Origin of the sequence: Microvirga soli (genome assembly GCF_016734765.1) — a bacterium.
In the GTDB taxonomy this organism is placed as follows: Bacteria; Pseudomonadota; Alphaproteobacteria; order Rhizobiales; family Beijerinckiaceae; genus Microvirga; species Microvirga soli.
In genome coordinates this window covers 1-57,671 of sequence record NZ_JAERQE010000027.1, presented here as the reverse complement: position 1 = coordinate 57,671, position 57,671 = coordinate 1, and the positions used below count along the sequence as shown (strand labels likewise).

Here is a 57,671-nt window from a genome sequence, read left to right as displayed (position 1 = left end):
TCTTCCACGCTCATTGCCGCCATCTCGGTCAGCATCTGTGCGCGGAACAACTCGGCATCCTCAGGGCTCACGCTCTCCGTCGAGACGCGGCGGAACAGGGCCTCCGCATCCACCTGCGAGAGATTGGCTGTTCTGGCTGTCGGATGTCCATGATCGGTGGAGGTCGCGCCATAATCACGAAAGAAGGCACGCCGCTTGCGATGCGCCTCGAGATAGCCGCTCCAGGTCGAGGTGTCGCATCCGGTGATTTCGCCGAAACGGGCAAGGTTTTGCCGGAACCCCTCGAACTCGGGGTCTACGACCGGATCAGGCCGGTAGGCCGTGACCACCCTGCCCTTCCAGCCGGACTGGCGGATGGTCTCATGGTGCTTCAGCGGATCGAGTGGACTCTCTGTGGTGGCGATCGCTTCGATCCTGAACCGCTCGAAGAGCGCGCGCGGCCGAAACTCCGGTGTGCGTAGAGCCTCATTGATCCCATCGTAATAGGCATCCGCATTGGCAGATGAAAGGCGCTCCGTGAAGCCAAACAGTGTTGCAAAGGTGTGATCGAGCCAAGCGCGCGTCGGCGTGCCGCGAAAGAGATGATAGTGCGCAGCGAAGCGACGCCAGATTGCCCGCGGATCACGCTCGACGGCACTGCCATCCCTTACTGGAATGCCAAGATCCTCGAGGCGCACGCCCTGGCTGTAGAGCATGCGGAAGACGTAGTGATCGGGAACGACGAATAGCGTCGCCGGATCGGGGAACGGCTCGTTGTCCGCATACCAACGCGGATCCGTATGCCCGTGCGGGGAGATGATGGGCAGATCCCTGATCTCCGCATAAAGCCTGCGCGCCACCTCGCGGGCAGCGGGCTCTACCGGAAAAAGCCGGTCCGGATGGATCAGCATAGCGTTCTCCCTTGGCGCGTCTGGCAAGTCATTTGCAGTGACTTTCAAGCGCCTCATTGCCGATGACCATAAGACGATCCAGAACCGTTTGCAATGGTCTACTAGTATGGTAGTGTGCCACTTATGAATGAGAGAAGCCCCCTTGCGAAACTCGATGTCAGCCGCGAACCCATGGCCCGGCAGGTCACGCGCGCCTTGCGTCAGGCCATTGTCAGCATGCGGATTGCGCCCGGGGAGATGTTGTCGGAACAAGACCTTGCGCAGCGATTCGGTGTCAGCCGCTCGCCCGTGCGAGAGGCTCTGATCAAGCTGAGTGAAGCAGGATTGGTGCGGGTTTTGCCCCAGCGCGGCACTCAAGTGGTCAAGATCTCAAGAGCTGCCGTGGATGATGCCCGCTTCATCCGTCAGGCTGTTGAATGTGCAGTCGTACGCGAGGCTGCCCTCAAGGCCACGCCTGTGCTCCTCGCTGAATTGAGTGCCAGCCTGACCCGGCAGCGCCGAGCACAGCGCGCCACCTCGTCGGATGGCTTCATGGCCCTTGATGAGGAGTTTCATCGCCTCTTGGCAGAAGCCGCCGGCAGGCCGGCAGCTTGGCGCATGATCGAGGATGTGAAGCCTCAGATGGACCGGGTCAGATATCTGGACGTGAAGCAGGCCACGCCGCGCCATACCATCGTGGCGCAGCACGCGTTGATCGTCGATGCCATCAAGGCTTCCGATCCGGTCGCGGCGGAGAAAGCCATGTATCAGCACTTAAGCGAGATTCTGCGCTCATTGCCGGAGCTTGCCGCGCAACATCCCGATCTGTTCGAATTTGAACAGGACGCTGTTGCAGAGGCGCTCAGTGCGTGAGATCGGCGACGATACAATCGGCTCAAATCTGAAGAGGCATAGACATGGAACAAGCTTGGCGCTGGTTCGGCCCTGAAGACGTCATCAAGCTGTCCCATGTCTGCCAGACCGGCGCGACCGGGATCGTGACGGCGCTGCACCACATTCCGTACGGCGTCGTCTGGAGCATCGAGGAAATCGAAAAGCGCAAGGCGCTCATTGCTGCCGATCCCTCGCTCGGCCTGCGCTGGAGTGTGGTCGAGAGCCTGCCTGTTCATGAGGGCATCAAGATCGGCGAAGGCGACCTGACGCCTCTGTTCGACAACTACCGTCAATCGCTACGCAATCTGGCCCAATGCGGCATCACCACGATCTGCTACAACTTCATGCCGGTTGTGGACTGGACACGCACCGAACTCGCCTATCCTCTCCCCGGCGGCGGCACGGCTCTGCGCTTCAACGCGCATGAGTTTGCCGCCTTTGATTGCTTCATGCTGGAGCGCCCCGGTGCGGAAGCGGACCATTCTTCGGAGGCCCTGGAGAAGGCAAGAGAGTGGTATGACAGCTCGTCGGAAGCGGACCGGCGCCAGCTTCTCTCAAATATCATGGCCGGCCTGCCCGGCGCCTATGACCGATACGATATCCCTGGCTTGCGCGCCATGCTCGACCGCTATCGGGACATCGACGCGAAGGCACTCCGAGAGAACCTCGCCCGCTTCCTGCGCGAAGTGATCCCGACGGCGGAGGAAGTCGGCATCCGCATGTGCATCCATCCCGATGATCCGCCGCGCCCTCTCATGGGACTGCCGCGCATCGTGTCGAATGCGGATGACATCGCCTTTATTCTCGACGCTGTGGACTCGCCTGCAAACGGTCTTACCCTCTGCAGCGGCTCCCTCGGAGCCAATCCCGTCAACGAGGTTCCGGCGATTGCCAAGCGCTTTGCGAACCGGATCTGGTTCGCCCATCTGCGCAATGTGGCGAAGGATCCGGATGGCTCCTTCATGGAAGCGGATCACCTCGGCGGCGATACCGACATGGTGGCCCTGGTGACAGTGCTGCTGGAGGAGCAGAAGCGCCGCAAGGACGCCGGAGATGCACATTGGCGCATCCCCATGCGTCCCGACCATGGTCACGAGCTTCTGGACGATGTGGGCAAGCCGACCCATCCGGGCTATCCGGCGATTGGCCGCTTGCGCGGCCTTGCCGAGCTTCGGGGCGTGATGAAAGCCGTATCAGCTCTGCGCAACCTGCCGCTCTGAGGGTCGAGGAAATCCCTATCCGAGCAGATTGCGTATCGTGCGCATGAATACGCGTGCCCCGATGGGGATCAGGTCATCGGGAAAATCGTAATCCGGATTGTGCAAGCTGGGGTGCTTCTCCCCGGCACCGAGGAAGAACATGGCCGCAGGCGCCTTCTGACCGAAGCGTCCGAAATCCTCTGAAGCCCGGATCGGCAGATCGCCCCGGTCATAAGACACCCCCTCGGCGTCGAGCGCCTGGCGCAGATGCGCGACCGCCTCCGGCGCATTCTCGCAATGGTGGAAAATGTCGTCGTAGGACACTTCCACACCCAGTCCCTGCTCCCGTGCAGCGCTTAGCACCAGCTGCTCGGCACTTGCGCAGAGTTCCTCCATCCCTGAATCGGTGAGTGTTCGGAGGGTGGCCCAGATCTCCCCGTGGGCCGGGGCTACACCGAAGGCCGGCTCGCCGATCCTTGCATGCGTCACCGTCACCATGGAGAAACCCTCCTCCATTGGACCGCCCCTGCCGAGGGCCGTGAGCTGCGGCATCAGCTGGGCAACGACGTTGACAGGAGAGAGGCCGGTCTCAGGCATGGAGGCATGGGCAGTCTTGCCCGTGAGCACGATTCGCATGCCCCGCGAGGCGCAATTGACCGGCCCCTCCGTGAGCGCCACTTGGCCGAAGGGCAGACCCGGCACGTTATGCAAGGCGAATGCAAAATCTGGCGCAATCTGCCGGAAGCGCGGATCGGCCACGACAGCTGCCGCACCGGAACCGTCCTCTTCCGCCGGCTGGAACATCAGGATGGCACGGCCGCACTGCGGTCGCTGTCGGCCGAGCTCCCGGGCCAGTGCCGCGAGAATGGCCATGTGCCCGTCGTGCCCGCATAGGTGTCCCTTACCTGGCGTGGCGGAGCGATGAGGCGCATCGGAGATTTCCTGAATCGGCAGCCCATCGAGCTCGGCGCGCACCATTACGGTCGGCCCAGGCTCACGGCCTTCGTAGACCGCTGCGATCCCATGGCCACCAAGGTCGGTGAGGGCCCAGTCCGGATGAGTCGCCTTGAGAAAAGCTTGAACCTCGCGGGCCGTGTCTGCCTCTTGCCGGGAGAGCTCAGGCTTGCTGTGGAGCTTGCGCCGGAACGCCACCAGCTCGACCATGTCTTGGTTGGTCAGGACCATCGCTCACCTCCAGGGCCCGGATTTCAAGAGCCAAGCTGCGGGACTCACGATATCAGGCTTGCCTCGGCACAGGTTTATGGCGGGAGTTCGAAGCGCGATCAACCGAAACGACAGCACCTCTGAGAAATGAGAGTTCACGTCCCTATTGATTGCTGCGCCGCTTCTAAGCCTCTAAGTTGCCTGCCATTGCCTCAATCCACCGCGGTCTCATGAAACTGTTCGTCTTCGGCTTAGGGTACACCGCCCTCCAGTTCATTCACCTTTACGGCCACCGCTTCACGAGTGTCGGCGGCACTGTCCGGTCCGTGGAGAAAGCGAAGGCACTGGTAGTTGAGGGAATTCAGGCCTGCCGCTTCGATGGGAAGGACTTCGATCCCGCTATTCTCCAGCATCTGGAACAGTCGGAAGTCCTTTTGATTTCCGCAGCCCCGGCAGAAGGGCGAGATCCAGCCCTGGAGCAGTTTGCCGAAGCCATCGCCGCAGCCCCTGGCCTGCGCTGGGTCGGTTATCTATCGACCGTGGGCGTCTACGGGGATGCGGGCGGTGGATGGGTCGATGAGGGGACGCCACCCAATCCGGCATCCGCCCGGGCACGCCAGCGGATTGAGGCCGAGCGGCAGTGGCTCGACCTCGGCGCGAGCGCTCCGTTTGCGGTGCAGATTTTCCGGCTCGCGGGCATCTACGGCCCCGGTCGAAATGCTCTGATGAAGGTTGCAGACGGCACGGCCAAGCGCATCGTCAAGCCAGGACAGGTCTTCAACCGGATCCACACGGAGGATATCGCCCAGGTTCTGATGGCTTCCACCGAGAGGCCGAGCCGGAACGCCATCTACAACGTGGCGGACGATGAGCCCGGACCGCCTCAGGATGTGATTGCCTATGCGGCAGAGCTTCTTGGTCGGGAACCTCCACCCGAGATTCCCTTCGAAGAGGCTAATCAGACGCCCATGGCACGCGCCTTCTACGAAGATAACAAGCGCGTTCGGAACATGCGGATCAAATCGGACCTTGGCGTAAAGCTCCGCTACCCAACGTATCGGGACGGTCTCCAGGGGCTGCTCCAAGCGGGTGAAGCTGCATCCGTGCGGAAACCTTAGGCACAGCGTACCGGCTCCTCCCAAGTGCAGACTTGGACCAAAATGATCCAATGATCATCAAAGCGGCAGTTCGACTAACGAACCATCATTGAACCACTTGCAAATTGGTTCAGTATCAGACTAGCCTTGTTGCGTTAAAGCCCTCAGGGGCGCAACAACACGTCGCGACTGCTGATCCAGCAGTAAGATTGGTTCACAGGGAGCTGGATTTCATGTCCAACCCAGATCCTTCAGCAGATAGCTCCAACTTCGCCCTCGGGCGGTTGCGGGCTCTCCTGGACGACAGTTCCTTCGAAGGGGAGCAGCGGCTCCCGGCTGAGCGCGTGCTGGCAACTCAGATCGGAATCGGGCGACGCGCCCTGCGGCGGGCTCTTGAGGTGCTGGAAGCGGAAGGCCGGATCTGGCGCCATCAGGGCAAGGGAACCTTCGTTGGGCCGCGCCCGGCCCATACACCAACCAATCTTGAGGAGTTGTCGAAGCGCACGCATCCGCTTGAGGTCATGGATGTGCGCTTGGAGATCGAGCCTGCCCTTGCCCGACTGGCGGCCATGCGCGCGACGAACGGCGATATTGAACGCCTTCTGCGCCTGGCCGAGAAGACGGCGTCGTCCTCAGATGCGGACGGCCGCGAACTCTGGGACAGCGCCCTTCACCGAACCATTGCAGAGGCAGCGGGCAACTCCCTCCTGCTTGCGATTTTCGACATGGTTGACCGCATTCGCCAAGACACCGCATGGCGGCTCCTGCGGGAGCGGGCACGTTCCGGCGAGCGTCAGCAGATCTATGTCGAGCAGCACCGCCGCGTGATCGCCGCAATCGCTCAGCGCGAGGCACATGCAGCAGAACACGCCATGCGCGAGCACCTCGAACTCGTGCGTGAAGGCCTCCTCAAGGTAATGACCAGCCCCCTGCCCGACCGTTTGGACGGACAGATTTCGGAAACACCCGTGACAACAAACACCAAAAAAGAGATGCGCCATGGGACGTGAGGCAGTCCGACAGACAAGTGCAGAGATTCATCAGATCGGCAATGACGCTGTGACCTCCGAACCGCCGCTTCTCAACGTTCAAGGGCTATCTGTCCGCTTCGATGGCGCCCCGAAGGGCGTAAACGTGGTCGACGATGTCAGCTTTTCGGTGCGCAAGGGTAAGACCCTTTGCATCGTCGGCGAGTCAGGGTGCGGCAAGAGCGTGACGTCTTTGGCCCTCATGGGACTTCTGCCGACCCCTCCGGCGAGGATCGTTGCAGGCTCGGCCACTTTCGACGGGCGAGATCTGCTGACACTCACCGAGCGCGAGCGGGCGGATCTGCGTGGCGACCGGATGGCCATGATCTTCCAGGAGCCGATGACGTCCCTGAACCCGGCCTTCACCATCGGCGACCAGATCGCCGAGGGCATCGTCCGGCATCGCAAGGTCTCCAAGGCTGAGGCCATGGAGCGGGCGCTCGACATGGTCAAGAAGGTGCGCATCCCTGCACCGGAGAAGCGTCTGCGCGCCTATCCGCATGAGATGTCCGGTGGCATGCGCCAGCGCGTGATGATCGCGATGGCGCTCGCGAACGACCCGGAACTTCTGATTGCGGACGAGCCGACCACCGCGCTCGACGTGACCATCCAAGCGCAGATCCTCACCCTCATCCAGCGCCTCCAGGAGGAGACTGGGACGGCGATGATCCTCATTACGCACGATCTCGGTGTCGTGGCCGAGGTCGCCGATGAAGTGGCCGTGATGTATGCAGGGCACGTCGTCGAAAGCGGGCCGGTCGAGGCCATTTTCGAGGACCCGCAACACCCCTACACCATCGGCCTCATGGGGTCCGTTCCATCACTCGGCCGCCGTCAGGGGCGCCTTGCCACGATCCGCGGCACCGTGCCACCGGCGGAACTGATGCCTAAAGGCTGCCGCTTCACGCCGCGCTGTCCCTTCTCGGACGCCCGCTGCGCCAATGAACTTCCGCCCCTTGGCGAGATTCGACCAGGTCATCTTGCCCGGTGCTGGTATGCACCTCTCGAACAAAAGCGTGGAGCAGTCGCATGAATGCCACGGCAACCACCGGTGATGTCATCCTCGAAGGGGTGGACCTCAAGAAGCATTTCGGGAGCGGAGGCTTGCTCTCCTCTCCAACTGTCGTCCGCGCAGTCGATGGCGTGTCCCTTGATATCCGCCGCGGTGAGACCTTCGCGATCGTGGGCGAATCCGGCTGCGGCAAGTCCACTCTCGGCCGCCTCCTCCTCCGCCTGATCGAACCGACTGCCGGGGATGTGCTCTATGAGGGCCGCTCGATCCTTACGCTCAGCAAGAGCGAGTTGCGCAAGTTACGTCGCGAGCTTCAGATCATCTTCCAGGATCCTTATGCCTCGCTCAATCCGCGCATGAATGTCGGTGACATCATCGCGGAGCCGATCTGGCTCCATAATCTGGCCAGCGGCTCTGCGAAGCGCGACCGCGTTGCGGATCTCATGCGCACCGTAGGTCTCCTGCCTACCCATGCGGATCGTTACCCACACGAGTTCTCCGGTGGGCAGCGCCAGCGCATCGGCATTGCCCGAGCATTGGCGGGAGATCCGAAGCTGATTGTGGGTGACGAGCCGGTTTCGGCTCTCGACGTGTCGATCCAGGCGCAGATCATCAACCTGCTCGAGGACCTCAAGGATCGGTTCGGCTTGACCCTCGTCATCGTAGCGCATGACCTCGCGGTGATCCGGCACATGAGCGACCGGGTAGCGGTCATGTATCTCGGCGAGATCATGGAACTATCCGAGACGGACGCACTCTTCGACAATCCCTTGCATCCCTACACCCAGGCGCTGCTGGCGGCGATCCCGATCCCCAGCCCGTCGAACAGGCAGCCGAAGGTCCTGCTCCAGGGCGATGTTCCGAGCCCGGCGGCCCCACCTTCGGGATGTCGCTTCCATACCCGCTGCCCCCATGCGCGGCCTGTCTGCAAGGAGCAGCACCCCGCCCTTGAGGCTGCGCCCGACGGGCGCCGGGTAGCCTGTCATTTCTGGCGTGAGATTCAAGGAGCGGGCGCTGGTTCGATCAGCGCTCCGCCCCCGAGCGCGGCATTGGCCAAGCGCCTGGCGCTCTACCAAACTTGGCGTGAACGGCAGGATAAGCCCGTCGCGACGAGCCCCTGAACGAAGACTGATCCAGAGAACTATCCGGAGGACGACACAAATGAAGAAGAGATTGCTCCTAGCCATGGCGGCCGGGCTCCTTGTGAGCACTGCCGCCTCCGCGCAGACCCTGCGCATCGGCCTGAACGAAGACCCGGACGTGCTCGATCCCCATCGCGCCCGCACCTTCGTCGGCCGCATCGTGTTCACGTCGCTGTGCAACAAGCTCGTTGACATCACGCCGGACCTGAAGTTCACTCCGGAGCTCGCCACCGAGTGGCAATGGGGCGACGACGGCAAGTCGCTGACCTTCAAGCTGCGCCCCGGCGTGAAATTCCACGATGGCGAGCCTCTGAATGCCGCCGCCGTAAAGGCAAATATCGACCGCGCCCGCACGCTGCCGGACTCGCTGCGCAAGAGCGAGCTCACCTCCGTCGATAACGTCGAGGCCGTTGACGACCTGACCGTGAAGGTCAATCTCTCCCGCGCCGATGCGACCCTGCTGTCGCAGCTCTCCGACCGTGCTGGCATGATCATGTCGCCCAAGGCGCTGGCCTCCGCCGATTTTGCCCAGAGGCCTGTGTGCTCGGGACCGTTCAAGTTCGTCGAGCGCGTGCAGAACGACCGCATCGTTCTCGAGAAGTTCGCCGATCACTGGGATGCGAAGAACTTCAACTTTGAGCGTATCGTGTTCCAGCCCATTCCGGACACCACCGTGCGCCTCGCCAACCTGCGTTCCGGCAACCTCGATTTGATTGAGCGCCTTGCCCCGAGCGATGTTCCCGCAGCCAAGGGCGATTCCAACTTGGTCTTCGCACCGGTCTCCGGCATCGGGTACCAAGGCCTGACCATCAACACCAACAACGGTGAACGCGCCAAGTCTCCGCTCGGTCAGGACAAGCGGGTGCGCCAGGCTTTCGAGCTGTCGATTGACCGCAACGTCATCAACGAGGTGGTCGGCGCAGGGATCTTCCCGCCCGCAGGTCAGCCCTTCCCACAGGCCAGCCCGTACAACAACCCGAAGTTCGGTCCCACCACCCGTGATGTCGCCAAGGCGAAGCAGCTTCTCAAGGAGGCTGGCGTTGATCGGGTGAAGTTCGAACTCACCTTCGGTACTAGCACCACGACCCAGCAGATCGCCGAGATCATTCAGGCCATGGCGGCCGAGACCGGGTTCGACATTACGCTCCGTCCGACCGAATTTGCAGCCATGCAGAAGGAAGCCCAGGCGGGCAACTTCGACGTGAACGTGATCGGTTGGTCCGGCCGTGTCGATCCCGATGGCAACATCCATCCGTTCGTCACATGCAAGGGTGCCCTCAACGACGGCAAGTACTGCAACGAGCAGGTCGACAAGCTCCTGAACGAGGCTCGTATCATCAACGATGAGGCCAAGCGCAAGCAGCTTTACGATCAGGCTCAGGAAATCCTGAAGCAGGACCTGCCGATCATCTACACCTACTACCAGCCCTGGCCCTTCGTTCACACGAAGAAGGTTCAAAACTTCAAGCCCTATCCAGATGGCATGATCCGCCTGAAAGGCGTGAAGTTCGCCTCCTGATTGAACATTGCATGCCCGGTTTCGCGGCCGGGCATGCACCCTCTACTCTGATGCAGGTTCCATAGGCTGATGCTGCGCTACATCGGACGACGAATACTCATTGCCATCCCGACCCTGATCATCGTGTCGCTGCTGGTCTTCGCCCTGCAGAAGCTCCTGCCTGGCGACCCGGTGCTCACTATGGCGGGCGAGGAGCGCGACCCACAGGTGCTGGAATACCTACGCCAGAAGTACCGCCTGGATGATCCGATCCCAGTTCAGTATTTCGCCTGGATCGGCTCGGCTCTAACAGGAAACCTGGGAATATCGCTTCGCACCGACATCCCCGTGCTCGATCTGATTATGAGCAAGCTCCCGGTCACCCTCGAGCTCGCCATCATGGCGATGATCGTGGCGCTGGCCATCGGCATCCCCGCCGGGATCATTTCGGCGGTGAAGAAGGGGACGACCGTCGACTACGCCGCCAATGTGATCGCGCTGTCGGGTCTTTCGATCCCGAACTTCTGGCTTGGTATCATGCTCATCATGCTGATCTCGGTGCGCTGGCAACTCCTGCCCGCTTCCGGATATGTGCCGCCGACTGAGGATTTGTGGCTCAATATCAAGACCATGATCATGCCTGCCTTCGTTCTCGGAACGGGTCTTGCCGCGAGCCTCATGCGGCATACCCGAAGTGCCATGCTCGGCGTCATGCGATCCGACTATATCCGCACTGCTCGTGCCAAAGGCCTCCTGTCGCGGAAGGTCATCCTGAAGCATGCCCTGCGCAACGCGCTCATTCCCATTGTCACGCTTTCCACCCTGCTCTTTGGCGAACTTCTCGCAGGCGCGGTGCTCACGGAACAGATCTTCACCATTCCGGGCTTTGGCAAGCTCATCGTCGATGCGGTGTTCAACCGTGACTATGCCGTGGTGCAGGGCGTGGTTCTGTGCACAGCCGTCGGGTTCATCTTCATGAACCTCGTGGCGGACGTCCTTTACGTTCTCGTCAACCCCCGCCTGAGGCATTCATCATGACCGCTACAGCCGTTGTTGCCGACGACGTCGCCCTGCCGAAGAAGCGCAGTCGTGTGCTCTCCAAGTTCCTCAAGAACAAGAGTGCCGTCCTCGGCGGCGCCATCGTGTTGTTCTTCGTTCTGGCGGCCCTGATAGGGCCTTATCTGGCTCCTTACGATCCCATCAAGCCGAGCTTCACGAGCATCCGCAAGCCGCCATCCGAGTTGTTCTGGTTTGGCACCGATGAGCTCGGACGCGACATGCTCTCCCGCATGCTCTGGGGCGCACGAGCCTCCATCATGGCGGGTGTTGTCTCGGTATTCATCGCCATCGTGCTCGGCGTACCCTTCGGCCTTCTCGCCGGGTATTTCGGTGGATGGATCGATGCCACGATCTCTCGTGCCACTGACGCAATGCTGGCGATCCCGTTCCTGATCTTCGCCATTGCGCTCGCAGCTTTCCTTGGGCCCAGCCTGACCAACGCGATGATAGCCATCGGTTTGTCCGCCATGCCGATCTTCATCCGCCTGACCCGCGGACAGGTGCTGACTGTCAAGGCAGAGGATTTCGTCGAGGGTGCACGAGCCATCGGTCTTCCTGATTTCTGGATCATGGCTCGTTACATCCTTCCCAACGTGCTGCCACCGATCCTGGTTCAAGGCACTCTGACCATTGCCACAGCCATTATCGCGGAGGCGAGCTTGTCCTTCCTCGGATTAGGCCAGCAGCCACCGAACCCCTCCTGGGGTTCCATGCTGAACACGGCCAAGAACTTCATGGATCAGGCCCCCTGGATGTCGATCTTTCCGGGCTCGGCGATCTTCTTGATCGTGCTCGGCTTCAATCTTCTCGGCGACGGCCTGCGCGACGCGCTCGATCCTCGCGAACAGTAAAAAACTCGAAATATCGGATAAGAGACATGTTTACGACACGGCCTGAGATCCTTGGCACTTTCGGCATCGTCACCTCGACCCATTGGTTGGCCTCCGCCGCCGGCATGGCGATGCTGGAGAAAGGCGGCAACGCCTTCGACGCCTGCGTCGCGTCCGCCTTCGTCCTACAGGTGGTTGAGCCGCACCTGGTCGGCCCGTCCGGCGAAGTTCCAGCCGTGTTCTATTCCGCCAAAACCAAAAAGGTCGAGGTGCTCTGCGGCCAAGGCACTGCGCCTGGTGGTGCCACCATCGAGCATTATAAGCGCGAGGGCCTCAAGCTCATCCCCGGCAACGGCATGCTCGCCACTGTCGTGCCCGGCGCGTTCGATGCCTGGATGCTCCTGCTGCGCGATCACGGGCTTCTCTCGCTCAGGGAAGTGCTGGAGCCTGCCATCTATTATGCCGAGCAGGGCCATCCTCTGCTGCCGCGCGTGGCCGATACCATCAAGGGGCTGAAGGAGTTCTTCGAGACAGAATGGCCGACCACCGCAGCCGTGTTCCTGCCCGGCGGCGAGGTTCCAAAACCCCGTCAGCTCTTCCGCAACCCGCAGCTCGCAGATACTTGGAAGCGGATCATCCGTGAGGGAGAGGCTAAGGGAAGCGACCGCGAGGCGCAGATCGAAGCCGCCCGCAATGCCTTCTATAAAGGCTTCGTGGCCGAGGCCATCGACGCCTTCGTGCGCAAGACCGAGGTAATGGACCAGAGCGGCTCACGCCATAAGGGCGTGCTTAGTGCCGACGACATGGCAAAGTGGCAGGCGTCCTACGACGCACCGCAGACTTATGATTACCACAACTACCGGGTCAACAAGATCAGGCCATGGGGCCAGGGCCCGGTCTTCCTGCAGACCCTCGCCTTGCTGAAGGGCTTCGATCTGGCCGCAATGGGCCCGACCAGTGGCGCATTCGTCCATACGGTGACTGAGGCCATGAAGCTCGCCTTCGCGGATCGTGAGGCCTATTACGGCGATCCCGACTTTATCGACGTGCCGATCCAGACACTGCTGTCGGACGCCTATAACGATGAGCGTCGCAAGCTGATAACCGACAAGGCCTCTCTGGAGTTGCGCCCCGGCCGCGTCGAGGGTTACGAGGCTCAGGTCGAGCGCACCCTGAAAGCACTGCGCGAACTCTCGACCACGGACAAGAAGGTTTCCGGTGGCGAGCCAACCCTGGCCTCCATGCGCTCGGCACGTCGCGGCGACACGGTGCATATCGATGTGGTCGACCGTTTCGGCAACATGATCGCCGCCATGCCCTCCGGCGGCTGGCTGCAATCCTCGCCTGTCATCCCTGAACTCGGCTTCATGCTCAATTCCCGGGCTCAGATGTTCTGGCTGGAAGAGAACCTGCCGGCGAGCCTCGCGCCGGGCAAGCGCCCGCGCACCACGCTCACACCAACCCTCGCGGAGAAGGACGGCGAGCCCTACATGGTCTTTGGCTCCCCCGGTGGCGACCAGCAGGAGCAGTGGCAGATGCTCCTCTTCCTGCGCCACGCCCATTACGGATTGAACCTGCAGGAAGCCATCGACCTGCCGATGTCGCACACGGCGCATTTTCCCTCCTCCTTCTATCCGCGGGAGCAAAAGCCCGGCCACCTCATGGCCGAGGAGACCTACGGCGCCGAGGTGCTCGACGACCTTCGCGCCCGCGGCCACGAGGTCGAGGTCGCACCGGCGTGGACAGTCGGGCGCTTGGTGGCTGCAAGCCGCGACAAGGACGGACTGCTGCACGGCGCCGCCACGCCGCGCCTCATGCAAGCCTATGCAGTCGGCCGCTGAGGAGCCTACACATGACTTGGTCAATCATCGCGAAGGACCCTGAGACCGGCTCGTTCGGGGTTGCCGTCACCACCAAGTTCTTCGCCGTGGGGGCGCTGTGCCCCCATGGTACGGCCAAGAACGGCGCCCTTGCCACGCAGGCGCTCGTCAATCCGCTCTATGGAACGGATGGCATGCGGTTCCTGGCTGAGGGACGAAGCGCCGAAGAGATCGTGACGGTGCTCACCACGCAGGACCCAGGCCGAGAGTCTCGCCAACTCCATGTTATCGACCGAGACGGCAAGACCGCAGCCTACACGGGTCGTGAATGTGTCGATTGGTGCGGGCACCTGACGGATGAGAATGTGTCGGTGGCCGGGAACATGCTCGCCGGCCCGACGGTGATCGAGGCCACCCTCGAAACATACAAGCGCCGGATGGATTTGCCCTTTGCAGATCGCCTCCTCACAGCCCTCGATGCAGGGCAAGCCGAGGGCGGCGACAAGCGCGGCACGCAGTCGGCAGCCCTTAAGATCTGGCGTGACGAGCCATACCCCATGCTCGACCTGCGGGTCGATGATCATGCCGAGCCGTTGGAAGAACTTCGCCGCCTCTATGGCGTCGCCCATGATCGCTTTCTCGCATTCATGGACGCCATGGCGACCCGCGCAAACCCTGGTGGCGTTACGGACCGCTCATGGATCGATCAAAGGGCACGCGAGTACCAGGAGCGGCTTGCCCGAAGCGCGTCTTAGATCACCTCTGCAACACTCTCACTTGCCGTAGGGTCCAAAAGATCCTACGGCCGTTCTGCTTTCTAAGGTGAACTTCCCAATGTTCGGCATCCCTCTTTTCGATCTGGCATGGCTCGTGGTGGCCCTTCTCGCAGCGGGTGCCATCACCGGTCTGCTGGCAGGCGTGTTCGGCGTAGGCGGCGGTGCCGTGGCCGTGCCGATCCTCTACGAGCTGTTCCGCATCCTGGAGGTGCCGGAAGAGGTGCGCATGCCGCTTTGCGTCGGCACATCGCTGGCCATCATCATCCCGACCTCCATCCGCTCCTTCAACGCACACCGGGCCAAGGGCGCAGTCGACATGACGATCCTGCGGGTCTGGGCCGTGCCCGTAGTGCTCGGCGTCGCCATCGGCAGCGTCATCGCCCGCTATGCTCCCGCTGACCTGTTCAAGGCCGTCTTCGTGGTGGTGGCCGGCATCTCGGCCATCCGTCTGCTCTTCGGCAAGGACACCTGGCGCTTCGGCCTCGACATGCCGGCAAAGCCGATCATGATCGCCTATGGCTGGCTGATCGGCATTCTCTCGGCCCTGATGGGCATCGGTGGCGGGCAGCTCTCCAACCTGTTCATGACCTTCTACAACCGGCCGATCCATCAGGCGGTGGCGACCTCGTCCGGGCTCGGCATCCTCATCTCGATCCCCGGCGCCATCGGCTACATCTATGCCGGGTGGCCGCACATGGCCGACTATCCCGACGTGGTGGCCTTCCAGCTGCCGCTGGCACTCGGCTATATCTCGCTTCTCGGCTTCGTGCTGTTCATCCCCACCAGCACCTGGCTGGCTCCCGTGGGGGCGCGCCTTGCGCACCGTCTCTCCAAGCGCCGGCTTGAGGTGGCCTTCGGCATCTTCCTGCTGCTGGTCTGCGCCCGCTTCGCAGCAAGTCTTCTCACTTGAGCCATGAACGATCTCCAATCTGCAGCATCAGATAGGAGATCGCGCAGTGACTGAGTTAATGGCAGGCCCCTTACATGCCTTTCTTGCCGGAGTGGGGCAGGACGGTTGCGGGCGCCTAGCTGCCGATGTGCTCGGCTTTTCCAATGATGAACTGGAGGCAGTGCACGACTACATCCAATGGCTGTTTCCTCTGCCGACGCGTAGCGCGGCCCAGCCGCACTCGCCTGTTCTGACCTCCGCTGAGATAGAGGCGATCAGAACCGATGTGCGTGCAGTCGCCACCCTCAAGGCGGCGACTGAGCGTATGCTACAATTCTATCGAGAAACACGCTGGTGGCTGACATCGCATGATCATAATCACCTGCGGATCACGCGGATTTTGCACAGCCTACGCCTCCTGGTCGGCACCGAGGAAGCCAAAGCTTTTCACAGTGCGATCTTAACACTGCATGAAGCAGCTGGAGCCCCAGTCAACACCCGCAGCCTGCACTATTGGGCAGAGGCCGCGGGTGTTGATGGCTCTTGAGAGGCTAGGTTACTCAGGAAGCGTATTTGTCGCGCAGATAGGCAAGGTAAGGCGCTGGGTCGAGCCGGCGTCCTGATTCGCGCTCCAGCAGCTCGTCGCGCATGAAGCGGCGCCCGTGCTGCCATATCCTCGTGCGGAGCTCCTCGGCCAAAACACCGTACTCACCCGCCTCAATGGATGCGTCGAGGGACGTGTTCTGCTTCCGCAGGGTCTCCATCACCTGCGCACCCATCACGTTTCCGATGGTGTAGGTCGGGAATGAGCCGATATAGCCAGTCGACCAGTGGACATCCTGCAACACGCCCTTGGCATCGTTCGGAACCGTCAGGTCAAGATCGCGCTTGATCGCGGCATTCCAGGCGCCCGGAAGATCGGAGACCTGAAGCGAGCCATCCATCAGCGCGCATTCGATATCGACGCGCAGCATGATATGGAAATCATAAGTGAGCTCATCCGCCTCGACACGGATGAAACCTGGTTCCACGCGCGTGACGGCGCGATAGAACTCCTCGGCGCTCACATTGCCAAGCTGATCCGGGAAATGCCTCTGCAGGTCCGGGAAGTTCCTTTCCCAGAACGTACGGCTGCGGACGATGTGGTTCTCCCAGAGGCGCGACTGGGACTCATGTGCCCCGAAGCTTGTGCCGCCGACCGCGTAAAGTCCCACGAGATCCGTCGCGAGGGTCGTGCGGGTATAGGCCGGGTTGACGCCCTGCTCGTAGAGCCCGTGACCGACCTCATGAGCCGTGCCGAACATGGAGGCGGGAAGATAGTTGCGGTTATAGCGGGTGGTGATCCGCACGTCGTTGCGGGTGAACGACACCTCGAAGGGGTGCACCGTAGTATCGAGACGCCCTCGCCGGAGATCGTAACCAAGCTTTTCGGCAAGGCTCAAGCCGAAGGCGCGCTGCCCCTCCTCCGGAAAGTCCCGGAACAGGAAATCTGATCGTGGCTGCGGCCGGGAACGGGCCGCATCGAGGATCGGCAGCAATCCATCGCGCAGCTTGGAGAACAGGGCCTTGAGGCTCGCTGCCGTTTCTCCGGGCTCGTAGATCGATACCATGGCGTCATAGGGATGCTCAGACCAGCCGATGCAATCGGCATAGGCCCGTGAGAGCGCGACAGTCTTTGCCAGATGAGGCTCATAGATCGAGAAATCGCTCTTCGACCGCGCCTCGATCCAGGCAGCCTGCGCCACGGTGCGAAGGGCCGCCCGTTCCTGAATCAAGGATGCCGGCACGCTGCGATGATGCTCGACCGCATGCCGTGTCTGCTCGACCATGCGTCGCTCGGCTGAGTCTGCTGGCAGTCCATCGATGGCCCGCTCGGCTTCGTCGAGAGCCTTTTCGGTCTCAGGTGCCAGAAGAAGGTCGCGTGCGACGCGGGTCAGGGTCGCGATCTGATGACCACGGGTTTCTGCACCGCCCGCCGGCATCATGGTGCGTGAATCCCATGTGAGCAGGGAGGTTGCGTTCAGCACGTCGTTGACGGCGGCGATGCGCTCCTGGAGCGCCGCAAAGGAAGCTTGCTGGGTCATTATCGATCTCTGATGTCAGTCCGTGCCACCGGTGTTGAGATGGCAGGCGGAGAAGCGCCCGGGTCCAATAGCAGCCAGTGGCGGTGCCTCCCGCTTGCAGCGCGGTCCGGCGAAGGGGCAGCGGGGGTGGAAATGGCATCCGCTCGGTGGATTGAGTGGAGACGGTATTTCGCCCGCTATGGGACGGAAGTTCTTTCGGCCCACGCCGACCCGTGGGACGCTTTCGAAGAGCGCTCGGGTATAAGGGTGGTTCGGATTGGCATAGAGATCCGCCGTCGGCGCCAGTTCAACAATGCGGCCGAGATACATGATCGCGACCCGATCGGAGACATGGCGCACCACGCCGAGGTCATGGCTGATGAAGATGCCCGTCAGGTCGAGATCCCGACGCAGATCCATGAATAGGTTTAGCACCTGAGCCTGGATGGAAACATCCAGGGAAGCCACCGGCTCGTCAAGAACGAGAAGGTCCGGTTTCATGGCAAGCGCACGGGCGATGGCAATGCGCTGTCGTTGCCCACCGGAAAATTGGTGCGGGAAACGACGGCGGTAACTCGGATCGAGGCCTACGCGGCCGAGCATGTCGGCCACGTAGGAATCGGCCTCTCGTGACCTAACGATTTTATGCGCCACCGGCCCCTCGGCCACCGTGTCACCGATCCGGATGCGCGGATTGAGGCTTGCAAAGGGATCCTGGTGGATCATCTGGACGCGGGTGGTGAGTTTCTGCGTACGTCGTCCCTGCTCTTTCGCAACAGGCGCGTTGGCAAAAAGGACCTTGCCGTCGCTCGGCGTATAAATTCCGGCGATCATGCGTCCGAGCGTCGACTTCCCGCAGCCGGACTCGCCGACAAGGCCCACGACCTCACCTTTGCCAACACTGAGGCTGACATCCGTCACCGCGCGCACGATCTCGGTGGATCGGCCTGCGCCGATGAGGCCTGCGATCCGCTCCCCGAGATTGGGGCGCTTTACGAAGCGCTTCGATACGTGGTCGATGTCAAGGAGAGCGGCTGGCATGAAACGGGCTCGATTGGGTAATGGCAGAGCGCGGTACGTCCGTCCTCGAAGTGCTGGACAGGCGGAGTGGTGGTGCAGGCAGGGCCTGCCTTGGCGCAGCGGGGTGCGAAGGCGCAACCTTGCGGCAGGTTCGCCAACGATGGAGTTGATCCAGGAACCTGCGGCAGCTTCGTGCCAGGCTCGTGCTCGGCCGGAACCGAGGCCAGAAGCCCTGCCGTGTAGGGGTGACGCGGAGACGCGATGACATCATCAGCCGGGCCGCTTTCAACGACGCGCCCTGCATACATGACGCAGATATCGTCCGCGAGGCTCGACACCACAGCGAGATCGTGGGTGACCCAGACGAAGGCGGTGCCGGTTTCATCCGCGAGACGACGAACCTCGGCGAGAATCTGACCTTGAATTGAGACATCGAGCGCCGTAGTCGGCTCATCGGCGATGATGACTGCCGGGTTATGCAGGAGGGCAATTGCGATAGCCACACGCTGACGCATGCCACCGGAAAGCTGATGCGGATAGGCTTCCAGACGCTCATCCGGGCTTGGAATTCCGACCTTCGCGAGCGCATCGCGTGCTCGTGCGCGGGCGGCTTTGCGGGACACCCTGTCGTGCGCCCGCACCGCAGCGATCATCTGCGTCCCGATCTTCAACACCGGGTTCAGCGTCATCATCGGGTCCTGGAAGACCATGGCGATCTGGGCGCCGCGGACCTGGCGCATGGCATCGCCCCTAAGGCGGGTGATGTCCTTGCCGTTCAGGAGAACCTCACCGCCTGCGATCTTGCCGGGCGGCTCGATCAGACCGAGGATCGAGTATCCGGTTACGCTCTTGCCGGAACCGGACTCGCCGACGAGGCCCAGAATGCGACCACGGCCGACCTCAAAGCTGACGCCGTCAACGGCCTTGAGAGCCCCAGCCCGTGTCTGGAACTGCGTCTGAAGATTGTTGACGCGAAGAACGGCATCGCTCATCGGCTGTTCCTCGGGTTCAGAACGCTGCGCACTTGATCGCCTACGAGATTGATGGCGACGACTGTCAGCATCAGGGCGATACCGGGATAGATCGAGATCCAGTAGCGGCCTGACAGCAGGAACTGGAATCCGTTGGAGATCAGGGAGCCGAGCGACGGCTGGGTGATCGGCAGCCCCAGCCCCAGGAAGGACAGGGTCGCTTCGAGCGCGATGGAATTTGCCACCTGCACGGTCGCCACGACGATCAGGGGCGGCAGTGCGTTGGGAAGCAGATGACGAAACAGCACGTGGCGGGCCGGAAGTGGCGTCGAGAGCGCAGCCTCGATGTAGTCCTTGCGCCGTTCGGCACTCGCAGCACCATGGGTGGTGCGGGCAAAATAGGCGTACTGCGCAGCGACCAGCGCGGCCACGAGCTGCATGAGTCCCTGCCCCAGCATGGCCACCAGGACCAGTGCCAGAAGGATAGCCGGCAGAGAGAGTTGCAGGTCGATGATGCGCATGATCAGCGCCTCGATGCGACCGCCATAATAGGCAGCGATGAGGCCGACCGTCGTGCCAAGGAGCAAAGCCAGGGTGCCGGCCATAACGCCGACGATCAGGCTGGTGCGCAACCCGTAGAGGATCGCGGAGAAAACGTCGCGGCCAGCAGCATCGGTACCGAGCCAATGGACATAACCCCCGGAACCGACCTCACCGGGCTCGAGCCGCGCATCGAACAGGTCGAGAGTCCCCTGATTGTAGGGGTCCTGAGGCGCCACGAAGGGTGCGAGAACGGCCATGAGCACCACGACCACAACCACGATCAGGGCGGCAACGGCGACAGGGCTCCGGCGATAATCCGACCAGAAGTTGGACAGGCGCGTCCAACCCGTTTCGGCCGGCAAAGGGAGGGCGGGAGAATGGCTCATGACGCAGCCTTTACGCGAATGCGCGGATCGAGCTGGCCGTAAATAAGATCGACCACGAGATTGATCATGACGAAGAGGAACACCACAAGGATGAGATAGGCGACCATCACGGGACGGTCGAGCACGGTGATGGAATCGATGATCAGCTTGCCCATGCCGGGCCAGTTGAAGACGGTCTCCGTTACGACCGCGAAGGCCAGAGTAGAGCCGAGTTCAAGGCCGAAGACCGTCACGATCGGGATCGAGATGTTCTTCAGGACATGCAGGCCCACGACCTTGCTCTCGGAGAGCCCCTGCGCGCGAGCGAAGCGCACGTAGTCGGAACTCATCACCTCGACGGTGCCAGCTCGCGTCAGGCGGATGAGCAACCCGAGCTTGAACAATGCGAGGTTGAACGCCGGCAACAGAATGTAGCTCCAGCCTTCCAGCGAGGTGATCGACAGATTCATGCCAAGCACTTCCGTCGTCGGCCCGCGCCCACCTGAGGGCAGCCAGCCGAGTTCGACGGCAAACACCATGATGAGCAACAGACCGACCCAGAAGCTCGGCACGCTGAAGCCGAGCACCGAGAAGCCCATGATGGCTTTAGCGGAGAGTGAATCCGGCTTGTACCCGGCCCACAGGCCCAGCGGAATTCCAAGAAACGTGGCGATCAGCATCGCAGTCAACGCAAGCTCCAACGTCGCCGGCAGGCGCGACAGGATCAGGTTGAGCACCGGCAGCCGGTAGATGAAAGACTCGCCCAGGTCCCCGTGGAGCATGTTGTTCATGAAAATGAAGTATTGCTCGAACAGTGGGCGATCAAACCCGTAGCGCTGGATCAGCGCCTCGCGAAGCGCTTGGTCGGATGCCGGATCGATCATCACGTCGATTGGGTTACCAATGGCATAGACGCCCAGGAACACGATGATCGACATGGCGATCACGACCATGAGTGCCTGCAGAATGCGTTGGATGAGAAAACCGATCATGCTGTCTCGTAAATCGACTTCAAACCTGGAAGATCGGGTGACTGACACCCGGCACTCCATGGCTACCACCAATGAAAAAGCCGGAGGGAAAGCACTTTCCCTCCGGAAGAGATCAGCCGGATTTTTCCGGCTGACGTGTAAGGATCAGCTCTTCGGCTTGATCTCGTAGGCCAGCGTCTCCTGATCGACACGAGCCGGGATGGTCAGCATGCCCTTCTTGGCTGCCCAAACCGTCTGGATCTGCACGGTCGGGATGAGGGCACGATCGTTCATGGAGATTTCCGTCACCTTCTCGAAGAGCGCGCGACGCTTCGTGTCATCCATGGTGCGCGAGCCTTCCTGCAACAGCTTGTCCACTTCCGGATTGGAGTAGCCCTGCTTGTTGAAGGCACCGAGACCGACCTGGGGATCTGCCGTGTGGACTAGCGACCCGTAGGTGTAGCTCGCCTCACCGGTCAGCGTGCCCCAACCGCTCATCCAGAGGGAGAATTCACCCTTCTGCTGAGCCGGGAAGAACACGGTGCCGTTGAGGGCATTGGCGTTCACCTTCAAGCCGGCGCGAGCCCACATCTGCGATAGCGCCTCGCACACCGCCGCATCACCTGGGAGACGGTTGTTAGTGCAGTGGAAGTCGATCTCAAAGCCCTTCGGGTAACCCGCATCCGCGAGAAGCTGCTTCGCTTTCGCGAGATCATAGGGCTTCTCCGGTAGGCTTTTGTTACCGCCGAAGAAGCTGGCAGGCATCAACTGGTTGGCCGGACGGCCCAGGCCTTCGAGAACGACACGCACAAGCGTCTTGCGGTCGATGGCGAGATCCATAGCTTCGCGAACCTTAGGATCACGAAGCGGATTAGCGTCGATTTCCTTGCCGTCGACCTTGACCTTCTTGGGCAGGGTCTCCTTCACGTTCGGCGTGAGGTTCAGGAAGTAGACCGAGTCGGCCACAAAAGTATCGACCGATTTGTCCTTCTGCATGGCAGCATAGTCTGTGGCCGGCACGTAGTTGACGAGATCCACTTGACCAGATTTCATCGCCGCCATGCGTGCTGGATCGCTCGGAATTTCCTTGCGAACAACCTTCTGCCAGGGCTGCTTTCCGCCCCAGTAGCTGTCGTTGCGCTCGAGGACAAGGTCACCTTTTGGCTCCCAGGACACGAACTTGTACGGACCGGTGCCAATCGCCGCCTTGCCCGAGTTGAACTGCTCGTTGCGGGCCTCCATGCCGACGTTCTTCGACACGACGAAGAGGCGGATGAAATCGTTCGGCAGAGTCGGCGCTGGAGCCTTCGTCTTCACGTGCAGGGTGTACTTGTCGGCGACCTTCGTCTCCGCCACCTGCTTCGTATAGATCGTCATGCTCATCGGGCCGGTCACGACCGGAATGCGGTCGATGGAGAACTTCACGTCCTCGGCCGTGAGTTCCGATCCATCATGGAATTTCACGCCCTCACGGATTTTGAACTCCCAGGTCGTGTCGTCGATCGGCTTCCACGAGGTCGCAAGACCCGGCTTCAGACCCAGGTTCTCGTCGGACATGACGACCGTATCAAAGATATGGCGCAGAGCTTCCGCTTGGCTGCCCAGGGTCGACCAGTGCGGGTCGATAGAGTCCGGACCGGCACGCAGACCCATTGTCAGTGTTTGCGCCGAAACGCCGCCACTGAGGATCGTGCCAAGGACGAGAGCTGCTGCGAGTGTTCCACCCAGCTTGAAGTTTTGTTTCAATTCACTTCCCCTCTTGCTAAGACCCTGGCTTTTCGTCCAAGGTGTTCTTATCGATTAGAACGGTAGGTCACCCGAGCAAGAAAAGTCAACAGCACCTTGCCTAAACTCCGGACAGCACCTGACGCTTATAGCGGCATCCGTTATAGTGACACGGAACAGACCCCCGATGAGCGCATTCTTGCCAGCCTCGCAGGGGCACTCGACCGTACGCTCCCCGTCCCGCTTGGTACACAGCTGCGTGGGTTGATCGAGTTTGGAATTGCGCTGGGGGAATTGCCCACAGGTCAGCGCCTCCCCTCCGTTCGGGAACTGGCAGAGCGAGCCGGGATCGCGCACATGACCGTCGCGACAGTCTATAGGGAACTGCGTGAGTCAGGGCTCATAGAGGCAAAACCAGGGGCCGGCACCTATGTGGGAGACGGGCATAACAGCGACGGCCTGCGCTCCCATGCCATCCGCAAGATTCAACGCCGAGTCGATATGCTCTTTAATGAGGCCGAGCAGTTGGGCCTCGCGCCGTCTGTCGTGTCTTCACTCGTGAATGCCCGCGCCGCACGTGGTCCGACTCCGACAAGACCGCTACGCTTGGTCATGGTAGGCAATTTCGTCGAGACGACGCAGCAATATGCCAATCGCATTCAGGACCATCTTGGCTCTGACGACACCATCGTCGTAACGACAGTGGATGCCCTGCATGCAGGAGAGGCCTTTCCCCTGCCCTGCGACATCTGCATGACCCTGGCGCATCGCCGCGGCGAGGTCGAGCATCTCGTGCCCAGCGGCATCCCGGTTGTAGGCTTGAGCTTCATCCCGGCTGAGGAGACGCGGGCTCAACTCGCAATGCTGGATCCGATGTCGCGGGTTGGGCTCGTTTCGATCTTCCCCGAGTTCGCCGCTTTGATGAAACCTGGCGTCCTGCGGTTTGCACCTCATGTGTCTACGGTCGATGTTCGGCTGATCACGGCACCCGATCTCGCAGCCTTTCTTACCCAGGTCGATGTTGCGATCTATGCAAGTGGTGCCGAATCGGCTGTTAAAAAGCTGCTGCCGCCTGGGATGCAGGCTCTGGAATTCCGTTATGTGCCGGACCCGCATGCGATCCGCGCCACGCTGCTGCCCGTGATCGAGCGTCTGCGCTCGTCCATCGAGTCTCAAGAGGAAGTGCCTTCATGAAGATTAGTGAGATGAACTGGCTTCAGGTCGAAGAATACCTGAAGACGGATGATCGTGCCGTTATCCCGCTGGGCTGCACGGAGCAGCACGCCTACCTGAGCCTCTCCGTCGACAGCATCCTTGCCGAGCGTGTGGCCTCTGAAGCCGCTGCACCGATGGGCGTCCCAGTCTTCCCGGTTCAGGCCTATGGCATCACACCTTATTTCATGGCTTATCCCGGCACGATCTCGCTCAGGGCGGATACCTACCTGCGAATCATTACGGACATTCTAGACTCTCTGAAGCGCACCGGATTCCGGCGCATTCTTTTCGTCAACGGGCATGGCGGCAATACGCCGGGCCATACAGCGGCTATCGAATGGATGGGCGAAAATCCGGAATGTCGCGTGAAGTTTCACAACTGGTGGAACGCCCCGCGCACCTTCGAGAAGGTAAAGGAGATCGACCCTGTCGCGTCGCATGCCTCCTGGATGGAAAACTTTGCCTGGACGCGCCTGCCCGGAATTGAACAGCCCTCCCATCAGAAGCCGATGGTCGATCTGGAACGCATGCGGACCTTTAGTCCTGAGGGCGTTCGCGAAATCCTGCAGGACGGCAATTTCGGCGGATACTTCCAGCGGTCCGACGAGGACATGAACGCCATCTGGTCGGTGGCTATCGACGAAACCCGTGCCTCGATCGAGAACTGGTAATGAACGACAACACGATCCTGATCTGGGGCGCCGGCGCCATTGGCGGGACCCTTGGCGCCTATTTCGCCCGCGCGGGCGAGGATATTCTGCTTGTTGACATCGGCGAGCCACATGTGGAGGCGATGAAAAGGGAAGGCCTTTTCATTGAAGGACCTGTAGAAACGTTCCGCCAGCCTGTGAGGGCAGTCTTGCCGAGCGAGGTGACCGGGCAGTTCAAGCGCATCATCCTCGCGGTCAAGGCTCATCACACCCGCGATGCCGTTCGGGCTCTCAAGCCACACCTAGCTAAGGATGGCACCGTTCTCTCCGCGCAAAACGGGTTGAACGAGATCATCATTGCCGAGGAAATCGGCACCGAGCGCACGGTCGGATGCTTCGTCAACTTCGGCGCCGACTGGCTGGAGCCTGGCCGGATTCTCTTCGGCAACAGGGCCGCCGTTGCAGTGGGTGGGCTCGACGGGCAGGCAACCGATGCGGTGCGCGAGTATCACCGCCTGCTCTCGATCTTCGAGCCGAAGGTAGTGCTCACGGACAACATCTGGGGCTATCTCTGGGGCAAGCTCGGCTACGGCTCTCTGCTCTTCGCGACCGCGCTGACGAATGCCTCCATGTCGGAGAACTTGGCGTCAGAACGTCACTTCCCGGTTTATCACCGCCTCGGCCAGGAAGTGATGGCAGTGGCGAAGGCCCGCAGCGTCAAGCCTTTAGGTTTCAACGGTTTCGACCCTGACGCTTTCATGCCAGGGGCGGATGAAACGGCTGCAAGGCGTTCCGTTGCCGATATGGCCGAGTTCAACCGGCACACCGCGAAGACCCATTCCGGCATTTGGCGCGATCTCGCCGTGCGCAAGCGCAAGACCGAGGTCGACGCCCAAATCGCCATCATCGGCACCCTCGGCCAGGAGGCGGGCATTCCTACGCCTGCCATCAACAGGCTGGTCTCCCTGATTCATGACATCGAGGACGGCCGCCGCGAACAATCCTGGTCCACCCTCGATGAGATGCTCAACCCATGAAACTCGACTTCACCAACCGCCGTGTTGCCGTGACCGGAGCCGCACAGGGCATTGGGCGCAGCATCGTTCAGTCTCTTGCCGCCGAGGGGGCTCATGTATGGGCGCTCGATCTCGATGAAGCTGGTCTGCGCGTTGCCGCCGAGTCAGGCGCCAGGGCAACTCGCACCCTTGATCTCGCAGATCGCGCCGCCGTTGCCAGCGCCTTCGCTGATATGGCTGAGGCTCTTGGTGGCATCGACATTCTCGTCAACTGCGCGGGCGGCGTTCGCGGTCAGGTCGCGAAGCCCATCGAGGAGGTGAGCGAGCAAGACTGGCTGGTTCTGTTCGAAGCCAATGTGCATGGTGCCTTCTGGTGCTCGCAGGCAGCAGCTCCGCACATGAAACAGGGCAAGTTCGGGCGCATCGTCAATATCTCGTCCGGAGCAGGTCTTCGCCCGAGCCTCACCGGCATTCAGGCTTATACAGCCTCAAAACATGCCCTTGTTGGCCTTACAAAGCAGCTCAGCTTTGAGCTTGGCCCGTTCGGGATCACTGTGAACAGCGTGGCACCCGGCTTCGTGCTATCGAACCCTGCCACGCAGCGTCAATGGGAGAGCTATGGACCGGAGGGGCAGGCTCGTTTGGTGGAAAGCATTCACACCCGACGCTTGGGATATCCACAGGACATCGCCAACACTGTGATGTTTCTGGCCTCCGATGCGGCAGCATGGGTCTCAGGGCAGATCATCTCCGTGGATGGCGGACGCTCCTGAACCGTTACGCGCCCTTCGATCATTTCAGAGAACGAATTGAGAGAATCATGGACGATATGAGCAGCCAGCCCTGGACGTGGGACGAGCAGACCTGGCGCAACAAGGTGGACCATGTTCGTGCCGGACGCTCGTTGAAACCCAGCAAGTGGAAGAATGGCGCGCGTTGCGCCGTGGCTTTCTCCTTTGACTCGGACCATGAGACAAACGAATTGCGCGATGGAGGGAAATCCATCGGCCGCATGTCCCAAGGCCAATATGGCAACCGACAGGGTGTACCACGCATCCTGAGCGCCCTTGCCAAGTATGATGCCAAGGCGACATTCTTCGTCCCAGCCGTCGCTGCCCTCCTCTACGAGGACGAGCAGAAGCGGGTTGTGGCAGAGGGCCATGAGATCGGCATCCATGGCTGGATCCACGAACTTAATAGTCAGCTGCCATATGAGATCGAGCGCGACTTGATGTTCCGGGCGGCCGATACCCTGGAGCGGATCACGGGTGTGCGTCCGGTTGGCCTGCGCACTCCCTCATGGGACTTCAGCCCGAGCACGCTGCGGATCGAACGCGAGCTCGGCCTACTGTACGATTCATCCCTCATGGCAGATGATGACCCTTACGAGCTGCTTGAACAGGGCGAGCCGACCGGCATCGTAGAGCTGCCCGTGGAGTGGATCCGCGACGATGCTGTCTATTTCAACATGCACCGTTTCAACGGCCTTCGCCCCCACACGCCGCCGACCGCCGTCTACGACATATTCTTCCGGGAATTCGAGCGGGCCTACGAGGAAGGCGGTCTCTTTCTGCTCACCATGCACCCCCATGTCACCGGCTACCGCTCGCGCATATGGATCCTGGAAAAGCTTCTGGAAGAAGTTACCCGACGTTCGAACGTTTGGGTGGCAACCCACGCGGAGATTGCTGCTTTCGTGAAGGAGCAAGGCCTCTGATGCAGCGCCCTGCCCGCGCCAGTGATATGGGCCTTGCCTGCGGCGTTCTGCTGACGGGCGAGTTGAACAGCATCACGGACGTTCCAGGTATTCGTGTCGGCCATTGCACCCTTATAAATGGTAGTATCCGTACAGGAGTCACAGCTATCGTCCCTCATGGTGCTAATCTCTATCGCGAGAAGCCCGTAGCAGCCGTTCACGTGCTGAATGGCTTCGGCAAGAGCGCCGGCCTCGTGCAGGTGGAGGAATTGGGCACAATCGAGACCCCGATCCTTCTGACCAACACCCTCTCGGTCGGCACCTGCTGCACGGCGTTGGTGCGCCACGCGATCAAGCACAACCCGGATATCGGCCGAGAGACCGCTACGGTGAATCCGGTCGTGTTCGAGTGCAACGATGGCTATCTGAGCGACATCCAGGCGCTCGCTGTCACCGAGGAGGATGCACGCGCCGCTCTGGCGAACGCCTCCTCATGTTTTGACGTCGGTTCGGTGGGTGCCGGCTGCGGCATGAGCACCTTCGGCTTTAAGGGTGGCATCGGCACCTCGTCCCGGCGGATCACCCTGGACGGCCAAAATTTCCATCTCGGCGTTCTCGTCCTGTCTAATTTTGGCCGAGCCGGCGATCTTCGCCTTCCCGACGGCAGGCTTATTGCCCCGCCTGAGACTCAGATGGAGGAACTTGCTGCGGAGAAGGGCTCGATCATCATCATCGTGGCCACCGATGTTCCGTTGAACGACCGACAGCTCAAGCGTGTCATCCGCCGCTCCGGCGTCGGACTGGCACGCCTCGGATCCTTCTGGGGCCATGGCAGCGGCGACATCGCGCTCGGCTTCACGACAGCCAATCTCCTCTCGCACGACGAGAAGGCGGCTGTGGTCGACATGCGCGTCCTCAACGAGAACCGCATCGACCTGCTCTTCCAGGCCACGGCCGATGCCACCCAGGAGGCAGTTCTCGATGCCCTCATAGCCGCCGGCTCCATGACTGGCCGGGATGGACATCACCGCCCCGCCTTGACCGACGCTCTTTAACTTTTTCAGAGGACGCCTGATCTCATGCCGAGCACCACCACACCTGGCAACGACTTCGCTCTCGCCATTCATGGAGGGGCAGGAACGATCCTGCGCAGCAAGATGACGCCTGAGCGCGAGGCCGCCTATCACACGGGCCTGCGTCGCGCCCTCGATGCGGGACGCGTTGTTCTCGCTGACAACGGAAGCGCACTCGATGCCGCCACTGCGGCTGTGATGGCTCTCGAAGACGAGCCGCTTTTCAATGCCGGGCGTGGTGCAGTCTACACCTCTGCCGGCAAGCAGGAAATGGACGCGGCCGTCATGGACGGGCGCGACCGTTCTGCTGGCGCAATTGCCGGGATCTGCGGCCCGCGTAACCCGATTCTCGCTGCCCGCGCCGTGATGGAGCATTCCGGCCACGTGCTGCTCATTGGTGAAAGCGCCCTGGAGTTCTGCCGCCAGCAGGGTTTGGCCTTCGAGGAAGCCACCTACTTCTTTACCGAGCAACGCTGGCAGGCCCTGCAGGAGACGCTCGCCATGCGCCAGAGCGGCGCGGTCGATCAGGACGAGTCGCGCAAGCACGGCACGGTTGGCGCAGTGGCCCGCGACCGCCACGGGAATCTCGCAGCTGCCACCTCCACGGGTGGCATGACGGCAAAAGCCCCTGGACGTGTGGGCGACAGTCCCATGATCGGCGCTGGAACTTGGGCGGATAACGAAACCTGCGCCGTGTCGGCGACCGGCCACGGCGAAATCTTCATCCGCTATGCGGCGGCGCACGAGATCGCATCCCGCATGCGCTATGCTGGCCAGACCTTGGATCAAGCATCGCGTGCCGTCGTGATCGATATGCTGGCTCCGGCAGGTGGCTCGGGTGGCATCATTGCCGTGGACCGTGCCGGCAATGTGTCCCTGCCCTTCAACTGCTCAGGCATGTATCGCGGTATCGTCAGACAGGACGGCAGGCTCCTCACCGGGATCTACGACGAGCCCCTCGTCGACTTTCACAAAGCTTAGCTGAGGTTGGAAAATCGATAGCAGGAGCCGGTTCACCCCCATCGATCCGGCCCTATATGCCCTTGCCGCATCCGTCCGAGCAGAGGAGACCCCCGCATGCCACTGAACGACAATCCCGTCTGGTTCATCACGGGTTGCTCCACCGGCTTCGGGCGGGAGCTCGCTCAAATCGTGCTGCGTCGGGGGTGGCGCGCGGTGGTCACGGCCCGAGATGTCACTAGGGTGCAGGACTTGGCACAGGGACATGAGGACCATGCTCTCGCCTTGTCACTCGACGTCAACAACCCCGATCAAATCGCCGCTGCCGTGAAAGCGGCCGGGGATCGCTTTGGATCCATCGACGTGTTGGTGAACAATGCCGGCTACGGCTACCAATCCTCCATCGAGGAAGGCGACGATGCCGAGATCCGCACCCAGTTTGACACGAACGTCTTTGGCTTGGCAGCCATGACTCGGGCCGTCCTGCCTGGCATGCGAGCCCGCCGTCGCGGTCATATCGTCAACATCTCATCCCAGGCAGGCTTCATCGGCTTCGAGGGATCCGGTTACTACGCGGCGACTAAGCACGCGGTGGAAGGGCTGTCGGATTCACTCTCCAGGGAGGTGGCCCCCCTCGGCATCAAGGTGACTTGCGTCGAGCCTGGCCCATTCCGGACCGACTGGGCCGGTCGATCTCTGCAGCAGCGGCGCCCGATGATAGCTGATTACCAGAACACGGTCGGAGCCCGGCTTGAGGCGACCGCCAATATCAGCGGAAAGCAGCCCGGTGACCCCGTGCGGGCTGTGGAGGCGATCATCAAGGTGGTTGAGGCGGAGAACCCACCCAAGCACCTGGTGCTAGGCTCCATCGCTCTCGAAGGCGTTCGGAACAAGCTGAAGGAAACCCTGGCCGAAATCGAGGCCTGGAATGAAACGAGCCGTGGCGCAGACTATCCAGAGGGCGAGCGCTAGGAGCGGTTTGCACCTGCGGCAGGGTGGCAGCTATCATGCGGACAGTCCTCACATCGGTGAGGAAACGCCCGTTGTTGAGACGTGCCCTCATATCTCAGCCATCCTGTAAGGAGTCCACCGGCTATGAGTCTTGAATCCGTTCGCGCCTTTCTCGCCCAGAACGCACCGGATCTTGAGATCATCGAAATGGAAACGAGCACCGCCACCGTTGCGCAGGCGGCGGAAGCTCACGGTGTCGAGCCGGAGAAGATCGCCAAGACCCTGTCATTGAGAGTCGGCGAGAAAAGCTTTCTCGTGGTCACGAGCGGCACTGCGCGGTTAGATAATAAGAAGGTGAAGGCCACGTTCGGGGGCAAGGCCTCAATGCTGGATGCAGAGCAGGTTCAGGCTCTGACCGGGCACCCCGTTGGTGGAGTCTGTCCCTTCGGCCTGGCAACACCCCTGCCCGTCTATTGCGACATCTCCCTGAAGGCCTTCGACGAAGTTGTGCCGGCTGCGGGGTCTATTCACACGGCCGTACGCATCCAACCGCAGCGCATGGCTAATCTTGTCGGCGCCGACTGGGTGGATGTGTGCCAGTGACGTTCTGCACCTACAAAAAGCCCGGCATCGAGTGATGCCGGGTTACTCGGGATATCCCGACGATCAGCGCGCCTTCACGGCAGTATCAGGAAAGTCGCTGAAGAGCCCATCGACCCCAACGGCATAGAACGCCCTGTACTCAGCTGCCGGATCGCCCTTGAATGTCGAAGCCAAGCGCTTGGGCTCGTTGCGGAAGGTCCAGGTGAACACCTGAAGGCCTGCGGCATGGGCGTCCTTCACAACACTGGACGGTTCGGCAATAACACGATCCTGCTCGTCGGCCTTTCCGTCGCCGTTTAGGTCATCTGCCTTGCCATCGTTGTTCTGGTCGACCTGCTTGGTCGGGAGGATGTAGGGTTTCCAAGGCGCCAGGATATCGGCGTAGGACTTTACCTCGGCCAAACCCTCTTTCGTCAGAAGATCCTTGTAAGTGCGCTTGTCGCCCACCACCACGAAATCATAGGGCTGAGCATAGGGTGCACTGAGGACGATGTTGCCATCCTTGTCCACGTCTTCCGCATCCAACAGTTGCGCCAGCTTCACGTCGATCCGTGTGTTCAGGTACTTCAGGTTCGCCACCTCGAAGCTCTGGATGACTACAGGCGCAGACGCATCGGCCCAGCCGGCCTCCTTCAGGGCGTTCACCAGCCGGTCTTCCATCGGCAGACCGATAGCGGCGTGGAAGGTCGAGTGCTTGGTCTCCGGAGCGATGCCGACGGCCTTACCCCTTGCAGTGCCCTCTTTCATGGCGAGGTCGATCACCTCCTGCAAGGTTGGAACCAGAAACTGACCATTCTTCGACTGATCACGGTCAGCCATGGCCTGCTTGGCGCGAAGCTGCTTGATCTCGGCGAGGGTGAAGTCGCTGGCAAACCAGTCGCTGGTATCAACACCGTCGACCTTCCGGGTCGTCTTGCGGGAGGCGAATTCAGGTCGGTTCGACACATCGGTGGTCCCGCTCAGCATCGGCTCGTGCCGGGCGATCAACACGCCATCCTTAGTCACGACGAGATCGGGCTCGATGTAGTCGGCACCCATGTCGATGGCCATCTTATAGGCTTCGAGGGTGTGTTCGGGCAGATAGCCGCTGGCGCCCCGATGGGCGACCACGATGGTCGGCGCGCCGGTCAGTGTCTTTTCCTGAGCCAAGGATGATCCAATCATCGCCGGCAGAATGGCTGTGACGGATCCGAGCAGTGCAAGATAGTTCATGATCTCTCCTCCTGGACAGGTGTCTAGCGACGCTTCTATGACGCCGTGATGACCGCCGCATCGCTGCAACTATTGCAGTGGTTATTCGATGCAACAAGACTCGGCTCAGCTATCTGATGGAAAGGTGGACCTCACGAATTCCCACGCTGCAACCAGATGGCGGCGCATGGCTTCCTCCGCATTGTCAGGATCGCGGGCGAGGATGGCTTCGAAGACGGCTTCATGTCCGGCGCAATTCATCTGGTCGATACCCGCACCCCGCTTCATCGAACGCCAATGCTGGGTCAACCAATCCACATAAGCTTTGTGGATCGCCGGATAGATCGGATTGCCCGGGATTCGATAGAGCACCGCGTGAAAAGCAGCGTCGGTCTCATCGAATATGATCGAGTTACCGATTGCCTCCCGGTTGGCGTCGAGAGCCGCTCTGAGTTCTTCGAGGTCATCACGCCGCGCGTGCTTGGCGGCCCAGCGCGCAAGAGCGGTCTCCATGAAGATTCGGGTCTCGAAGAGATTCCACACTCCCTTCCGGTCGACCATAAGATGGCCGACGAGATTACCCACCTTGTCGACGGCAATCTCATAATCGGGCTTACGGACGATGGGGCGGTGGCCAAGGCGCGTTTCGACGAGGCCGCGATTGGCGAGCGAAACAATCGCCTCCCGAACAGCCGACCGGCTCACGCCGTAGCGCTGCATCAGGTCGCGTTCGGCCGGAAGGCGCTCGCCTTCCTGAAGGCTGCCCGCCTCGATCATCCGCACCAGTTCGGTCGCCACCGCGTCCGAGCGCCGTGTGCCTGCTCCCGTCGCCGCGTGGCCATGCAGCTTCTCGCTCTGGTCCATGGTCCCCTCGCTTTTGTCATGCAGCTTTTGGCACGTGTTCAGAGCAAGCCAAAGCCGATCTGCGGGTGAGCGAGCGTAGCATATGGTCCGACCATAATCCATTAACCTGCACCTGAGATGCCCAACATCTGCCTAAATCCACCATCAAAACTAGTCCACCGGAGTCAGGAGGCATTAAACGACAGGCCTTGACAGCTCATGACTGTCTGACCATCCTCTTTTCGGTCGAACCAAATAGATCAGAAACTGACGTATGGTTTGACATTGCTCCGCTTGGGCAAAAAGGGAGAGACTGGTGACGCCAACGCAAGGCACCGCACTGTCGAACTCTGATTCGCAAATCCCCTGGAGGGGATTTGGTGTGGGCCGGCCATGACCACATCGGTTCAGGTTGGCCGCCAAGAGGCTGTGACTCATTACCAAATGTATATTGATGGGGCTTGGACCGAGGGCCGTTCGGAAGGACGATCCGAGGTCGAGAACCCAGCCAATGAAGTCGTCTTTGCCTCCGTTCCAACGGGAACGGCCGAGGACGCATTTGATGCCTTGGAGGCAGCGCGTCGTGCACAGCCAGCTTGGGCTGCTCTCCCACCCATTATTCGTGCCGGCTACGTATCCGATCTCGCTGCGGCGGTGAAAGGCGACAAGGCCCGCCTCGCCCGCATCGTGGTGCTGGAGCAGGGTAAGCCCTTGAATCAGGCCGAGGGTGAGATCGAGGCAGTCATTACCTTCCTGACGTTTGCCGCTGAGAGCGCACGCCGCATCGAGGGTGACATCCTTCCTTCCGACTTCCAGAACGAAGAGGTCTGGATCCGCCGCGTTCCCTTCGGCGTGGTCGTCGGCTTGACGGCCTGGAACTACCCAGCGGCTCTGGCGGCGCGCAAGATCGGTCCTGCTCTTGTGGCCGGCAACAGCATGGTGGTGAAGGGGCACGAATCCACGCCTCTGTCGGCGCTTGAGATCGCCCGCCTTGCGCATGAGGTTGGAATCCCGAAAGGCGTGCTCAATGTGGTGACCGGAGACGGGCGCATTGTTGGCGATGCGCTGGTGCGCTCGCCGATCAGCGCCATGATCACCATGACGGGCAGCGTCCGTGCCGGACGGGAGATTTATGCGGCAGGTGCCCATGAGCTGAAAGTCGTGCGCCTCGAACTCGGCGGCAAGGCGCCGTTCATCGTTCTCGACGACGCCGACATCGAAGCGGCCGTGGATGCGGCCATCGTCTCGCGCTTCACTAATTGCGGGCAGATCTGCACCTGCAATGAGCGCATGTATCTGCATAAAGCCATCGCAGAGCCCTTTCTCGACAAGTTTGTATCTCGTGTGAAGCAGATGCGGCTCGCCGACCCCATGACCAATCCCGACATGGGGCCGAAGGTGAACCGGCCCGAGGTCGACAAGGTCGAGGAGATCGTGAACGACGCCATCGCGGCCGGCGCCGAGGTCCTCGCCGGCGGACGCCGCCTGACGGAAGGTGATTTCTCCCGCGGCCATTGGTTCGAGCCGACAGTTCTGCGGGTGGATACCAATAAAGCATCCGTCATGCAGCGGGAGATCTTCGGCCCGGTCGCGCCGGTCATGACGGTGGACAGCTTCGAGCAGGCGCTGAGCTTCGCCAACGACAGCAGCTACGGCTTGTCGGCCTATGTCTACACCAACGATCTCCGCCGGGTGATGCGGCTCTCGCGGGAGCTCTCCTTCGGCGAGCTCTATGTGAACCGCCCTTGCGGCGAGCTTGTTCAGGGCTTCCACAGCGGCTGGAAGCATTCCGGTCTCGGCGGCGAGGACGGAAAGTACGGTTTCGACGGATACCTGCGGAAGCAGACCACTTATGTCCGTTGGTGACGCCCCCGCAGCCACAAGTGCTGCGACAATCCTTCAAGAACCCCGACAAAGGGGCCTAAAAACTGATGGAGGAAGATGATGCTGAGAAGGACTTTCCTTGCCCTCGCGACGGGTGTTGCTGCCATTGGTCTAGGACTTGGCGGTGTGTCCGCGCAGGAACTGCCCAAGCTGAAGCAGAAAGAGAAATACAAGGTCGGCTTCGCGCAGACCGAGTCGAACAATCCCTGGCGCATCGCTCAAACGGAAAGCATGAAGGCGGAAGCCGCCAAGCTCGGGCATCAGCTAGTCTACACCGATGCAGCCGGTTCCGCCGCCAAGCAGGTCGCCGACGTCAACTCGATGATCGCCCAAGGCGTCGATTTGATCTTCCTTGCCCCCCGCGAGGAGAAGCCCCTGATCCCGGCTGTCATGGCCGCCAAGCGCGCTGGTATCCCGGTCGTTCTTCTTGACCGCAACGTGGACCAGAGCCTCGCCAAGGCAGGCCGCGACTACGTGACCTTCATCGGCTCGGACTTCGTGGACGAAGGCAAGCGCGCCGCCGAAGCCCTGACCAAGGCCATGAACGGAAACGCCAAGATCATTCAGCTCGAGGGTACGACAGGCTCCTCGCCGGCCAACGACCGCCGCAAGGGTTTTGAGGATTACATCAAGGCTCATTCCGGCATGAAGGTCGTAGCCTCTCAATCCGGCGACTTCGCCCGCGACAAGGGCCGCCAAGTGGCCGAGACGCTGCTGCAGGCGCACCCCGACGCCACAGCCATCTACGCCCACAACGACGAAATGGCCATCGGGGCCATTGCGGCATTGGAAGCGGCCGGCAAGAAGCCCGGCAAGGACGTCATCGTCGTGTCCATCGACGGCACGCGCGACGCGCTCCAAGCCATCATCGATGGCAAGATGCTCGCCACTGTGGAGTGCAATCCGAAGTTCGGGCCAAAGGCCTTCGAGACCCTGGCCCGCTACGCCAAGGGCGAGCAGATCGAGCCGTGGGTGGTGAACACCGACCGGTTCTTCGACAAGTCAAACGCGACCCAGCTCATCGCGGACGCCTACTGAACCTCAAAGGCGCTGCCCGTGAAACCGAGCAGCGCCTTTATTTGGCCAAGCCCATGAACGGAGCTTCCATGGCGCCGCTTCTTTCCATGCATGGCATAGACAAGCGCTTCGCCGGCATACCGGTCCTGCGCTCGGCCGAACTCGTGGTTGAGAGAGGCGAGATTCATGCACTGATCGGCCAGAACGGTGCCGGCAAGTCCACGATGATCAAAATCCTGACCGGCTACTACAGAAAGGATGCCGGAGAGATCCTGTTCGACGGTAGGCCGGTAGAGTTCTCCTCGCCTCAGGAAGCGCAGCGGGCCGGCATCAGCACGATCTATCAGGAAATCAACCTTGTCCCCTATCGGTCCGTGACGGAGAACATCTGCCTCGGCCGTGAGAAACGCCGTTTCGGCCTTCTCGACTGGTCCGCCATGCATGCGGAGGCGCAAGCTCTGCTTGCCCGGTTCAAGATCGATATTGACGTGCGCCGCCCGCTGATGGCCTATCCCACAGCCGTGCAGCAGATGGTCGCCATCGCGCGCGCCATCGGTTTCGAGGCCAAGCTGGTCATCATGGACGAGCCCACATCCTCTCTCGACGAGCGGGAGGTCGAGGTGCTGTTCGGCGTGATCCGTCAGCTCAAGGAGGCTGGCGTATCGGTGATCTTCGTGAGCCACAAGCTCGATGAACTCTACGCCGTGTGTGACCGCGTGACCATCATGCGGGACGGTCGCACCATACAAGTTGCGCCCATGGCTCAGCTTTCCCGGCTCGATCTTGTAACTTCCATGCTCGGGCGTGAGCTGTCGCAGGTGCTGCATGAGCGACTCGACACCTCCAATGCAGCGGGCGAGGCGCGTGAGACTGTGCTGAAGGTCCAGAATCTTGCCGTAGGTCGCAAGGTACATGATGTCAGCTTCGAGGTTCGGCCTGGAGAAATCGTCGGCCTTGCCGGACTTCTCGGCGCAGGGCGCACGGAGTCGGTTCGAGTCGTTTTCGGAGCCGACAAGCCCGATGGCGGCACCATTGGCTTCAATGGACGCGACAATGCGATCTCGACACCTTCGGATGCCATTCGCGCCGGCATGGGCTTCTGCACGGAAGATCGGAAACACGAGGGCATCATTCCGGACATGTCAGTGCGCGAGAACCTGACGCTCGCACTCATGCCGCAGCTCGCACGACGTGGTATCGTGGACGAGGCTCGCAGTCGGGAAATCGTCGATAGCTTCATTAAACGGCTCGGCATCCGCTGCGCCGGACCGGAACAGCGGATCCGAGAACTCTCCGGCGGCAACCAGCAGAAGGTGCTGCTGGCCCGCTGGCTCTGCATGAATCCCAGGCTTCTCATCCTCGACGAGCCCACCCGCGGCATCGATGTCGGCGCTAAGGCCGAGATCCTAAGCCTGATCCATGAGCTAGCCGGACAGGGCCTCGGCGTTCTGATGATCTCGTCGGAACTGGAGGAGGTCGTTGAGGCAGCCAGCCGCATCTTCGTGCTGCGAGACGGCCGCACCGCGGCCGAACTGAAGGGTGACGCGGTGACCGAGCAGAGCGTCATGGCGGCTATGGCACATGGGGATCAGAGTGCCCGGGAGGCTGTTCATGGCTGATACGGCGGCCACTCTGCCTCCGGCGCATCGATCGCCGCGTTTCGATGTCAGAAGAGTTCTGACGCGCCACGGAGCCTGGATTGCTCTTGCGCTCCTGATCCTGGTCAACTTCGCCATCACGCCAAACTTCGCGACGTGGCAGACGCTCAACGTCAATCTCACGCAGGTCTGCGCCATTGTTATCGTCGGCGTGGGGATGACCCTGGTGATCGCCACGGGTGGTATCGACCTCTCAGTCGGTGCCCTTATGGCAATTGCCGGCGCGCTGGCTCCGCTGATCTTTCTCGGCAAGCTCTTTCCCCTGCCTCACCCAGCTGTCGGCATCGCACTGGCCTTCGTGGTGCCGGTTCTCGTTGCGGCAGCGCTCGGCTGGTTCAACGGCTGGCTCGTCACCCGTATTCGCATCCAGCCGATCATCGCAACCCTCGTCCTCTTCATTGCCGGGCGCGGCATCGCCCAGGTTTTCACCAACGGCAATCTTCAGGTCTTCAACCTGCCGAGCTTCCAGTTCATCGGCCTCGGACGGATCTTCGGTATCCCGTTTCAAGCCATCCTAATGATCACCATAGTAGTGGCAGCAGCCTGGATGCTCAGGCGCACCGTGTTCGGTCGGCAGATCCTCGCCATCGGCGGCAACGAAAGAGCCGCGAGGCTCTCCGGCATTCCAGTCGCATCCGTTAAGCAGCGTGTCTACCTCATCAGCGGACTTCTATCCGGCATCGCCGGGCTCATTGTCATTGCCCGCAACTCCGCCGCGGACGCCAACCTCGTTGGGCTCGGGATGGAGCTCGACGCCATCGCGGCGGTCGCCGTCGGTGGAACGCTCCTCACGGGTGGCCGGGCCACAGTGATCGGAACCCTGGTTGGAGCCCTCATCATTCAACTCGTCCGCTACACGCTTCTGGCGAACGGCGTTCCCGATGCCGCCGCCCTCGTGGCGAAAGCCGCCATCATCGTGCTGGCCGTTTGGCTGCAGCGGCAGAGCCATCGCTGAGGTCTTCGATGAACGCCATCTCGCTCAAGCTGTTTCAGGGAATCGGGCGCTACGGGGTGCTTCTCGCCCTTGTCGCCCTGATCCTGTTCGGCTGGCTGCGCTACGAGAACTTCCTCGGCGCTTTCAACGTGCTCTCGGTCCTGCGCTATAACAGCATGTTCGCCCTGGTGGCGCTCGGGATGTGCTTCGTCATCATCACCGGCGGGATCGATCTCTCGGTAGGGTCGACTGCGGCGCTCGGCAGTGTCGTGGCCGCCCTGCTCTCCCCCTATGGCGTCATGCCAGGGCTTCTTGGCGGCCTAGCAGCCGGGCTGGCGGTCGGTGCCTGCAACGCCTTCATCATTACGAGGCTCAACATTCTTCCCTTTATCACCACGCTCGCCACGATGCTGGCTGCGAGCGGTTGCGCGCTGCTGCTGGCTAACAACCAGTCGGTTTCGGTGTCCTACGAGACAGGGTTTGTGGAACTCGGACAGGGCGACTTCCTCGGCTTTCCCATTCCTGCTTGGATCGCGTTGATCACCTATCTTCTCGGTTCTCTTATCATTAACTTCACCTCGTTCGGCCGCACCGTTCTGGCCATCGGCGGCAACGAGGATGCGGCTCGCCTCATGGGGCTTCCGGCCCAGCGGGTGAAGGCACTTGTATACCTGGCGAGCGGAGGGCTCGCGGGCCTCGCAGGCGTGATCCTAGCGGCGCAGTTCGGAGCAGGACAGCCCATTGAAGGTGTCGGTTGGGAGCTCTTTGCCATCGCGGCCGTGGTCGTCGGCGGCACGCTGCTGACGGGTGGCGTCGGCTCCGTCGCATCGACGCTGGCCGGCGTGCTCCTGCTCGGCCTGATTTTCAACATCCTCAACTTCGAGAACGGCCTCGGCTGGATCAGCCTGTCGGCCTATTGGCAGTCAGTCATCCGCGGCGCGTTCCTGCTGCTCGTCGTGGCCATTCAGGCCCGGCTGAGCATGCATACGGAAGAGGCCGCCTGACGCTCCGCATTCCATCGAGCAAGTGAAGGATAACCATGCCCCGGATCACCTCCATCGAACCCGGCTTCTACCGCATCCCGCTGCCGACCGTCCTGACCGATTCCATGCATGGCGAGATGCGTGCCTTCGAGCTTAACACGGTGCGCATCCGTGATTCCGATGGCGCCGAGGGCGTCGGCTATACCTTCACGGTCGGTCGCAACGGGGCCGCCATCGACACGATCCTGGCCCGAGAGTTGCCCGAGATGATGGACGGCGAAGAGGCCGACGAGATCGAGCGCCTCTGGCACAAGGCGTGGTGGGCGCTTCATTACGGCGGTCGCGGCGGTCCTACTGTCCTGGCGCTCTCGGCCTTCGACATAGCCCTGTGGGACATAAAGGCAAAGCGCGCCAACCTACCCCTCTGGAAAGCACTTGGCGGCTTCGATCCCAAGGTGCCCTGCTATGCGGGCGGCATCGATCTGGACTTATCCCTCGATAAGCTCCTGCGCCAGACGGATGACAACCTCGGAAAGGGTTTCCGGGCCATCAAGATGAAGGTCGGTCGTGCCAATCTGTTCGAGGATGTGGAGCGGGTGAAGGCGATGCGCGAGCATCTTGGCGCAGGCTTCCCGTTGATGGTGGATGCTAACATGAAATGGAGCGTCGACGGCGCCATCCGCGCAGCACGAGCGCTCCAGCCCTTCGACCTCACATGGCTGGAGGAGCCGACCATTCCCGACGATCCTGCTGGCCATGCCCGCATTGTGCGCGAGGGCGGATTGCCGATTGCGGCCGGTGAGAATCTGCGAACGCTCTGGGAGTTCAAGCTCTACGTGGCCGGGGGCGCTGTGACCTATCCGGAACCGGACGTCACCAATTGCGGCGGCGTCACGCCGTTCATGAAGATCGCCCATCTGGCGGAGGCCTTCAATCTGCCGGTCACAAGCCATGGTGCCCATGACGTGACCGTGCATCTCCTGGCCGCCTGTCCGAACCGCTCCTATCTGGAAGCCCATGGTTTTGGACTGGAGCGCTACATCGCCGAGCCCTTGAAGATTCAGGATGGCTTCGCACTGGCGCCGGATCGCCCCGGCCATGGCATCGCGTTCGACTGGAGCGGCCTCGATAAGATCAGAGCCTGAGGCATCGACGACCTCCAGCATATTTTAATCAGGATGCAGGAATGAAAGAGCGTTTCGACTACATCGTCGTCGGCGGAGGCTCATCCGGTTCCGTTGCTGCCGCGCGGCTCGTCAATGAAGGGAGGCGCGTTCTGTTGCTTGAGGGCGGCTACTCCCATCGTCATCCGCTCCTCGATATGCCGCCTGGCATCTTCAAAATGATCAACGGCAGCAAGTACATGCGCTATCATCACACGGTGCCGCAGGAGCATCTGGACGGGCGCGCACACGATATCCCTCAGGCCAACGTCCTCGGCGGTGGCTCCTCGGTCAACGCGCAGGTCTACATGCGCGGCCGGCCCTCAGATTATGATGAATGGCACGAAATGCTCCATGGGGAGAACGACTATCCCGGCTGGAGCTGGGCTGACGTTCTGCCTCACTTTCGAACCATGGAAGGGAACAACAGGTTCTACAATGAGCTGCATGGCGCCGATGGGCCTTTGCTGGTGTCGGATCCCGGCCACATCAACGACATGTCACGCTGGTTCGTGCAGGCTGTTCAGGGCTTGGGTGAACCCTTCAATCCGGACTTCAATGGCCCCAAGCAGCGGGGCGTCGGCTTCTACCAGTTCATGAATCGGCGCGGCCGGCGCAGCAGCGCGGCCTATGCTTTCCTGGCGCCGCTCGCGGATAATCCAAATCTTGTCATCCGTCTGCAGTCGCGCGTGCGCAAGATCGAGATCGAGAACGGGCGGGCCGTTGGCGTGACCTATCGCGACGTCAAAGGAGTGGACCATCAGGTCTATGCAGATGGCGAGGTGATTGTAGCATCCGGCGCGCTTGTGACGCCACAGCTTCTGATGCTCTCGGGTATCGGCCCAGCCAATAAACTGCGGGAGCACGGCATCTCGTGTATCGCCGACCTTCCAGGCGTCGGTGAGAATCTCATCGACCATCCCGAGGTGCCGCTCATCGCCAAGGCGAATGGGCCTTATGGTTATTACAAGCAAGGCGTCGGCTGGCGCATGCTGCTCAACGGCATCCATTTCCGGCTGTTCGGTTCAGGCCCGATCCTCTCGGCCGGCGTCGAAGCCGGCGCCTTCGTCAACCCGACCGACCCCGAGGCCGATCCTACAATCCAAGCCTTCTGCGTACCCATCGTTTACCTAGACCGGGATACCCTCACCCTAGTGGAGGATACCTATGGGCTGACGATTACCACCGTCGTCGTGAAGCCCAAATCCCGTGGCTATGTTCGTCTACGCTCAGCAGATCCAGACGACATGCCCCTCGTCTCACCCAATCTGCTGAACCATCCTGACGACGCCCGAGCGATGATCGACGGTCAACGCTTCTTCCTCCGCGCCTTCCAGACCACTCCTCTCGCCGAGCGGGTTGAGCGCATCTCGATTCCTGACCCTGGCGATCTCAGCGACGCAGCGATCATGAAGCATTGCCGGCGCTTTGTGAAAACGAACTATCATCCTAGTGGAACCTGCCGGATGGGCACGGCAAGCGACCACATGGCCGTTCTCGATTCCAGACTACGTGTTCGCGGGATTGAGAACCTGCGGATCTGCGATCTTTCGGCCATGCCAAACATCAATGCGGGCAACACGAATGCGCCCGCAATGATGCTCGGAAGCCGTTGCGCAGAACTCATCACCGGCCGCCCAACCATCAGCACCTCTCAGTTCGGCCCTCGCCTGTCCGAGCAAGGGGATATGAGTGTCGCCACGCTGAGCTGAGAGAAAGAGAACCGGGCCTTCAAAGACCCAGCCTCTTTCGGCCACTACTCCTCTCGAAAAGCCTTGGCCATGTTGTCGGCGACAGGCTTCGTCAGGTATGAGAACACTGTCCGGTGCCCGGTCTGGATCAGCCCCTCCACAGGCATGCCCGGAACCAGCTTGAGATCGCCGAGACGCTCCCGCTCGTCGTCCGCGAAAGCCACACGCACGGGATAATGAGACCTGTGCGCGGGTGGTCTCGACCGGTGGCTGTTTGGGTGATTCAATAGCGCGGCTGAACATGGCGGGAGCAGTCCCATGGCACGCCGTCAGATTGGGCAGGAAGTCTTCACGTTTGTCGAAGACCCCACCCCGCATCGCTGCTCCCCGGACCGGCTGTTGGGGTTGATCGACTGGTCCTCGCTGGATCGACACCTGGCCGGCATCTATACCGCTGCGAAGGGCGAGCTCGCTTGGCCACCCTTGGCTTTGTTCCGGGCCCTGCTGCTGGCCGTCTGGTACGACTTGTCGGACGTGAAGTTGGCAGAGGCGCTGGAAGACCGCGCCTCATTCCGGCGCTTCTGCGGGTTCGCCGCCCACGAGCCCACCCCGGAGCGCACCGCCTTCGTGCGGTTCCGGCGGGAACTGGTGCGGCGTGGTCTCGACAAGATCCTGTTCGATGAAGTGACGCGCCAACTCAAAGCTCAAGCAGTCACCATCAAGAAGGGCACTTTGGTGGACGCTACAGTCATTTCTTCGGCAAGCACTCGGGATGAGGAAGCCGCCTGGGCGGGGCACAAGCACCGCAGGGCGATCCACGGCTTCAAAGCCCATGTGGCGGCGGATGCCGTTACGGCTCTCGTCGAGGAAGTGACCGTCACACCCGGCAACGTCAACGACGGGCGTGCTGGCGGCGAGGCATTGCCGGAGAACCCTGGCGACGTTTATGCCGACAGCGCCTACCGTGGAACAGCCTTTGCCTCGGCGGTGCAAAGCAAAGGCGGATGCCCGCGCGTGGTCCAGACAGGCGTGTGGAGCCGACCTGGTGGAAGCGCTCTACGCAAGCTGCGGGCGTGGAACCATCATGTCCACCATGTGCGCTGCCGGATCGAGAAGATCTTTGGCACCTGGAAGCGCAGCTACGGCCTACGACGCATGCGCTGGACAGGACTGGCGAAAGCGGCCCTGCAGGTCAGACTCACCGCGATGGCCTACAACCTGAAGCGGACGGCTGTGATCTTGATGATACCGCAGGCTGCCTGATCAGGGGTGAAGTGTGCCATCAGACATCCCCAATCGCAGTATTGGCCGTCAACACTGCCGATCTGGGAGAAGTGACGTGAGGAACATCCCTCACATTCATCAAGATCGCGATTTCGCCACCCGCGCACAGATCTCATAATACTGCATGCCAGAGCGCTGATCCGTCACCAGATCAGCCGCAATCATGCTGACCTTGCCCTTCAGTTCCGGCGTGGTGCGCTGGTTGAAGGCCGACATGCCCAGCACTGTGTCGAGACCGGGGCGGAGCTGGTCGATATCCTGCGGCAGGACCTTCACCTCGATTGACAGCTCATGCTCACGTCCATGCACACGATCTGGGCACGCAACCATAACTTCTAGGTCGACCTGCTCAAGGATCGCACCGGCAACAAGTGGACAGAGGAGTATTTCCAGGCAGCACGCATTGTGAACACTGCTGAATACCAACGTGTGGTGTTCACTGAATTCGCTGACGCAATGGCAGGCGGCATCGATTCGGGTGAGAACGAGCATGGCTTCGACGGATATGATCCCACCGTCGATGCATCCATCTCGGCGGAATTTGCCCATGTAGCCTATCGGTTCGGTCACTCCATGCTCAACGAAACGGTGAGCTACAAGGATGCTGATGGCCAGATGCACGACATATCCCTCGTCCAGGCCTTCCTGAGCCCGGATAGGATGTCCGAACTCGGCATCGATGAGTTGCTTCTGGGGGCGACCGGAACGGCGCATCAGGCGATTGACGTCGATGTGGTCAACGCGCTTCGCAACCAGCTCGTCGGGCGGCCGCTCGATCTTGCCGCTCTCAACATCTTCCGCGGGCGCGACACAGGCATTGCGCCTTTCAACTCCGTTCGTGAGCAGCTGCACGAGAAAACGGGCCTTGCCAGCCTGCGGTCCTACTCCGGCTGGGAAGACTTCCAGAAGCGAAACGGCCTGACCGATGACTTCATCAACCAGCTTAAAGAGGTCTATCCGGAAGGCTTTGAGGCTATGGATCTGTGGGTCGGTGGCTTGGCGGAGAAGCCGACCAAGGGGCAGCTCGGCTCAACCTTCGGCTATCTCTTTCTTGAGCAGCTCGACCGACTGCAGGACGGCGATCGCTTCTACTACCTTGAGATCCTCGACGACAGCATGTTCGAAGACAGTGGGCAGACCTTCGCCGATATCGTCATGCGCAACACCGGTATCACGGGTCCTTCCGATGTGTTCAAGGTCTCCTCAGGCGGCCAGACCAACGGCAGCCGTGTTCCATGCGAGGAGCCGGTCTACCACGCGCCAACGGACATCTCGCTCTCGAACAGGTCGGTGAAGGAAAACTCTGCGGTTGGAACCATCATAGGCGTCCTCTCAGCCGTCGATGCTGATGCGGGAGATACGTTCACTTACACCTTGTCTGGCCCCGCGGCGGGCCTCTTCAAGATATCCGGCGACAAGCTTGTGGTGGCCGAGAGAGCCAATCTCGACTATGAAACGGCGAAGTCCCATGACATCACTATAAAGGTCACGGACAATACCGGCCGTTCGTATTCCGAGGCGGTGACGATCAATACGCAGGATGTCACGGAGCCGAAGCCTGAAGTTCCGAAGCCGCCTCAGCCTCCCAAGGATCTTCTGGTCAAGGGAACCCGTGGCGACGACAATCTCTATGGCGGTGATGGCAACGATCGCCTGTATGGAGACAAAGGGAATGACACTCTTGACGGCAAAGCCGGTCATGACAGGCTATACGGTGGTGACGGAAATGATCTCCTTCGCGGCGGCGCCGGGGCAGACCGGATGTGGGGCGACAAGGGTAAGGATACATATGAGGTCGACAACCACAAAGATGATACCGTCGAAAGCCGCGACCACGGGACTGACGCCGTCAAGGCTTCCGTCTCGTACTCCTTGGGAAAGAACGTCGAGAACCTGACGCTGACCGGATCTGGCAATCTGAACGCCGCCGGTAATGAGATCGACAACACCCTGATCGGGAACTCCGGCAGTAACATCCTCAAGGGCGGCGGTGGCCAGGACGTCCTCAAGGGTGGGGACGGAAACGACGTCCTCATGGGTGGCAAGGTCAAGGACGAGATGACCGGCGGTGCCGGGAAGGACACCTTCGTTTTCGAGCGCTCCGGTCACGATACTATCACTGACTTCCGAGACGGTGAGGACAGGATTGACGCCAGTCGTCTGTCAGGCGTGGACCAGTTGTCCGATCTCGCCATATGGCAGGCAGGCAACGATACCGTGATCTGGTACAAGTTCGACTTGATAGTCCTTAAAGGCGTCAACGCATCAGATCTCGGCAACAGCGATTTCGTGTTCTGATGCGCATCTTCTGTGAATGATGGCTTCGTCGGGAGCGCGGGTTCCAGCGCTCCCGACAGAGTTTCTATCATTTGAAGCGGTCCAACGGCACGTAAGTTGATCTAGGTGCTATGCATCGCTTTTCGCTCACAACCCTAGACGCCTGATACGTTCGTGATGAGTGAAGACCTCGAAGGAATCTTGGCGCGCCACCGCCACCAGGGTGAGACCACAGCCCTGCGCGACCCTGACAGCCAAGGCTGTAGGAGCGGAAATGGCAGCGATGATCGGGGCTCCCATGCGGGCTGACTTCTGCACCATTTCCACCGATACCCGACTGGTCAGAAGCACCATGCTGGCGGAGCAGGACGCATCGGCTCGTGCGAGGGCTCCAGCCAGCTTATCGAGCGCATTATGCCGCCCAACATCCTCTCGGATCGCGATCAGACCTTGCTCAGGACGCCAAAGAGCCGCGGCGTGGATCGCTCTTGCTTCTCTGTTGAGCCGCTGCGCCTTCGACAGATCGGCCATGGCAGCGGCAATGAGCGCGGGCGAAACCTGGAGAGTGCCAGTCACTGTCGATGCTGGCCTCACCGCCTCCGCCAGGGATTCCACTCCGCACAATCCGCAGCCGACGGGTCCAGCCATGGCACGCCGTCTGGACCGATAAGCGCCGCCGGAGGATTCCTGCAGCCACATCCTCACCTCGCAACCAAGATCATGTTCGATGATCTCCATGGAGGCCAGCTCACTCGGCTCGGCAATGATCCCTTCCGACAGGCTGAAGCCGAGGGCGAAGTCCTCAAGATCGGCCGGGCTTGCCATCATCACCGCGTGGGTCGAGCCGTTATAGGTGAGCGCGACCGGCGTTTCCTCCGGCAGCACGCGATCCCCGGCAGCAAACACACCTTCGGCCACGCTCGTCTGCGGCAGGCGGATAACAGGTTCCAAGTGAAGGCTCATTCCGCCGCCTCCGGCAGTTGCTTCTGCTGGAGCGCAATCCGGATCGGGATCGACTTCGCCGCCGGCACCTTGCTCTTGTCCGCATGGTGCCAAACCGGAATCAAGGGATTGCACTCCGGATAATAGGCCGCGCAGCATCCCTCCGGGATGTCGTATGGAGTGACCCGCAATCCACTCACCTGACGCATGACGCCGTCATCGACTGCCGTCGTGAGGGTGACCATATCCCCCTCCTGGAGGCTCAGGCGAGCGATGTCGTTCCGGTTCATGAAGAGCACCATGCGGGTACCCCTGACACCCCTGAACCGGTCGTAATAGCCATAGACCGTAGTGTTGAACTGGTCGTTGGAGCGCACCGTCATGAGCTTGAAGACGTCGCGATCATTGTCTGCGATGCCGAGATCGGCCTGGAGGCTCTGGGGCACGACGAAATTCGCTTTCCCGGTCTTCGTCTTCCAGCGGCGCTCGCGCGCTGCAATCGGGCGGTGGAATCCGCCGGGCTTCCACATGCGTTCGTTGAAGGCGCGGAAATCCTCCGGATAGGTTTCCTCGATGGCGTCTCGGACGCGGCCGTAATCGGCGACCCAATCGTCCCACGGCACTTTGGGATTGGGCGGAAGGGTAGCTTTGGCGATTTCAGCCACGATCCGCGGCTCGGACAGGAGGTCGGGGCTTGCAGGCTTTGCAACGCCCTTGGAGCCATGGATGCAAGCGGTGGAATCCTCTACGGCTACAGCCTGGGGTCCCGTTGCCTGCTCGTCAATCTCGATCCGCCCAAGACACGGGAGGATATAGGTGACCTCGCCCGGAATAAGGTGGTTGCGGTTGAGCTTGGTCGAGATTTGCACCGACAGGCGCATACGAGGCCAGGCCGCCTCCAGGGCTGCCGTCTCCGGAGCGGCGCGCACGAAGTTCCCGCCGAGCGCGACGAACGCCTTCACCTCGTCCTTGATGATGCCCTCGCAGACCTCCACCGTCGTCATGCCCTTCCAGCGCGGCGGCTCGAAGCCATACTGTTCCTTGAGCTTGTCGAGCGGCACCAGTTCAGGTTTCTCCGCAATGCCGACGGTGCGCTGCCCCTGAACGTTGGAATGACCGCGCACCGGGCAAATGCCGGCACCCGGCTTTCCGATATGCCCACGCAGGAGCAGCAGGTTGACCACCATCTGCACGTTCTCGACGCCCGCTTTGTGTTGGGTGAGCCCCATGCCGTAGATGCCGATGACGGCGTTCGCGCGGGCATAGGCCGTCGCGGCTGCCTCCAAAGTCGAGCGGGAGAGGCCTGAACGGCGCTCCAGCTCCGGCCACTGGGCCTGTCGGGCAGCCTGCGCGAATTCCTCGAAGCCATGGGTGTGCTCGGCGATGAAGGCATGGTCGAGCACCGGCTTGGCTCCGGTGGCCTGTGCCTTGTCATCGGCCTCGATCAGGATTTTCGCCAGCCCCATGAGTGCTGCGACGTCGCCGCCGATCTTCACTTGATGATATTGCGACGAGATGCGGGTCTCCGAGCCGGTCAGCATCTCGGTCGGGGCCTGTGGGTTGGTGAAGCGTTCCAAGCCCCGTTCCTTCAAGGGATTGAAGGTGATGATCGGCACGCCGCGCTTGGACGCTTCTTGGAGCGGATGCAGCATGCGCGGGCTGTTGGTTCCGACATTCTGGCCGAAGAACAGAATGCAATCGGTGAGCTCAAAGTCATCGAGGATCACCGTGCCAACTGGGACACCGATGCTTTCCGGCAGGGCCACCGAGGTGCTCTCGTGGCACATGTTGGAGGAATCCGGCAGGTTGTTGGTGCCATAGAGCCGGGCGAAGAGCGCCCACATATAGGATGTCTCGAGCGAGGCGCGGCCGGAAGCATAGAGCACGACCTGACGCGGATCGAAGCCTTTCAGCTCTCGCCCAATCTCCTGAAAAGCCTCACTCCAGCTGACGGAGACGTAAGTGTCGGAAGCACAGTCGTAGCGCATGGGATGGGTCAGGCGGCCAGCTTCCTCAAGATCGTGATCCGACCAGGTGCGAAGCTCAGAAAGAGTATGGTTGGCAAAGAACTCTGGCGTCACGCGCTTCGTGGTGAGTTCCCAAGCCGTCGCCTTGGCGCCGTTCTCGCAATACTCGAAAGGATGCGGATCCGCTGGCTTTGCCCAGGCGCAGCTGACGCAGGCGTACCCGTCAGGCTTGTTCTGCTTGAGCATGATCGCGTTGCCGCTGACGAGCCGCCCCTCCTTGGCCAGGATGCTTTCGACGGAACGCACGGATCCCCACCCGCCCGCAGGACCTGGATAGGGCTTGATCTTGGGCTCATCGCTCATCTGGGTCAACCTCCCGCTTGCCGCCGTTCATCCGCGGCATTCGACTGAACCTATGTAAATGATCGAGACAGATGACCATTCAAGTAGGCTCGAACCCGGCAGAAGCGGCGCTTGCGGGACCCTAAAGAGCGCTCCATTCAGGCTATCGGCAGTGCTCCGAGAGAGCGGCTCGTCAGTGTCCTGTTGTCTGTTCGCGAACCCGATATGGCACCCGTCATGTCAGACGCCCCCGGGCTGCAACAGGTAATTCGCCGACGATTTCATGGCCACGAACCGCAACCAGACGATCGACCATGTTGACCACCACACAGACATGGTTGGGAACAATCCGAACGACGTCGCCAACGCTCGGGCGATCGTTGCAGCCTGATAGATCCAGGAATCCGTGCTCTTCCGCAAATCGGGCAATCTTGGCCTGGGGATGCTCCAGGATAAGTCCATGCCCCTCCAGCCCACCGGTGTCGCTGGTCAGGGTTTTCGATCCGGAATCGAGGATGCCCCTATCCTGCCCTGCCCGACTAACCACGGTGGCATAGACGGTCAGCGCACAATCCTGCAAATGTGCAACGCCTGCGGCCAGCATCATCCGGTCATTGAACACCGACGTGCCGGCCCGGTGCTCGGTCACGCCTTTGATCTTGCCCAGGTTCAGGAGGTTGGGTGTCCCGCCTGATGAGACGATCTGCGGCTCAAGACCAAAGGCACGGATTCCCGCCACGGCCTCATCCAGAAAGGCCTGTGTCTCGTCCATGGCGTTTTCAGGCGGGTACAGCATGAACCCGGCGAATGACAGCCCCGGGCGCGATGCGATGTCCTTTGCCAGAGCCACCGCCTCCGCAACCGTCTCGACTCCTGCCCGCTTGCGTCCGGTGTCGCACTCCACCACCACACCCAAGTCCCGCCCGGCAATAGTCGCAGCCCCCGGCAGACCCGCCACCACGGTGGGATTATCGGCCGCGACAGTCACCTTCGCCTGCGACATAAGCCTGCCAAGCCGGCCGAGTTTCTCCTCACCGAGGATGTTATAGGCAATCAGGATGTCGTCGTGCCCGGCCTCGGCCATCACTTCCGCTTCGCCGATCTTCTGGCAGGTGATGCCACGGGCACCGGCGTCCCGTTGCATGGACGCGATGATCGGGCTCTTGTGCGTCTTGATGTGTGGCCGGTTGGCGACGCCAGCCGCATCGCACATCTCCTGCACTCGGGCGATGTTGCGCTCGACCACGTCCAGGTCGACTACCACCGCAGGTGTCCCGAACTCACGCGCGACCTTCGCCTTGAGATCCTCAATGCTCATGCTTACCGATCCATTCTTAAACGCCTGGACAGAGAATAGACACTCGCGACGATGCTGTCCCGCTTTGCTGATAGGAGCAACATCTCGCCGTAGAGCTCCGCTTTCCCTGCAAATCCTCTCTTATTTCCGGGCAGAATGCCGCTATATGTGGCGATAGCCAAGACCGATAGAGTTCCGGAAAAGACCTTCCAGCCAGTTCTTCAACAAACATCTGAAACATCAGGAGGAACCCTCGTGAGAAGTGCAGCTTTGGCGACCTTGATCCTGCTTGCCATTTCCTCTCCCTCATCCGCACAGGACATGACCCATCACAACCGCATTGACCTGATCCGCCCCGATGCGCCGGCCCTCGCCAAGCATGGCGAGCACGGGATCGGCGTTCGCACGATTGAGGTGATCAACAAGAACCAGATCGACGTCCTGAAGGCCGTGGCCGGCCGGGAGCCTCCACGCTATGACCGCAAGCTAACCCTGGAAGTCTGGTATCCGGCAGAGACAGGTGGAAACCAGTCAGGCACCTATCCTGGCGTGTTTCTGCGTGACGGCAAGACCCAGGTCACGCTTCATGGCAAAGCGCTGCGTGATGCCGAGCCCAAGAAGGCATCCGGCAGCCCCTACCCGCTGGTGATCATCAGCCACGGTTACCCAGGCAATCGCTTCCTACTCAGCCATCTGGCGGAAAATCTTGCGACCAAAGGCTATGCGGTCGCCGCAATCGATCATGCGGATTCCACCTACACCGATCAGGGCAAGTTCGGATCAACCCTGATCAACCGGCCCCTCGACCAGCTTTTTGTCCTCAATGCCATCGATCAGTTGTCGAAGGAGAACGGGCACTTCCTGAACGGATTGGTCGATACTTCCCGCACGGGCCTGATCGGTTACTCGATGGGCGGATACGGCGCGGTGATCACTGCTGGCGCCGGTGTCACCAAGGAAGCCGTTGCCTACGATTCAGGTGTTCCGGCGGGCATGCTGTCCGTGCACTTGGCCGGGTCCGAGACCCATAAGAAGCTGCGGGATGAGCGCATTAAGGCAGTGGTTGCCATCGCTCCCTGGGGCATGCAGCGCGGCTTCTGGAACCAGGAAGGACTGGCCGCGATTACGACGCCGATTCTCTACATCGCCGGCAGCAAGGATGACGTCTCAGGTTACGAAAAGGGCGTGCATGCGCTCTATACCGGCACTGCCAATGCGGATCGCTATATGTTGACCTTCGAAAACGCCAATCACAACGCCGCAGCCCCCATCCCGGCACCGGTCGAAAGCTGGCAGACGGCTGAGGGCGGAGGCTCAACGCCCTTCAACCATTATGCCGACCCGGTGTGGGACACGGTTCGTATGAACAACATCACCCAGCATTTTGCCACCGCTTTCCTGGGACGCTACATCAAGGCGGATCAGGAACTCGGCAGCTATCTGAACGTGCTTGTGGAACGTGCGAGCGAAGGGGTCTTTGCGGCCAACAAGGACGGCCCCTTCAAGCCTGAGCATACTTACTGGAAAGGCTTCGGGGCCCGAACCGCCGCTGGCCTGATCCTGGAGCGTGGCACACGAAGCGCCAACTGATCATACCCTCAGATGACAAGGCCCGGCTGATGCTGGGCCTTGTATCATCAACTTGGCACCTAGAACTCTTCAGTTTCGTTCCAGAGGCATGTTGGGTACTCACCACTGGACTGTGAAACCGATCCCGAATGCGTTAGGATTTAATAAAAGAGACTTTCAACATCGTCTGTCATTCCAGCTGAGCCACTCCGTGGGCAGGAACAATGTTGCGAGCTTTTCTCGATGCAGATCGGCCAGCAATCCGAAGACCCCTTCCCAGCCGCCATACGGGCGAAGCGAGCGGTTCTGATCCTCGATGTGGTCGAATCCGTCCGCCTCGTAGAGCAGGACGAGGCGGAGTTCGTTTCGCGGTGGCTAGCCTTTGTCGAGCAGGTTCGAAGCCGCATTCTTCCTGATCACAACGGCCATTTCACGAAAGGCCTGGGTGACGGGATGCTGTTGGACTTCGATGATGTCCGCTCTGCCATTTCGGCCGCATTCTCGATCCAGCAGGAGCGCAACCGGCAGAACCAGGTCCTTCCCCCAGCCCAGCAGATCATGCTCAGGATGGGCATCGAGGTCAGCGACGTGATCATCGATCAGGCCGATCTCTACGGACGTGGCGTCAGCCGGGCGGCGCGGATCCTGACTCTTGCAGGTCCTGGCGAGATCGTCATCTCGGCCAATGTGCGTGACCAGCTCACAGCCGATCTCGATGCGGATATCGAGGATCTCGGCGAGTGTTATCTCAAGCACATGCCGCAACCCGTGCGGGCCTACCGCGTCGGACCACCCGGGCCACGACCCGTGATCGAAAGCGGGTATTCCTTTGAAGACTTGCTTCCGACCCTGGCAGTCATCCCCTTCACGACACGCGATCCTGAGGACGAGCATCATATTCTGGGGGAGGTGCTGGCCGAGGAGCTCATTCAGGACCTATCACGCTCTCCTGAGCTGCACGTCATATCGCGTCTGTCGACAACCGTGTTCCGCGGCAGAGAAGCCTCCCTGACTCAGGTTGGCACCAATCTCAACGCGAACTACGTGCTTTCCGGCTTTTACCGGGTCCAGAGCCGGCAAGTCATGGTAGAGGCGGAACTCGCCGAAGCGAAGTCGGGACAGGTTGCATGGGGGGCGCGTTACAAAGGCCAGCTAAGCGGCATGATTTCCGGCAAACGGGACCTGATCGACGAGATTGCCGCTAACGTGAATGCCGCCATCATGATCAGCGAGCTGCAGCGGGCTCAGTCGCAGGCCCTGCCGACCCTGAAAAGCTATACGCTGCTGCTTGCCGCGGTTGCTTTGATGCATCGCCTTTCGCCTTACGATTTCGGTGAGTCCTGCAGGCTTCTTGAGGCTCTTATCGAGAGAGCCCCACGCCAAGCCATACCCCGCGCCTGGTTGGCCAAATGGCATGTCCTGCGGGTTCAGCAAGGCTGGTCGGACGACCCGCACCAGGATGCGCAACTCGCCCTGCGCTGTACGAAGCAAGCCTTGGATGCCGACCCGCAATGCTCCCTGGCGCTTGCTGTCGATGGCTTCGTCCATACGAACCTTTTGCGAAAGCTCGATATTGCAGCAGAACGCTACGACCTCGCACTCCTGCAGAACCCGAATGACTCTCTCGCCTGGCTGCTCAAGGGCACGCTTCATGCATTCAAGGACGAAGGGCAGCAGGCGGTGAGTTGCACGCAGCGCGCGCGGAAGCTGTCGCCACTCGACCCTCATCGCTATTTCTATGACTCCCTCGCCGCGACCGCCCACCTCGCGGCCCATCAGTTCGACCGAGCTTTGAAGCTTGCGCAGCGCTCGCTCAAATCCAACTGCACGCACACCTCGACTCTTCGGGCCATGGTCGTTGCGCAGTGGGAGCTCGGGATGCGCGAGGATTCCCGCCGCACGGTGGCAAGGCTCATGCAGTTGGAACCCCATCTCACGATCCGAAGCTGGCGGGAGCGCTCGCCCAGTGCCGGGTACAGGATCGGGGAGGAGTGGGCCTCCGTGCTGCGGCAGGCAGGGGTGCCCGAGTAGCGGCGGTTTTTTCGCGGAAGAGGGAGTGAACCAACGTGAGCTACTTATCGGCAGGAATTGGGCCCCTCGGTGGCATCGGCGGAATTGGTGGCATAGGAGGTGTAGGCGGGATAGGCGGGATAGGAGGAATAGGAGGTATTGGCGGCATTGGCAGCGCCGTCTATGACTCACCCCTGGTGAGCGACGCCCTCATCCGCAGCCGCGACGGAATCGTTGGGCAATGGCGCCCGCCTGCCGCTATCCCCGACCAACTCGGCTTGGAAGAACCCGACAATCTCGATCGCTGGTCACCGTGGGTCCGTGCTGCAATCATCGACGCCGAGATGGGTTCACGCCTCGGTTTCACACTGGAAGAAGCCACTGTAAATCCGCGCCACATAGCGGTCTGGCACCTGGAAGTTCCGGCACCAGCCGGCGGCAATGCTCCTGTCCCGGTCTACAAGCCCCTGATCGTGATGGCCCGTCCGACGAATACCATCTTCAAGACCCAGCTGGACCTCGTGAACCACTATGCCGAACTCCGTCCTGATCGGCAGACGGAGATCCTGGCGCAGATCGGCGGTGGCATGGCTTTTCTGAGTTCCATTGCTCAGCTCCACCCTGACCGGACGCCCCGCACGCTGGAACTGCTGACAGCTACCTTGCGACTGGCGCTCTTCGTACATCTACGCGTGAAGCAGGGCCTCGCATGCCGGCGACCGCTTGAATATTCCCCGCAGATCCAGCCATTGATCGCCACACCGGCCCATGGCGCGCTGCCAAGCGGGCATGCGACGGAATCGTTCGCGGCGGCTCTTGTGCTGTGGCAATTGATGAAAGCCTCCGGAAGACCGGGATACGACAGCACCGATTGGCGCATCCAGCTTCTGCGTCTTGCATCAAGGATCGCCATCAATCGCACTGTCGCAGGCGTACATTTTCCCGTCGACAGCGCAGCCGGCGCCATTCTCGGCCTGACGCTCGGCCAGTACTTCGTCAACCGTTGCGCCGGCGCAGCCGGATACAGAGCATTGCGTTTCGAAGGCGAGAAGTATCCCCAGGACGGCGACTTCATCTGGCACGATCTTTATGACGTGACGACGGAGAGTCTCACATCGATGCCGGCCGCCACAGGCTACTCCGTGGAATATGAGGCCAACGATCAAGTAATCGATCCGCAGTATCAATCCTATGTGCTCACATGGCTCTGGGACAAGGCGAAGGCGGAATGGGAGTGAGCACATACTGGTTCGCCTCTTGAAAACAGGAGTGCCTCATGCCCTGGAAGCGCGTTCAGCCGAAGATCGATCCCGCCTCGCGATCCGTTATCGACCCTTATTCCTATTGGGCTCTGGGGCCGGGCCTGCAGGACTTTCGGCTGCCGTCCGTTGCTGAACAGAGTGTTCCGGTCCTCTTGCGCCGCAAGGAGGGGCCTTGGGACAAGGACGCATGGGCGCTATGGCGGAGCGCCACGGAAATGACCGGTATGCCGGAGAAGCCGCCTCGCGATGCTGAACCCTTCGACGTCGGATTTTTTCCTCTCCCCAAGGCCCTTCGTTTGATCGAGGATCGCAGATTTCGACGTTTCTTCGAGACCCTGGAGCACTTCACCCTCGGTCCGCCCCTGCCCTCCTCGTCCGTAATCCCGCGTGGCTATAAAGAGACTCGCTCCTTCCAGCCCTCATCGCAGGCTGCGACGCCAGGCACGGTTATCATCGGCATCATCGACGATGGCATTCCCTTTGCACATGAGCGCTTCCGCAAAGCCGACGGCACAACCCGCGTCGAGTCCGTGTGGGTGCAGCACGGCCCCTCTGTCAACGTGCCGATCGGGTTCGACAATGGGTTCGAAATCCCCAAGGCAGACATCGACAACTATCTCGCCACCTGCCGACAGGGAGATAATATCGACGAGGATGAGATCTACCGTCGCGCCGGGGTCTCCGACTTCAACCGCGATGGCCGCAAGAGCCTGGCATGGCGCGCCTCTCACGGCGCTCACGTGATGGACCTTGCCTGCGGGTGGGATCCTGATGAGGCACCGGATTGGCGGATCGTCTGCGTTCAGCTGCCAACCGCTACAACAGCCGACTCGTCCGGTGCCAGCCTCGCGCCCTATGCCGTCAAAGCCCTGGAATACATCCGGAACAGAGCTCAGGCCATCGCAGGACCGAGCCAGAGCTTGCCGGTCGCGGTTAACTTCAGCTATGGCCTGCTCGCCGGCCCCCATGATGGCACTCACGAGATCGAACTGGACTACGACAGGATCCTGCGCGAACACAACACGACCCCTGGCAACAAACCGATGCGGGTCGTCATTCCCTCAGGCAACAGCCATCTGGCGCGGGCCCACGCGACGGTCGCGTTTCAGGCCAATGGCGATGAAGCGACCTTGCCCCTGCGCGTATTGCCTGATGATCTCACGCCGAGCTTTGTCGAGATCTGGCTCCCGCCTGCCGCCGCTGCAGAAAACCGTGTGGAGTTGACCATCGCAACCCCACAAGGCGACATCAGTCCTCCACTTGAGGAGAGCGACAGCTTCATTCTGCAATATGACGTCGCCGGAAAGGTGCTCTGTGAGGCGCGGTATCATTTTTCCCCTGCTCCCACCGGGCGCGGCATGTTCCTGATCTCCCTTCAGCCAACCATGCGGATCGAGTCGGAAAACTCTCTTGTCCCGACCGATCCGGTTGCGCCGGCAGGCTTGTGGAACCTGACCTTGAAGAACCTGCAACTATCATCGGGTGAGGCCATCGAAGCCTGGGTCCAGAGAGACGATGCGCCTGTCGGCTACAGACGCCGGGGGCGCCAATCCTACTTCGATGTTCCCAGCTACAACATCTATGGCCATGACGGCGGCTCCCTTGAGGAGGACGATCCTGCATGCCCGGTGAAGCGCGCGGGCTCGATCAACGCAATCGCCACGGGAAAGAACACCATCGTGATCGGCAGCTGTTGCGAAAGGAACTGCGGCCCTCCGCCTATTCCGCAGGCGGACCGATCACGACGCCGGCCGGAGCCGCCTCACCCCATCGCTGCGGCCCCGATGCATTGACCGTGAGCGACGACTCCGTCGTTCAGTCAGGCGTTATTGCGGCAGGCACGCGCAGCGGCTCGGTCACTACCATGAACGGCACAAGCGTTGCCGCGCCACTGATCACTCGGTGGATCGCCGGTGAACTCGCGGCCGGACGCCGGGGCAACAGGGGAGCTATCTGGAAGCTGGCTTATGACAAAGAAGCTGTACTTCCAGCGCCCAAGCCATCGCCTGAGCGCGGCGGGGCCGGGCGGGCGCCGCTCCCACCTCCACGTTCAACCAAGATCAGAAGGTAAAGAATTATCGACCTTCCATTGCCAAAGGGCAGCAAGTACAGCGAGTCTATGCGGGCAATGCCTTATCGGGGATCGTGTCCCGCGGCGTGGTGTAAGAGCGCCAGTGCTCAGCTGAGCCGGGTTGCTCAGGCGGTCACGGCCGACAGCCTGCGAACGGGATCATCGCTCAACGAAGTCAGACTTTCCA

The 57,671-nt window shown here is 61.2% G+C and carries 50 protein-coding genes (1 of these 50 running past the window's edge); 35 read left to right on the top strand and 15 right to left on the bottom strand.

Features of this window, described 5'->3' with window-relative positions:
• Positions 1 to 890, bottom strand: the 5' portion of a protein-coding gene (gene uxaC, locus JKL45_RS19775) for a glucuronate isomerase (protein WP_201863300.1). 514 nt of this gene lie to the left of the window's left edge; only the first 890 of its 1,404 coding nucleotides appear in the window; it begins with the start codon at positions 888 to 890; the stop codon falls past the left edge of the window.
• 123 nt (positions 891 to 1,013) lie between these two features.
• Between uxaC and JKL45_RS19770 the strand changes: the two genes are divergently transcribed.
• Positions 1,014 to 1,742 (top strand): GntR family transcriptional regulator, encoded by a 729-nt coding sequence (locus JKL45_RS19770; protein WP_201863299.1) that lies wholly within the window; start codon positions 1,014 to 1,016, stop codon positions 1,740 to 1,742.
• A 44-nt stretch (positions 1,743 to 1,786) separates the two neighbouring features.
• Complete coding sequence (gene uxuA, locus JKL45_RS19765) at positions 1,787 to 2,983, top strand: mannonate dehydratase (protein ID WP_201863298.1); 1,197 nt, start codon at positions 1,787 to 1,789, stop codon at positions 2,981 to 2,983.
• 15 nt (positions 2,984 to 2,998) lie between these two features.
• On the opposite strand, the gene JKL45_RS19760 is transcribed toward uxuA, so the two are convergent.
• A complete protein-coding gene (locus tag JKL45_RS19760) occupies positions 2,999 to 4,147 on the bottom strand; it encodes an amidohydrolase (protein ID WP_201863297.1) in 1,149 nt (382 codons plus the stop codon).
• Positions 4,148 to 4,356: 209 nt separating this feature from the next.
• Here JKL45_RS19760 and JKL45_RS19755 point away from each other — a divergent pair, with 209 nt between their 5' ends.
• The 11 genes from JKL45_RS19755 (at position 4,357) to JKL45_RS19705 (ending at position 15,824) form a co-directional block, all read left to right on the top strand.
• Positions 4,357 to 5,244 carry an SDR family oxidoreductase gene (locus JKL45_RS19755; protein ID WP_201863296.1) on the top strand — a complete coding sequence of 296 codons (888 nt, stop codon included), beginning with the start codon at positions 4,357 to 4,359 and terminating at the stop codon, positions 5,242 to 5,244.
• 212 nt (positions 5,245 to 5,456) lie between these two features.
• On the top strand, positions 5,457 to 6,233 hold the full coding sequence (locus JKL45_RS19750) for a FadR/GntR family transcriptional regulator (RefSeq protein ID WP_201863295.1): 777 nt from the start codon (positions 5,457 to 5,459) through the stop codon (positions 6,231 to 6,233).
• Complete coding sequence (locus JKL45_RS19745) at positions 6,223 to 7,284, top strand: ABC transporter ATP-binding protein (RefSeq protein WP_210345844.1); 1,062 nt, start codon at positions 6,223 to 6,225, stop codon at positions 7,282 to 7,284. Before JKL45_RS19750 ends, JKL45_RS19745 begins: the two co-directional genes overlap by 11 nt.
• Entirely contained in the window at positions 7,281 to 8,384 is a 1,104-nt protein-coding gene (locus JKL45_RS19740; protein WP_201863294.1) for an ABC transporter ATP-binding protein, read from the top strand. Before JKL45_RS19745 ends, JKL45_RS19740 begins: the two co-directional genes overlap by 4 nt.
• Positions 8,385 to 8,424: 40 nt before the next feature.
• Entirely contained in the window at positions 8,425 to 9,924 is a 1,500-nt protein-coding gene (locus JKL45_RS19735; RefSeq protein WP_201863293.1) for an ABC transporter substrate-binding protein, read from the top strand.
• A gap of 69 nt (positions 9,925 to 9,993) precedes the next feature.
• Positions 9,994 to 10,941 carry an ABC transporter permease gene (locus JKL45_RS19730; protein ID WP_201863292.1) on the top strand — a complete coding sequence of 316 codons (948 nt, stop codon included), beginning with the start codon at positions 9,994 to 9,996 and terminating at the stop codon, positions 10,939 to 10,941.
• Positions 10,938 to 11,813 (top strand): ABC transporter permease, encoded by an 876-nt coding sequence (locus tag JKL45_RS19725; protein WP_201863291.1) that lies wholly within the window; start codon positions 10,938 to 10,940, stop codon positions 11,811 to 11,813. Before JKL45_RS19730 ends, JKL45_RS19725 begins: the two co-directional genes overlap by 4 nt.
• Positions 11,814 to 11,839: 26 nt before the next feature.
• Complete coding sequence (locus JKL45_RS19720; RefSeq protein WP_201863290.1) at positions 11,840 to 13,633, top strand: gamma-glutamyltransferase family protein; 1,794 nt, start codon at positions 11,840 to 11,842, stop codon at positions 13,631 to 13,633.
• 11 nt (positions 13,634 to 13,644) lie between these two features.
• Positions 13,645 to 14,367 (top strand): DUF1028 domain-containing protein, encoded by a 723-nt coding sequence (locus JKL45_RS19715; RefSeq protein WP_201863289.1) that lies wholly within the window; start codon positions 13,645 to 13,647, stop codon positions 14,365 to 14,367.
• Between the two features lie 79 nt (positions 14,368 to 14,446).
• The gene (locus JKL45_RS19710; RefSeq protein ID WP_201863288.1) at positions 14,447 to 15,298 is read left to right on the top strand and encodes a sulfite exporter TauE/SafE family protein; all 852 of its coding nucleotides are present in this window, start codon (positions 14,447 to 14,449) and stop codon (positions 15,296 to 15,298) included.
• A gap of 46 nt (positions 15,299 to 15,344) precedes the next feature.
• The gene (locus JKL45_RS19705) at positions 15,345 to 15,824 is read left to right on the top strand and encodes an opioid growth factor receptor-related protein (protein WP_312896993.1); all 480 of its coding nucleotides are present in this window, start codon (positions 15,345 to 15,347) and stop codon (positions 15,822 to 15,824) included.
• A gap of 13 nt (positions 15,825 to 15,837) precedes the next feature.
• Here JKL45_RS19705 and JKL45_RS19700 read toward each other — a convergent pair whose 3' ends face one another.
• From JKL45_RS19700 to JKL45_RS19675, 6 genes are all read right to left on the bottom strand, one after another.
• The gene (locus JKL45_RS19700; RefSeq protein WP_201863287.1) at positions 15,838 to 17,361 is read right to left on the bottom strand and encodes a carboxypeptidase M32; all 1,524 of its coding nucleotides are present in this window, start codon (positions 17,359 to 17,361) and stop codon (positions 15,838 to 15,840) included.
• Positions 17,362 to 17,376: 15 nt separating this feature from the next.
• Positions 17,377 to 18,381, bottom strand: coding sequence for an ABC transporter ATP-binding protein (locus tag JKL45_RS19695; RefSeq protein WP_201863286.1), 1,005 nt, complete (start codon positions 18,379 to 18,381; stop codon positions 17,377 to 17,379).
• On the bottom strand, positions 18,333 to 19,352 hold the full coding sequence (locus JKL45_RS19690) for an ABC transporter ATP-binding protein (protein ID WP_201863285.1): 1,020 nt from the start codon (positions 19,350 to 19,352) through the stop codon (positions 18,333 to 18,335). The genes JKL45_RS19695 and JKL45_RS19690 overlap by 49 nt, the downstream gene beginning before the upstream one ends.
• Positions 19,349 to 20,260, bottom strand: a complete 912-nt coding sequence (locus JKL45_RS19685; protein ID WP_201863284.1) for an ABC transporter permease — start codon at positions 20,258 to 20,260, stop codon at positions 19,349 to 19,351. The genes JKL45_RS19690 and JKL45_RS19685 overlap by 4 nt, the downstream gene beginning before the upstream one ends.
• Complete coding sequence (locus JKL45_RS19680) at positions 20,257 to 21,231, bottom strand: ABC transporter permease (protein ID WP_201863283.1); 975 nt, start codon at positions 21,229 to 21,231, stop codon at positions 20,257 to 20,259. Before JKL45_RS19680 ends, JKL45_RS19685 begins: the two co-directional genes overlap by 4 nt.
• A 144-nt stretch (positions 21,232 to 21,375) precedes the next feature.
• Positions 21,376 to 22,956, bottom strand: coding sequence for an ABC transporter substrate-binding protein (locus JKL45_RS19675; protein ID WP_201863282.1), 1,581 nt, complete (start codon positions 22,954 to 22,956; stop codon positions 21,376 to 21,378).
• A gap of 96 nt (positions 22,957 to 23,052) precedes the next feature.
• On the opposite strand from JKL45_RS19675, the gene JKL45_RS19670 reads away from it, so the two are divergent.
• From JKL45_RS19670 to JKL45_RS19630, 9 genes are all read left to right on the top strand, one after another.
• Entirely contained in the window at positions 23,053 to 24,129 is a 1,077-nt protein-coding gene (locus JKL45_RS19670) for a GntR family transcriptional regulator (protein WP_201863281.1), read from the top strand.
• Positions 24,126 to 24,821, top strand: coding sequence for a creatininase family protein (locus JKL45_RS19665; protein WP_201863280.1), 696 nt, complete (start codon positions 24,126 to 24,128; stop codon positions 24,819 to 24,821). The genes JKL45_RS19670 and JKL45_RS19665 overlap by 4 nt, the downstream gene beginning before the upstream one ends.
• Entirely contained in the window at positions 24,821 to 25,837 is a 1,017-nt protein-coding gene (locus tag JKL45_RS19660; RefSeq protein WP_201863279.1) for a ketopantoate reductase family protein, read from the top strand. Before JKL45_RS19665 ends, JKL45_RS19660 begins: the two co-directional genes overlap by 1 nt.
• Positions 25,834 to 26,589 carry an SDR family NAD(P)-dependent oxidoreductase gene (locus JKL45_RS19655; RefSeq protein ID WP_201863278.1) on the top strand — a complete coding sequence of 252 codons (756 nt, stop codon included), beginning with the start codon at positions 25,834 to 25,836 and terminating at the stop codon, positions 26,587 to 26,589. The genes JKL45_RS19660 and JKL45_RS19655 overlap by 4 nt, the downstream gene beginning before the upstream one ends.
• A gap of 47 nt (positions 26,590 to 26,636) precedes the next feature.
• The gene (locus JKL45_RS19650; protein WP_201863277.1) at positions 26,637 to 27,533 is read left to right on the top strand and encodes a polysaccharide deacetylase family protein; all 897 of its coding nucleotides are present in this window, start codon (positions 26,637 to 26,639) and stop codon (positions 27,531 to 27,533) included.
• On the top strand, positions 27,533 to 28,567 hold the full coding sequence (locus JKL45_RS19645) for a DmpA family aminopeptidase (protein ID WP_201863276.1): 1,035 nt from the start codon (positions 27,533 to 27,535) through the stop codon (positions 28,565 to 28,567). Before JKL45_RS19650 ends, JKL45_RS19645 begins: the two co-directional genes overlap by 1 nt.
• A gap of 24 nt (positions 28,568 to 28,591) precedes the next feature.
• Positions 28,592 to 29,566 carry an isoaspartyl peptidase/L-asparaginase family protein gene (locus tag JKL45_RS19640; protein ID WP_201863275.1) on the top strand — a complete coding sequence of 325 codons (975 nt, stop codon included), beginning with the start codon at positions 28,592 to 28,594 and terminating at the stop codon, positions 29,564 to 29,566.
• 96 nt (positions 29,567 to 29,662) lie between these two features.
• Positions 29,663 to 30,517 carry an oxidoreductase gene (locus JKL45_RS19635; RefSeq protein WP_201863274.1) on the top strand — a complete coding sequence of 285 codons (855 nt, stop codon included), beginning with the start codon at positions 29,663 to 29,665 and terminating at the stop codon, positions 30,515 to 30,517.
• A 123-nt stretch (positions 30,518 to 30,640) separates the two neighbouring features.
• Entirely contained in the window at positions 30,641 to 31,099 is a 459-nt protein-coding gene (locus tag JKL45_RS19630; protein WP_201863273.1) for a YbaK/EbsC family protein, read from the top strand.
• 63 nt (positions 31,100 to 31,162) lie between these two features.
• On the opposite strand, the gene JKL45_RS19625 is transcribed toward JKL45_RS19630, so the two are convergent.
• The gene (locus JKL45_RS19625; RefSeq protein ID WP_201863272.1) at positions 31,163 to 32,311 is read right to left on the bottom strand and encodes a glycerophosphodiester phosphodiesterase; all 1,149 of its coding nucleotides are present in this window, start codon (positions 32,309 to 32,311) and stop codon (positions 31,163 to 31,165) included.
• Between the two features lie 105 nt (positions 32,312 to 32,416).
• Positions 32,417 to 33,154, bottom strand: coding sequence for an FCD domain-containing protein (locus tag JKL45_RS19620; protein ID WP_201863271.1), 738 nt, complete (start codon positions 33,152 to 33,154; stop codon positions 32,417 to 32,419).
• A 372-nt stretch (positions 33,155 to 33,526) separates the two neighbouring features.
• Between JKL45_RS19620 and aldA the strand changes: the two genes are divergently transcribed.
• The 7 genes from aldA to JKL45_RS19585 all read left to right on the top strand — a co-directional run bounded on the left by aldA (position 33,527) and on the right by JKL45_RS19585 (position 42,484).
• Positions 33,527 to 34,999 carry an aldehyde dehydrogenase gene (gene aldA, locus JKL45_RS19615; RefSeq protein ID WP_201863270.1) on the top strand — a complete coding sequence of 491 codons (1,473 nt, stop codon included), beginning with the start codon at positions 33,527 to 33,529 and terminating at the stop codon, positions 34,997 to 34,999.
• Between the two features lie 75 nt (positions 35,000 to 35,074).
• Positions 35,075 to 36,055 carry an ABC transporter substrate-binding protein gene (locus tag JKL45_RS19610; protein WP_201863269.1) on the top strand — a complete coding sequence of 327 codons (981 nt, stop codon included), beginning with the start codon at positions 35,075 to 35,077 and terminating at the stop codon, positions 36,053 to 36,055.
• Positions 36,056 to 36,123: 68 nt separating this feature from the next.
• Entirely contained in the window at positions 36,124 to 37,653 is a 1,530-nt protein-coding gene (locus JKL45_RS19605) for a sugar ABC transporter ATP-binding protein (RefSeq protein WP_201863268.1), read from the top strand.
• Positions 37,646 to 38,647 (top strand): ABC transporter permease, encoded by a 1,002-nt coding sequence (locus JKL45_RS19600; RefSeq protein ID WP_201863267.1) that lies wholly within the window; start codon positions 37,646 to 37,648, stop codon positions 38,645 to 38,647. Before JKL45_RS19605 ends, JKL45_RS19600 begins: the two co-directional genes overlap by 8 nt.
• A gap of 8 nt (positions 38,648 to 38,655) precedes the next feature.
• Positions 38,656 to 39,630, top strand: coding sequence for an ABC transporter permease (locus JKL45_RS19595; protein WP_201863266.1), 975 nt, complete (start codon positions 38,656 to 38,658; stop codon positions 39,628 to 39,630).
• A gap of 35 nt (positions 39,631 to 39,665) precedes the next feature.
• A complete protein-coding gene (locus JKL45_RS19590) occupies positions 39,666 to 40,754 on the top strand; it encodes a mandelate racemase/muconate lactonizing enzyme family protein (RefSeq protein WP_201863265.1) in 1,089 nt (362 codons plus the stop codon).
• Between the two features lie 41 nt (positions 40,755 to 40,795).
• Entirely contained in the window at positions 40,796 to 42,484 is a 1,689-nt protein-coding gene (locus tag JKL45_RS19585) for a GMC family oxidoreductase (protein WP_201863264.1), read from the top strand.
• A 44-nt stretch (positions 42,485 to 42,528) separates the two neighbouring features.
• On the opposite strand, the gene JKL45_RS31120 is transcribed toward JKL45_RS19585, so the two are convergent.
• Entirely contained in the window at positions 42,529 to 42,783 is a 255-nt protein-coding gene (locus JKL45_RS31120; RefSeq protein WP_512699588.1) for a beta-barrel domain-containing protein, read from the bottom strand.
• Here JKL45_RS31120 and JKL45_RS19575 point away from each other — a divergent pair.
• Complete coding sequence (locus tag JKL45_RS19575) at positions 42,782 to 43,726, top strand: IS5 family transposase (RefSeq protein ID WP_201863262.1); 945 nt, start codon at positions 42,782 to 42,784, stop codon at positions 43,724 to 43,726. The genes JKL45_RS31120 and JKL45_RS19575 overlap by 2 nt on opposite strands.
• A gap of 99 nt (positions 43,727 to 43,825) precedes the next feature.
• Here JKL45_RS19575 and JKL45_RS30835 read toward each other — a convergent pair whose 3' ends face one another.
• Entirely contained in the window at positions 43,826 to 44,077 is a 252-nt protein-coding gene (locus tag JKL45_RS30835) for a beta-barrel domain-containing protein (RefSeq protein ID WP_512699587.1), read from the bottom strand.
• 75 nt (positions 44,078 to 44,152) lie between these two features.
• Here JKL45_RS30835 and JKL45_RS30035 point away from each other — a divergent pair, with 75 nt between their 5' ends.
• Positions 44,153 to 46,045 carry a peroxidase family protein gene (locus JKL45_RS30035; protein ID WP_201863260.1) on the top strand — a complete coding sequence of 631 codons (1,893 nt, stop codon included), beginning with the start codon at positions 44,153 to 44,155 and terminating at the stop codon, positions 46,043 to 46,045.
• A 126-nt stretch (positions 46,046 to 46,171) separates the two neighbouring features.
• On the opposite strand, the gene fdhD is transcribed toward JKL45_RS30035, so the two are convergent.
• From fdhD to JKL45_RS19550, 3 genes are all read right to left on the bottom strand, one after another.
• Complete coding sequence (gene fdhD, locus JKL45_RS19560) at positions 46,172 to 46,987, bottom strand: formate dehydrogenase accessory sulfurtransferase FdhD (RefSeq protein WP_201863259.1); 816 nt, start codon at positions 46,985 to 46,987, stop codon at positions 46,172 to 46,174.
• Positions 46,984 to 49,296 carry an FdhF/YdeP family oxidoreductase gene (locus JKL45_RS19555; RefSeq protein WP_201863258.1) on the bottom strand — a complete coding sequence of 771 codons (2,313 nt, stop codon included), beginning with the start codon at positions 49,294 to 49,296 and terminating at the stop codon, positions 46,984 to 46,986. Before JKL45_RS19555 ends, fdhD begins: the two co-directional genes overlap by 4 nt.
• 214 nt (positions 49,297 to 49,510) lie before the next feature.
• Entirely contained in the window at positions 49,511 to 50,593 is a 1,083-nt protein-coding gene (locus tag JKL45_RS19550) for a D-TA family PLP-dependent enzyme (RefSeq protein WP_201863257.1), read from the bottom strand.
• Positions 50,594 to 50,827: 234 nt separating this feature from the next.
• Between JKL45_RS19550 and JKL45_RS19545 the strand changes: the two genes are divergently transcribed.
• The 4 genes from JKL45_RS19545 to JKL45_RS19530 all read left to right on the top strand — a co-directional run bounded on the left by JKL45_RS19545 (position 50,828) and on the right by JKL45_RS19530 (position 57,206).
• Entirely contained in the window at positions 50,828 to 52,162 is a 1,335-nt protein-coding gene (locus tag JKL45_RS19545) for an alpha/beta hydrolase family protein (protein ID WP_201863256.1), read from the top strand.
• Positions 52,163 to 52,384: 222 nt separating this feature from the next.
• Positions 52,385 to 54,172 (top strand): adenylate/guanylate cyclase domain-containing protein, encoded by a 1,788-nt coding sequence (locus JKL45_RS19540; protein ID WP_201863255.1) that lies wholly within the window; start codon positions 52,385 to 52,387, stop codon positions 54,170 to 54,172.
• A gap of 176 nt (positions 54,173 to 54,348) precedes the next feature.
• Positions 54,349 to 55,389 (top strand): phosphatase PAP2 family protein, encoded by a 1,041-nt coding sequence (locus tag JKL45_RS30695; protein WP_201863254.1) that lies wholly within the window; start codon positions 54,349 to 54,351, stop codon positions 55,387 to 55,389.
• 38 nt (positions 55,390 to 55,427) lie between these two features.
• Complete coding sequence (locus tag JKL45_RS19530; protein WP_201863253.1) at positions 55,428 to 57,206, top strand: S8/S53 family peptidase; 1,779 nt, start codon at positions 55,428 to 55,430, stop codon at positions 57,204 to 57,206.
• Positions 57,207 to 57,671 lie beyond the last annotated feature (465 nt).

Excerpts from the sequence above, each read along its gene's own strand:
- JKL45_RS19635 (WP_201863274.1), top strand. The coding sequence starts at position 29,663 with ATGCCACTGAACGACAATCCCGTCTGGTTCATCACGGGTTGCTCCACC.
- JKL45_RS19770 (WP_201863299.1), top strand. The coding sequence starts at position 1,014 with ATGAATGAGAGAAGCCCCCTTGCGAAACTCGATGTCAGCCGCGAACCC.
- JKL45_RS19575 (WP_201863262.1), top strand. The coding sequence starts at position 42,782 with ATGGCACGCCGTCAGATTGGGCAGGAAGTCTTCACGTTTGTCGAAGAC.
- JKL45_RS19660 (WP_201863279.1), top strand. The coding sequence starts at position 24,821 with ATGAACGACAACACGATCCTGATCTGGGGCGCCGGCGCCATTGGCGGG.
- JKL45_RS19695 (WP_201863286.1), bottom strand. The coding sequence starts at position 18,381 with ATGCCAGCCGCTCTCCTTGACATCGACCACGTATCGAAGCGCTTCGTA.
- JKL45_RS19725 (WP_201863291.1), top strand. The coding sequence starts at position 10,938 with ATGACCGCTACAGCCGTTGTTGCCGACGACGTCGCCCTGCCGAAGAAG.
- JKL45_RS19650 (WP_201863277.1), top strand. The coding sequence starts at position 26,637 with ATGGACGATATGAGCAGCCAGCCCTGGACGTGGGACGAGCAGACCTGG.
- JKL45_RS19585 (WP_201863264.1), top strand. The coding sequence starts at position 40,796 with ATGAAAGAGCGTTTCGACTACATCGTCGTCGGCGGAGGCTCATCCGGT.
- JKL45_RS19715 (WP_201863289.1), top strand. The coding sequence starts at position 13,645 with ATGACTTGGTCAATCATCGCGAAGGACCCTGAGACCGGCTCGTTCGGG.
- JKL45_RS19595 (WP_201863266.1), top strand. The coding sequence starts at position 38,656 with ATGAACGCCATCTCGCTCAAGCTGTTTCAGGGAATCGGGCGCTACGGG.
- JKL45_RS19540 (WP_201863255.1), top strand. The coding sequence starts at position 52,385 with ATGCAGATCGGCCAGCAATCCGAAGACCCCTTCCCAGCCGCCATACGG.
- JKL45_RS19710 (WP_201863288.1), top strand. The coding sequence starts at position 14,447 with ATGTTCGGCATCCCTCTTTTCGATCTGGCATGGCTCGTGGTGGCCCTT.
- JKL45_RS19600 (WP_201863267.1), top strand. The coding sequence starts at position 37,646 with ATGGCTGATACGGCGGCCACTCTGCCTCCGGCGCATCGATCGCCGCGT.
- uxuA (WP_201863298.1), top strand. The coding sequence starts at position 1,787 with ATGGAACAAGCTTGGCGCTGGTTCGGCCCTGAAGACGTCATCAAGCTG.
- JKL45_RS19685 (WP_201863284.1), bottom strand. The coding sequence starts at position 20,260 with ATGAGCCATTCTCCCGCCCTCCCTTTGCCGGCCGAAACGGGTTGGACG.
- JKL45_RS19655 (WP_201863278.1), top strand. The coding sequence starts at position 25,834 with ATGAAACTCGACTTCACCAACCGCCGTGTTGCCGTGACCGGAGCCGCA.
- fdhD (WP_201863259.1), bottom strand. The coding sequence starts at position 46,987 with ATGAGCCTTCACTTGGAACCTGTTATCCGCCTGCCGCAGACGAGCGTG.
- JKL45_RS19755 (WP_201863296.1), top strand. The coding sequence starts at position 4,357 with ATGAAACTGTTCGTCTTCGGCTTAGGGTACACCGCCCTCCAGTTCATT.
- JKL45_RS19610 (WP_201863269.1), top strand. The coding sequence starts at position 35,075 with ATGATGCTGAGAAGGACTTTCCTTGCCCTCGCGACGGGTGTTGCTGCC.
- JKL45_RS19740 (WP_201863294.1), top strand. The coding sequence starts at position 7,281 with ATGAATGCCACGGCAACCACCGGTGATGTCATCCTCGAAGGGGTGGAC.
- JKL45_RS19550 (WP_201863257.1), bottom strand. The coding sequence starts at position 50,593 with ATGAGCATTGAGGATCTCAAGGCGAAGGTCGCGCGTGAGTTCGGGACA.
- JKL45_RS19605 (WP_201863268.1), top strand. The coding sequence starts at position 36,124 with ATGGCGCCGCTTCTTTCCATGCATGGCATAGACAAGCGCTTCGCCGGC.
- JKL45_RS19620 (WP_201863271.1), bottom strand. The coding sequence starts at position 33,154 with ATGGACCAGAGCGAGAAGCTGCATGGCCACGCGGCGACGGGAGCAGGC.
- JKL45_RS19760 (WP_201863297.1), bottom strand. The coding sequence starts at position 4,147 with ATGGTCCTGACCAACCAAGACATGGTCGAGCTGGTGGCGTTCCGGCGC.
- JKL45_RS19625 (WP_201863272.1), bottom strand. The coding sequence starts at position 32,311 with ATGAACTATCTTGCACTGCTCGGATCCGTCACAGCCATTCTGCCGGCG.
- JKL45_RS19730 (WP_201863292.1), top strand. The coding sequence starts at position 9,994 with ATGCTGCGCTACATCGGACGACGAATACTCATTGCCATCCCGACCCTG.
- JKL45_RS19555 (WP_201863258.1), bottom strand. The coding sequence starts at position 49,296 with ATGAGCGATGAGCCCAAGATCAAGCCCTATCCAGGTCCTGCGGGCGGG.
- JKL45_RS19690 (WP_201863285.1), bottom strand. The coding sequence starts at position 19,352 with ATGAGCGATGCCGTTCTTCGCGTCAACAATCTTCAGACGCAGTTCCAG.
- JKL45_RS19665 (WP_201863280.1), top strand. The coding sequence starts at position 24,126 with ATGAAGATTAGTGAGATGAACTGGCTTCAGGTCGAAGAATACCTGAAG.
- JKL45_RS19630 (WP_201863273.1), top strand. The coding sequence starts at position 30,641 with ATGAGTCTTGAATCCGTTCGCGCCTTTCTCGCCCAGAACGCACCGGAT.
- JKL45_RS19590 (WP_201863265.1), top strand. The coding sequence starts at position 39,666 with ATGCCCCGGATCACCTCCATCGAACCCGGCTTCTACCGCATCCCGCTG.
- JKL45_RS19735 (WP_201863293.1), top strand. The coding sequence starts at position 8,425 with ATGAAGAAGAGATTGCTCCTAGCCATGGCGGCCGGGCTCCTTGTGAGC.
- JKL45_RS30835 (WP_512699587.1), bottom strand. The coding sequence starts at position 44,077 with ATGGTTGCGTGCCCAGATCGTGTGCATGGACGTGAGCATGAGCTGTCA.
- JKL45_RS19645 (WP_201863276.1), top strand. The coding sequence starts at position 27,533 with ATGCAGCGCCCTGCCCGCGCCAGTGATATGGGCCTTGCCTGCGGCGTT.
- JKL45_RS19745 (WP_210345844.1), top strand. The coding sequence starts at position 6,223 with ATGGGACGTGAGGCAGTCCGACAGACAAGTGCAGAGATTCATCAGATC.
- JKL45_RS19640 (WP_201863275.1), top strand. The coding sequence starts at position 28,592 with ATGCCGAGCACCACCACACCTGGCAACGACTTCGCTCTCGCCATTCAT.
- JKL45_RS19680 (WP_201863283.1), bottom strand. The coding sequence starts at position 21,231 with ATGATCGGTTTTCTCATCCAACGCATTCTGCAGGCACTCATGGTCGTG.
- JKL45_RS19530 (WP_201863253.1), top strand. The coding sequence starts at position 55,428 with ATGCCCTGGAAGCGCGTTCAGCCGAAGATCGATCCCGCCTCGCGATCC.
- JKL45_RS31120 (WP_512699588.1), bottom strand. The coding sequence starts at position 42,783 with ATGGGACTGCTCCCGCCATGTTCAGCCGCGCTATTGAATCACCCAAAC.
- aldA (WP_201863270.1), top strand. The coding sequence starts at position 33,527 with ATGACCACATCGGTTCAGGTTGGCCGCCAAGAGGCTGTGACTCATTAC.
- JKL45_RS19700 (WP_201863287.1), bottom strand. The coding sequence starts at position 17,361 with ATGACCCAGCAAGCTTCCTTTGCGGCGCTCCAGGAGCGCATCGCCGCC.
- JKL45_RS19720 (WP_201863290.1), top strand. The coding sequence starts at position 11,840 with ATGTTTACGACACGGCCTGAGATCCTTGGCACTTTCGGCATCGTCACC.
- JKL45_RS19750 (WP_201863295.1), top strand. The coding sequence starts at position 5,457 with ATGTCCAACCCAGATCCTTCAGCAGATAGCTCCAACTTCGCCCTCGGG.